Source organism: Nostoc sp. T09, from assembly GCF_002154695.1.
Classification (GTDB): Bacteria; Cyanobacteriota; Cyanobacteriia; order Cyanobacteriales; family Nostocaceae; genus Aulosira.
This window is the reverse complement of sequence record NZ_MTAV01000146.1, coordinates 1-57,671: the sequence shown is the minus strand read 5'-3', so window position 1 is coordinate 57,671 and position 57,671 is coordinate 1. Positions and strand designations below refer to the sequence as shown.

Sequence of the window (57,671 nt, the reverse complement as noted above, 5' to 3'; positions counted from 1 at the left end):
CCTTGAGCACCAATTGCGGCTGCCACATCCGCAAATTTCCGTGGATCGCCTTCTGGTAGGCGTTTTTCTTGGAACTTGCGTGAATAGAATTTGTCCAAGGTAAAGCGCCAGTCTGTTGTAACGGTGCCAACTTTTTCTTGGAAGTCTTCGCCGTAGCGAGGAGTTACCAAGTTATGGGGACGACCTTCTAAGCGCTTGCGTTGGTAGGGTACAGTATTCTCACCAAAGGCTTGAGTGTACTCTTCGCTGTCCACAATGGCATCAACAAAGCCGCTGAAACCCTTAGTACCGATAACAATTGACCAAGCAATTTCTTCGTCTTTGTTATAAGCAGAACGGCCTAACAAGCGCTTCAGAGTAATGTCTACTAGACGGTAGTTGTTATTAACCGAGACAACTAAACGATAGAAAGCCTCAGATTTAGCTAAACCCCGAATAAAGTCCCTTACTGACAAGGAGCCATTTTTCAGTTGAGATTCAAAGTTTTTTTGGCGATTAAATTTGAGAATCTCATGTTCGCTGAATACCTGACGATAAGCAGCCCAAATAATATTCTGGATATCAGTGTAGGAACTGACATCTTCGATTCGGTAGATATATGGTGAATCGTCATCTAGATCAGCGACGCCAAAGCTTTTGACTCGGTGGTTTTGACTGCTTGGTTTGTATTGAAGTAATGGCAGTGCCATGCTGCGTTGTTCCTTTTATTAACAAATTAAACAAAGAGCTAGCTGATGAAAACTGAAAGAGGCTTGATAACTCAAACTCCTCATTCATTCTTTATTTATTGTCTCGCATTCGGTTCATCGTACAGGGAAATTAGCGCTGGTATTTATGGAAAGGGGAATACCTTGCGGTGTAGTTTCTCTGGTGGTGTCGGGAATTTTGATGTTTGCGATGCTAACTGGTGTATAGGTAACTGTCCTAATAGCGATGGAATTCGCCATATCCAAGAAGTTATTGATATCACCCCATTTATAACGTCCGTTTTCTAGCTTGTCACGCCAGTAGTTGCCGTAGCGGGGTGTCACCAGATTAAAAGGTCTATCTTTATAGCGACGTCGTTGGTAGGGAACTATATTCTCACCAAAGTTACTTTGATACTCTTGAGAATCTAGCAAAGCATCGACAAAACCATCCCAACCAAGGGTTGCAATCTTGATTGACCAAGCAATTTCTTCGTCTTTGCTGTAAGGCGCACGACCTAAAAGCCGTTTGAGGGCTAATTCTACGAGGCGGTAGTTGGAGTTAGCCTTGATTACTAAATCCTTGAAAGCCTCTGATTTAGCCAAACCCCGGATGAAGTCGCGCACGCTAATTGCTTTATTCTTCAACTGGGATTCTAAATAGCTCTGACGATAGAATTTGAGGATGACGTGTTCGCTGAAAACTTGGCGATAGGCGGCCCAAATTAATTCTTCGATTTCACCTTCAAAAGCATAGTCCTCGATGCGGTAAGTCCTGGGAGTATCTTCGTTAGGAACTTCGTAACCAGGGACACGCTGGTTTTGGGAACTGGGTTTGTATTCTAGTAAAGGAATTGACATAGTTAATGGTTGTTGTCAGTTGTCTTATTGCTAATGAATCTTGACTTTTAACCTTGATTCCTGCCCTAAGTTGTCCGATTTCCGGGAATATAGCGATAAGGCAGAGCAACAGCTGTAGGTTTCACTGTTGGTTGTTCTGTAACTGGTTCGCGGCTATTATCCGGGATTTGTATATTTTTGATTTGCGACGTTACTGTCGCAATCGTTCGCTGATAGTTACGTTCGTTGGGAAGAATTTGTCCTGCTAATGCTAAGAAATTAGAGGGGATAGCCTGACGAATATCTTCTTTGGTTAAAGAGCCACTGGTGCGGGCCTGATAGAAAGATCGACCTCCTAAATACGTCAATGTCTGGCGATCGCGCCAGTATGAAGCATACCGGGGGTTAACTAAATTAAAGGGACGGTCTTTGAAACGACGGCGCTGGAAAGGTACGATGTCATCACCAAAGTTCTGGCGGTACTCGTCACTGTCTAATAGTGCGTCAATAAAACCATGCAATCCCTTAGTGCCAATCACGATTGACCAGGCAATTTCTTCGTCTTTGTTATAAGCAGCGCGTCCTAAAAACCGCTTCAATGTGATATCAACTAGGCGGTAGTTAGAGTTGAGATCTGCTACTTGTGTGCGGTAGACTTCAGACTTACCTAATCCACGGATAAAATCTCTGACGTTAATTGCCCGATTCCGCAGTTGAGATTCTAAGTTTTTTTGACGATTTCTCTGGATAATTAAGTGTTCGCTAAAAATTTGTCGATATGCTGCCCAGATAATCCCATCAATATCTTTATCTGAAGTAGCATCTGCCAACCGATAATTTATCGGTGTATCTTCGTTGGGCACTTCGTAGCCCTCTACACGCTGATTTTGTGTGGTTGGTGAATATTCAAGCAGTGGTATTGACATCTTTACTTTTACCTTTGTTTTATGGTAATAAAACAATCTATTGGCTCTGAGCCAACAGCACGCGGGCGCGGACTGCTTTCTCGGTATCGCTGGCCAGCATGTATTCGAGTCTAGCCCGAATGGGGTGCTGCAAATCAGGTATCTTTGCTAGGGCTTGCAATCCGACAACAGCAGCATAACGAATCGACCATTCTGAGTCTTGGGAAATATGCAGTAGTGCTTCCAGCGCTCTTAAGGGTGCTGTCTGACTTTCAGGAAATCCCAACTTTTGCCAATGCAAATTTCCTAATCCTTTGGCAGCGGCGCGGCGGACGCTGGGAGCAAAATCAGTAGTAGCTGCGTTGATTAGTGCATCTAAAGCGCGAGGATCGGCGATCGCTGCTAAGGTGCGAATCGAATAAGCTCGTGCGCCATAGTTATAATCATCAATTTGCTCTAGCAATTGAGGCACTGCTAATTCTCCCAACTCTGTCAGCGCTAATGCTGCCACTGCTGCTGCTGTTGGATTGTTATAACCAAACACAGCAATTAATGTGGGAATCGCCGCTACGTCTTTTGTTGCTGCCAAGTTTTGCACTGCCGCCACCATTCGCGCTGGTGTGTCTGCAAGGGCAATGGCGCGAATTAGTTCATCAGTCATTAACTCAAGTAATCAATAGCCAGTAGTCAATAGTCATTGGTTCTTAATCATTATTAATAACTAATGACTAACAACTAATAACTATTGACTACAATAGTGAATCCATCAGGTTCATAACCCGGATTGCATCATCAGCAATACAGAAGGCGTCGAACTCCTCTGGAAGTTGATACTCTAGCAATCCTTTGAGGGCAATGAGTTTGAAGCTATTTTCTGCCTTGGCGTTAGCGATCGCATCTGCTGCTGCCATATAACCTATGGCACCTAAATCCCCCAGAGCAACACGGCGTAATTTTAGATCGTTGTCGTCTAATATTTTCACCAAGCGCTCCCCATAGGCAGGATCCTGTGTCAATTGATACATTGCTCTAGCTGCGGCACATTGTACCCTTGGTACTGAATGCTCTAGGAACGGTTCAATTAGGTGAATAGCCTCAGTTGCACCAATAGCTCCTAAGGCTTCTAGCACCGCTTCATAGGGCTGGATTAAGTGCGGTCTTCCTGGTACTTGCACGGCTACTGCTACACCCCCATCGAGCAGTTGCATCAGTGCTGGTGCCGCAGTTGTGGCGCGCAGCATTTCCAGAGACTGAGCTGCTGCTTCCCGCACATAGAAGTCGGAGCATTCCAAGCACTTAATTAAACCCGGTATGGCTCTTCTATCACCTAATTTTCCCAGCGCTCTTGCCGCGTTGCGTCGCAGAGGATAACCTCCCAGTTCGGTTATGTCGGCTTCGTCTTCTAAAGCTGCAATTAGAGCGTCTACAGCAGCTGGCTGGCTAACTTGGAACTTACCCAACCACCAAGCGGCATAATAACGCAGACCTAAATCTAATGATTGTAGGTTAGCGATCGCTTGCTCTGGTGTGAGCGGTGGCGCATTTTCGGCAGCATACTCTTCTGCACTGGGTTCTATCATTGCCAGGGCGCTATTCTGCCACTGTTGGAGTCAGTAGCTCAATATTAACGATTTTGCCACCTAAGCGGGTAATCCGCTGGTATTCTTCGTTGAGGCGGCTATAGGGAACTGTGATAAACACGCTGCCGCTGTTACGGATGTTGTATTTATTTTTGTCTGTTTCTGAATTTTGCCGCAAGCCTACGACTTCGTAACGAAATATCCGGCTAGCAGATGAAGAAACACTACCAGAACCAAGTGTGGTTTGACCGAACATTACTTCTATATCTCCTCTACTGTTTTGACTAATAACAGTCGCTGCAAATTAACTAACTTAAGCTGATGTGACACTGACGATTTTGCCACCTAGCTTGTGAATTTGCTGAATTTTGTCTGAAAGCCGCTCGTAAGGTACGATAAATGCGGTGCTACTCCGCCGGACGCTGGGGTAGCCAGGACTACGAATTCCTGTGACTTCAATGCGGTAAACGCGATCGCCTTGACCTACAGCATTGCCTAAATTCTTTTTCGGCGCTACATCCGCAGATGCACGGAAACTCCAATTGTTGTTATTACCAGATGGCCCAACAATTGAGTTAGCTTTGTTGCTTGCTAGTTCGCGTGCCAACCGAGATTTTTTGCCTTCTACTTGAGCGCGATCGCTATTGGCATAACCACGATACAACCGGAAGATGCGATTAAAGCCTACAGTCTTTTGTCCAGGTTGAGTTTCAAAACCACGATAATAGGGGACAATGTTGTCGCCAAAGTTGTTTTGATACTCAACAGAATCAATGTAGGAGTCTATTTCGGCATCGTACCCTTTTTCTTGGTACAAGTCTAAGTGGTAAGCTACTTCTGACTCATCATAGGGAGCGCGACCCAACAAATGTTTATAGTTGAGTTCGATTAACCGAGTTTGAAAACTGTTATAGAAAAACTTGTTTTTGTAGAGTTCTGATTTGGCAAGGCTCCGGACAAACTCTCGCACAGTCAGATTGCCATCTCGCAGTAGTGATTCTGCACTCACAAGGCGATCTGAGGCCAAAACATAGTCGTTACCCAAAACATGCCGATAAACTGCACGGATCACATTTTGAACATCTTCTCGACTTGCATTGGGACGAAGTTCAATCCGAGCTGCTTGACTAAAAGGTTCAGTTCCTAGCCTGGAGGCTGCTGTTGTAATCGCCATTTTTTTCTTCCCCCTTTTTATTTGCACTTCGGCTGCTGCCGACTGCTTGCTGTGCTAAAGCTAGCTTTTTATTTTTCCTACATAAAACGATGCCCGGGGCGAGATCCAACTGCTAGGTGACTTCATCCAGCAACTGCACCCCTCTCCGGGCATAACGCTATCTAGCTGAGAGCGTTGATTGCGTAATCAATGTAGGTGTTGGCTTCGTTAGCAGCTTGACCACTCAAACCATGATTAGCTTTGATGTGCTTCAGAGCTTCTACATACCAGCTGGGAGACAAATCAAAAGCGCTGTTGATTTCAGCCAAGCCAGCAATTAGGTACTCATCCAAGGGACCGGTGCCACCAGCAACCAAGCTGTAGGTGATGATCCGCAGGTAGTGACCAACGTCACGAGCACACTTGGACTTACCACGGCTGTCAGCAGCGAATTGGTTACCTTGTGTTTGGGTGGTGTAGGGGTATTTTTGGTACACAGCTTGAGTTGCACCATCAATTAGCTGTTGAGCTTTTGAGGTCAACGCACGAGCTGCTTCTAAGCTAGCACCAGCACGCTCAAAACGACCGCGAGCAGATTGGAGTTCGGTATTGCCTAAGAAACGTCCTTGGGTATCAGCAGCTGCAATTGCTTCGGTAATTGGGGTCTTAACCATGATTAAAAATCTCCTTGATGTTTCGTAATTTTTTGCCTAGATACCTAATCTTTAGGTTCCGGATTTTTTTTAGCGCTATTAAGCAACAGCAGCAGCAGCACGATCAAAGTAGCTAGCTACTTCAGAAATCAAGGAGCTGCAATCACCTTTTGTGATACCGTTAGGATCGTTAGCAATAGCGATCGCTGCATCTTTGATCTTTTGGATGCCTACAGCTACGGAAGAACCAGGGGTGCCCAAAGCTTGGTAAGTTTCACGCAGACCGTTCAAAGCGCGATCGTCAAGAACGCTGGGGTCGCCAGCTAAAATAGCGTAGGTAACGTAACGTAAGATGATTTCCAGGTCGCGGAGACAAGCAGCCGCACGACGGTTGGTGTAAGCGTTACCACCAGGAGCAATCAATTGGGGTTGCTCTTCAAACAACGCACGAGCAGCGTTGGTAACGATAGCAGAAGCGTTGCTGGTGATGCGGTTTACTACATCCAAGCGCTTGTTTCCATCTTTAACTACGTTTGCCAAAGCGTCTAGTTGTTCGTTGCTGAGAAATTCTCCTCTAGCGTCTGCTTGAGAAACAACCTTGGTGAATACATCTAATGTCATGGACTCTAATCTCCTAATTACTTAGTTGAGAGATGTCTAGATTAAAACGGGGAATGTTTTATCAAACTATCTTTTGGAACAGTTAACAAAAACTGAAATTAAACTGTTTCTCAAATTTAAGTCTCTTAACTCCTTACAATTCATGAACGTAGAAATTATGAGAATCTGGGGTGATTTTATGAGAAACTGGCAAACCTTGTGAATTGATTACCTTGTTTAACTTCTGTCTGTTGTTTAACCCCTCCAGCTTATGTTTATACAATGCTATAGATCCATTATTTGTTACAAATTGTGAATAAATAAGTTACAGGAATAAGAAAAGCCTCAAATCCTTTACATATAAGGGCTACACCTGAGAAATTATCAATATTTTCGTAACATTGCTTTACATTGAATTCGTTAATCAAGAAAATTTTTCGATTTTATATTTTCTTAATCTTCTTGAAAACCTTGAAATTTAAGCATATTGTAGTTTTCCTATAGATTTTTAATTTTGGCAGCTATGTTACAAAATATAAATATAAAATTTATATTTCTCAATATTTTTGTGAGTGCTTCGATTCGTTCCTCATAGAAGAAATTTCATCCGCCGCGAGTATTGCCTCTAAGGCGATCGCAATTCGAGATTGGACAACTTTGTCTGTCTCTTGGGCGATCGCCTGTTGTAAGGCGACCTGAGCCTCTGGTGTAGCGATTTGCTGTAGAGATACCGCAGCCGCGTAACGCAAACCCCAATCATCCGGATTGAGCAACGCCCAAATTAGCTTTTCTTGGGCAAAGCGAGTAAATTCTGCATCATCAGCAGTACTGCCGATTTTTCCAAGTCCCCGTGCAGCCATACGGCGGACATTTCCCTGACAGTGATTGGCTACTGCTGTACCGACAACTTCCGCCAACAAATCACAAGCTCTCGAGTCGCCAATTTGAGCCAAAGCCTGAATAATGTAAGCTTGTAACCCCTGATCGCTAGAAGCATTAAAAGCAGCGATTAACGGTTGTACAGTTGTCGGCGCTAATTTTACTAACACCTCAACAATCGCAGCGCCGACAGTCGGGTAGTGATGACTTAAACCTTGAATTAGGGCATCGATCGCTGCTGGTTCTGGTGTACTAGTCGCAGCTATGGCATTAATTGCCGCGATCGCTTCTTGGGGTGTTGATGCTTGGTTTGAGTTTAATTGTGAAATCAATTGCTCAGTACTACGAGAGTTGGATGTATTCATTGTAGTTCAATAAGGTAAGTGTGTATAAGTATAAAAAAAGGGACTAGGGACTGGGGGCTAGAATTCTGTCACAGCATTGAATATTTATAGCCAGTAGCGATTGTCTTGAAAGTCAAGCGATCGCAAAAGAAAAAGTTGGCTACAAACTCATCATTGTTTTTGTGACAAAGTATTAAGAACGGGAACAAACTTTTACCCAATTCCTAATTGCTAATCCCTAATCCCCAATCCCTTTCATAGCTGAATTGATAAATCATCAATCGCTTTAAAAATTAACTGGGATATTTCTTTTTGAGAAGCATGATTATCCAGAATGGCTTCTAGAATGCGCTTCAAATTTAACAGCTTCAAACTGTTAGGAACTTTAGCTGCTAAAATTGCTTCTATAGCTTGCTGATGACCAACTGCTCCTAAGTCAAATACCGCAGCCCAGCGTAAATACATATTGTCATGGTTAAGGTTTTTGACAATACGTTCTAGGTACTGGGATTGCTTAGTTAAAAGATACATATATCGAGCAGCAGCACATTGCACCCGCTCAGAAGAATGCTCAAAAAAAGGCTCAACTAAAGGACGTGCTGACCAAATTTCTAAAGTCGCTAATGCTTCAATTAAGGCTTCATAAGGTTGTTCATAACTAGATTGCAAAAGCTTCAATAATGGCGTCACAGCCTGCCGATCGCCAATAGCAGCTAAAGCAACAATCGCTGCTTCTCGTAGACGTAGATCCGTATCGCATTCCAACGCTGCAATTAACGCTGGTACAGCTTGGGGATTTTTGAGTTGTCCCAAAGCCCGTGCAGCTTGTCGGCGCAGTGGATATCCGCCATCAGGGATGCGATACCTTTGATCAAACAAAGCATCGCATAGCGCTGCACAACCAGCTTGCACCTGATGCTTACCTAGCCACCAAGCAGCATAATAGCGGATTTGGTTATCGTCACACGACAAAGCAGCGATCGCTGCTTCTGGAGAAAGAATAGGTTCAGCAGAGTTAGCAGCAGTCATTGCAAAGTATGAGAATTTTGGTAATCGGGAGAAAAGGGAGAGGCGGGAGACTGCTGTAAATCATTCTCCCTTGTTCTTATTCCTCTCTCCTTCCGCCTCTTCTATACGGCCGAAATGTTGACGATTTTACCGCCGCGCTTGTGAATTTCTTGATAAGTAGTAGAGAGCCGTTCATAAGGTACAGTGTAAACTTGTACACTGCGACGAACTGCTGTCGTATTAATTGCACCAGCGATCGCTTGAATCACAAACATCCGGCTATCTCCCCGGGGAGTGGAACTAATCAATGTCGGTGCTGCGGAAACAAACTTACCGCCTCCTGATGAAGGTGGCGAAATCCAGTTAGCCAAATTCATCGAAACTCTTGTTTGCAAGCGTGAACTTTTCCGCCCCGATTGAGCATTATCACTATTACCACGGCCGCGATAAAGCTCAAATATGCGGTTGAATCCTACAGTCTTCATTCCCGGAATTGATTGAAATCCACGGTAATAAGGAACAACAGAATTACCAAATCCAGCCTCGTATTCTTGGCTGTAAATGTAAGATTCAATGTCGGCATCATAGCCTTTAGCAGCATATAGGTCTACGTGCTCAGCAATTTCTGATTGATCGTAGATTGCACGTCCCAATAAGTGCTTGTAATTCAATTCGATAAAACGCACTTGGGAGTTTTTGTAAAAAAAGCACTCTTTGTAAAATTCAGATTTTGCTAAAATCTCAACAAATTGCCGTACACTAATCTTGCCATTACGCAATAAAGCTTCAGCACTCACAAATTTTTGGCTGGCATATATTCCTTGTCGACCAAAAATTTGTTCGTAGGCAGCATGGAATACTATTTGCAAATCATCTTCGCTCCAATTTGGACGAAGTTCAGCTTTTTTACCAATCTCATCTCTAATTGCTAGCCGTTCGGCAACTGAACTACTCATTCCTACAATCGCTCCCTTTCAAATTTATGTTGTAAATAAATTTGGGTCTTTAGTAATAGATAAATACTGTGCTTGAGTAGCGTAGACAATAATTAAACTTTTTGTAGTAGAAAGGAGGTTAATTACTACAACAAAACAGTTAATTCTGCTAACCTACTTACGAGACACTTATCTATTTCCAAAGACCCAATAGTTTTGTCTTAGCTCAATGCGTTAATTGCATAGTTGATGTAAGTGTTGGCTTCACCAGCAACATCACCTTGTAAACCATGATTGTTCCACATAAATTCTAGAGCTGCTACATACCAACTAGGCGATAAACCAAGAGCGCTGTTAAGTTCACTCAAACCAGCAACTACATATTCATCCAATGGACCAGTACCGCCAACTACACAGCAGCAGCTAATAGTACTTTGATAAAGTTTTGTAAAATAGAATTAATCCAAACAGAATTCTCTGCTAATCGTTTCTCTACACAGTTTTTAATTAGATTAGTAACGAAATGGCTTTACATCTGAAAATATTTCTTTACTTTACTTTATAAAATTTTGGTGAACCAAATATTTTTGTATAAATAAACATTTTTTAAATTATTTTTGGTAGTAAATACTTATTATTCAAAGTTTAAAAGAAAGTAATCAAATTTACGAAGTATTAAAAAATACATTTTTTATTAATTATGTTGAATATAAAAAATAATTAATTATTGATGAAAATTAAGTTAATTCCTGAATTTCCAGCATAATTACTCATTTTGGGCAGTTAATTATGGCTTTTGATATCAGTTGAGATGCAGCATTTATTTATGTATTTTTATAAAGCAGAGTTAAGCAAATAGGAAATATTGACCCATATTTTTAACTTATCTAATAAGAAATAGCAGCACGTCGCCGCAGAACTTCTAGCAAAGTGAGAAATGTTTGTGGAGGGGGTGCTGTGACCTCAACTAGATTTCCTGATAAAGGATGCTGTAACTTGAGCCGCCAAGCGTGCAGTGCTTGACCAGGCAAATTTACTCCAATCGAACGACCAGAACCATAAACTGGGTCGCCAACAATGGGATGACCAATTTTGGCGCTGTGGACGCGAATTTGATGGGTGCGTCCGGTTTCTAGTTGGAAGTGAATTAATGTGTAATTCCCTAAGCGTTCTAGTACTTGCCAATGAGTGACAGCAGCACGTCCGCCTTGTTCGATGGGAACAACTGCCATTTTTTTTCGGTCTTGGCGGTGGCGACCAATGGGTAAATTTATAACGCCATCTTCAGCTTTTGGCGCACCATAAACTACACCTAAGTATTCTCTTCGTGCAGTTTTTGCTTGGAGTTGTGCTTGCAGGCTTTGATAGGCAATATCTGTTTTGGCAATAGCGATCGCTCCGGTTGTATCCTTGTCTAATCGATGGACAATTCCCGGACGCTGGATTCCCCCAATTCCTGGTAGGTTGGGACAGTGTGCCAACAAAGCATTAACTAGTGTGCCATCTGGATGACCGGGTGCAGGATGCACAACTAGACCTGCTGGTTTGTTAAGAATAAGTAGCTGGTCATCTTCATACAAGATATCCAGGGCAATATCTTCTGCTTGCAGTTGTAGAGGTTGAGCTTTTGGTATTTCTAGAGTAATGCGATCGCCTGCTTTAACATTAATTTTTTTAGATGTGCAGACTTGACCATTGAGTTGAACATTACCCTGTTCGATTAACTGTTGGATGCGGGAACGGGATAAATCTGGTAGTTCTTGAGAAAGGTAGCGATCGAGGCGTTCGCTAGAGGCGTTGGTGAGACCATCGCTGTTTGCTTGGACTTCTAAATTAAATTCGCTCACAATTGGTCTGGATTAATTCCCCTATCTCGAAGTAAAACGCAGAGTGCTTGTTGTTGAGTTTCTGCTAGTTAATTTTAACGAACTAAAGCGCCAAGCTAAGAATTAGGATTTTGCTGCTTACCGTAGTTATACAAACTTTTGCCTTTGCGACTATGTAATTCGCCACAACCTTGATCGTTGAAGTGCATTGATGGCTTCATTGCAGGTTTTGACAGCAGCCCGATCATCTTGAGATTTGAGGACTGCCATACCTCTATTTTCCGCTCGCCAATATTGATAATCTGTTAGGTACAGGGCTTCATTGAAAGATGCGATCGCTTTTTCATATCGCTCTAAAGTTCAAAGAGTTTATGAAGAATGTTGGAGAATTAATTGGGGGTCTAACCCCTTAGCTATTTACCAACAGTTTCTTTATAATTACAAGGGCTAAATTCTATTTAACTTCTTAGATATTTTTTTAAACTGTCTAAGTGTTTTACTACTGCATAAATATGATTTAATAACTAAAAAATGATAATTTCCTGTACATTTTTGCTTAGCCCGGAGTAGCAAATAAATAAATTTTTTTTTATATTTCCTAGATTTACTTATCATAAATTTCACATATTTTCTTTCACTGTTCCTAAATTTTGAAGTAACCTAGGTTTTATTAAGGAACGCACTTAATATCTACCATTTAGCTGAAAATTACTATTTTTCAGCTACTTAACTATGACAATCTCTTTTTATCTGTAAAATCAGCCTATGGATCAACAAAACCCAAAAGCATTCCCCGCAGCAGCTAATAACATACACTTCTGTGTGATGGTTTGGGATCAGACATCGGTAAATCGGTGATACATAGAGAATCAGCCTAAATAAAGTTTTCTAACTGGCTGAGATTTGCTATGTAATTCTCTAAATTCCTCTATAAATTCGAGAATTTAGCACTTAATATGTGCAGAGTAAGTAATTTCCTCCCATAACAGTAAAATTTGTCCTCAATGCTTGTGAAAAGCTTGCCTTCTGCCAAGTTGGTAGCAATTACATCGAATTACGCACAATCATCGCTCAAAATATTAACTAACTCACCGTTGATGGTAATTCGCTATTATTGTACAAGTAATAATTTTATCCAAGCATACAGAGATAATCTCCACAATCTCCAATTTGGATAAAATAATAAACTGTTCGTTTACTTAGTTACAATAAATACGGTGAATTTAAATGGAGTCATACCCAAGGCGAAATTAGCTACAATCTCATAGCGTAAAAACCCTTTACCAGTATCACTGTCATCTCATAAAAGCTGAAGGCGGTGGCTACTAGTAAACACTTGCGTTACTGTGATATGAGCTAGATTAGCGAAAGATACAGAAAGTAAAGCTGATTTTTGGAATACTGTTTCCTAGCAGAAAGTATAGCCATTTTGCTATTTGGCAATAGCATGGCTGTTCTACTTCAGCACGAGTGCAGTTCGATGCACTATAGTGTGACAGGGAGTGGGGAGTTGGAGAGTGGGCAATTTGCCTGTACTCACATAGATGTGAAGCGCTATTTTTATCTAAAAGCACTTCTGACTTAATCCCTGTGATGCTGGGAAAGGGTTTCCATAACATTCAACTGCAAATATTGCTTTTATATTAGAGCCGTCCCAATGAAAACACTTCCTATTAGTAGATACAGGTTTTTTCAGAAACTACAGCCCCTATCTCTTTTAAAAAAAATCACTAATAAGTCTGTTACCGGGTGCTTACAAGTATTTAGTACCTCAGGTTCTTGGTCAATATATATAGATGAAGGCAAACTGATATATGCTTGCTACTCGGAGAAAATGTTTGAGCCGCTTTATAGAAACTTGCAGCGCTTGAGTAAGCAGATTTCTACTATTCCTACAGGAATTGATGAGCAGCTACGAGCAATATTTGAAACAGGGATTGAGAATCAAGCAATACCAAATCCAGATTATTTAGCTATTTGTTGGTTAGTCAATCAGAAATATATCAGTCCTACACAAGCAGGGATTTTAATAGAACAATTGGCGCTAGAAGTTTTAGAATCATTTTTGAGCGTGGAAGAAGGAAGTTATGAGTTTGTTCCTGAAAGCTTTTTAGATGATTTGCCAAAGTTCTGTTATCTAAATCTGCGCCTACTGGTTGAACAGTGCCAAAAATATAGGGGAGAATTTGCTGGGCGCGAAACATCATCGGCACAAGGAAATATCCACTCACCCATTTCTCAAAGACAGGGGTCATTTGCACGTCAAAAGCCATCACAACCTCCAGTAAAAGCCCCATCAGCATTGAGAACTGGTAGCGCTCAAGTAGCAGAAAACTCTAATTATTTGCCCAATTCTTCTAACAATCGAGATCATAGCTTTCAGCAAGTTTCTCCTCCCGCTAATGACAAAAAAATCTACACTATCTTTTGCATTGATGATAGCCCAAGTGTATTGAATGCTATCAAAAACTTTTTGGATGAGCAAATGTTTTCTGTTGTTGGAGTCACAGATTCATTAAAAGCTTTAATGGAAATTCTCCGTACCAAACCCGACTTAATTTTATTAGACATTACCATGCCAAATCTAGATGGGTATGAGTTATGTTCTCTACTGCGTAAACACTCACAGTTCAAAAATACACCTGTGATTATGGTGACGGGAAAAACTGGGTTGATAGATAGAGCAAAAGCCAAAATGGTGAAAGCATCAGGTTATTTGACTAAGCCTTTTACGCAAGGAGATTTACTTAAAACTATCTTTCAACACATGGTGTAAACACGTGGTGTAATTTCGCAATCAGCAGTATAACGATACCAAGCCAACATATTTCTGTAGGAGGTTGAGGGTTGAGTATTACTTGGGCTGGGAAAATTTTGATTGTCGAAGACTCTCTGCGAGAATGGAGAATTATCAGTCATTATCTCGGAGATTGGGGTTACAAAATTGTTAAAGCTTCTAGTGCTAAAGAGGCTTTAGAAATAGCATTGGAAGAAAGACCGGATGCGATTGTTACCAACGTGGTGATCCCAGGAATGAGTGGGTTTGAGTTGTGCCGCTTCCTGAAAATCAATTTAACTAGTCAAAAAGTTCCAATTGTGGTCTGTAGTAATAAAAATCAGGCAGTTGATCGTTTATGGGCGAGGAAACAAAGTGCCGATGTCTATTTAACTAAGCCTTATACTCCTGAAGATTTACTGAGTGCAATTCAATCAGCTACTGAGTGGAATTGTATTCTATCATGAATAGTTACAAATTAACAATAGTCATTTGTTATTTGTCACTTGTCATTTATAATTGATTATTTGTCATTTTTGTCATTTATCAAAAGGTAAGAGTCAGTAATTATTTGTCATTTTTTCTCTGCTCCCACCCTACGGGAAGCCGCTACGCGTCTACATCTGCTCAAGGCCCAATCCCGTTCATTACCGGGGACGGCAACCAGATAAAAGACTGTGCATATTAACTACAGATCCAATTACTGCGATCGCTGGTGCGCCAAATCCAGTCTTTTCCACTTGCTCGACAATTGTGCCAACTTTGCCAATCAATTCTTCTTGGTCTGGTCGCGTACCCCAACGTACTAAGGCAATTGGCGTTTCTAAACTCAAGCCTGCTGCCCGCAATTGCTCGACAATATAAGGCAGATTGTGAATTCCCATATAAATAACTATAGTTTCCGAACCGTGAGCGATCGCACCCCAATTTACAGTAGGTCGATACTTACCCGCCGACTCGTGACCAGTAACAAAGGTAACTGAAGAGCTATACAACCGATGAGTTAAAGGAATACCCGCATAGGCTGGTGCAGCAATCCCTGAGGTGATACCAGGCACAACTTCTACCGGGATTCCCGCTGTTACCAATTCTTCCATTTCTTCGCCACCACGACCAAAAATAAACGGGTCGCCACCCTTGAGCCGCACGACTATTGCATGATCCCGCGCTTTATCAATTAGTAGTTGGGTTGTGTCTTCTTGCAACAGAGAATGTCGCCCCATCCGCTTACCCGCGTTGATTTGCTCTGCTTGGGGATTGATCATCTCCAGAATTGCTGGACTCACCAAAGCATCATAGATAACCACATCAGCACATTCCAGGAGACTCTTACCTTTGAGCGTTATCAGTCCTGGATCTCCCGGGCCCGCACCTACCAAATAAACCTTTCCCAAAAACTTTTTCTCCTGTGTGTCTGTGCGGTTTATGTATCTATTAAATCCCAAATTAGCTCGGCTAATTCTTCTGTATTTGCTCCCAAGGGCTGTGCCAAATGGAAATTTACGAGAGGAAATTGTAATTTTAGCGTCTCTATTGACTGAGCGATCGCATCAGTTATGCCACCAGCGAATAGAAAGTATGGCAAAATTGCAATCTCCCTCTTGCCAATAGCAATTAACTCTTTGACTCGTGATTCTAAATTAGGAGTCATAGACCAATAAGCTGTCACTGCACCCAGATTTTTAGCCATTACTTCCACTGGCTGTTGAGAACCAGGGCGACGGCTACCATGCGCTAATAAAATCCACGCTGCTGTATTTTTGCTTGATATTTGCTTGATAACTAAGCTTTCTAAACTAGGGTGAGTACCTATATATGGTTGTAGGTCAACGATCATATCTTGACCAAGAGCCTCTTGAGCCAGAGCTATTTCATCGGGAATGTCTTTCATTACATGCACTCCCGGCAATAGAAATAAGGGTATAACTTTGAGGCGATCGCAGTTAGCAGCAAAAGCGCTTTCGGCAAATTGTTTGATCTGCGCGTGTAAAGGTTCTGGCCTTAGTTCTAAGTAAGCTAGATCAAATAGATATTCTGGCTTGTGAGTGTTTTGTAATTTGTCACGTATCAACCTCGCCAGTTGCTGCATAGCAATTTCTGGGCGCGGATCGCGACTTCCGTGAGATACCAGCAGATATGCAGAAGACATGGGCAAGGGTTAAACTTTTACTACTTATTTGTAATATGTTACTAAATATTAATGAATGATAAACTCCGTGCATTGAATTTACACGCACTTAATATTAGGCAATGCCAACGAAAACCCAGATATGGTGGCCCACGCCCAGCCTACATTAGAACTGCTTATTAGTCAGGATTGCTAATCCAAAATCTAAAATTCAAAATTAGTATTACAGTTTCTCAGTTTTGCTACTAAAGCACTGACGTGTCGCCACAATTGAGTACCACCAGCCCAATTATGGGAGGGTAAATGTCCTGGAGGCGCTGACAACCGAAAAAATAATTTCTGAAGAGGAGAAGTGGAGTGGGGTAGATTCCAGCCTATGGCGGCGCAAAACTTGCCGTAGTCACCATCAACGCTTTCATAAATTCGCCTTTGCACGCTGAATCCAAAACGCCCTTTGCTGTATTTACTCCATAATTCGTCAACTATTTGTAAATCCTCACAAGGCAAATTTTCAATATCACTACTAAAAAAATAGCTGCCTACAGGCTTTCTGATTGCTTGACACATCAGTGCCCAGGTTTTTTCATCTGCTGATTGCCATTGTCTTAAAGCAAGTAAATCCCGCAAGTGATGGTAGTCAACTCCTGCTTCAGATTTCAAAGTATGAACTGGCTTTTTCTGTACAGGTTGAGAACAATCAAGTTTAATCGCGCAATTCAGCGCTTGCAGAGCTTCAGCAGCAGATTTGTAGCGTTGGGAGAGAGCATTTTGCAGTAGTTTGTCGAGAATATCAGCGAGGCGAGGGTTTACTGCATCTTTACCTAAGATGTAATCGCGCCACACCCAGCGATCGCTACTCACATCAAACAAATCAAAAGGAGAAATTCCTGTTAATAAATAAATACAACTTATCCCTAAACTGTAAAGGTCACTAGCTGGTAGCGCTTTACCCCGCATTTGTTCAGGAGCCATATATCCTGGACTTCCGACTGTTGTACCTGTATGTAGCAAAGCTGTAGCGGTGATCTGTTTGGCAACTCCAAAGTCAATTAAAACTAGATCATTCCCTGATGATCTACGCATGATATTTGCTGGCTTAATGTCCCGATGGATCACTTGTCGGACATGAATAAATTGCAGCAGTGGTAACAATTCTTTTAGAAGTTCCCAAATTTGCGCTTCGCTAAAAACTCCTTGCTGTTGCAACTCCTGTGCTAGCGTCTGTCCTGCAATCCATTCTTCTACCAAATACAGTTGATTTTCTTGTTCAAAGTACTCCAGCAGTTGAGGTATTTGGGGATGCTGCAACTCACTCAGGCGGACGGCTTCCTGGCGAAATAATTCCACCGCCTTCTCAAAGCTTTCCCCATTTTGTTCTGGAAAGCAGAATTGTTTAATGACGCACTTGGGTTTGGAGGGAAGGTGTTCATCCACAGCTAAAAAAGTTATGCCAAAGCCACCACGTCCAATCAGATGAAGCAAATGATAGCGGTCTTTGAGAAATAGTTGCCTACCACATCTGGTACAAAATCTTGCTGTGTCAGAATTGTGCGGATACAGACAGCGAATGTTAGGACAGAGTTTCATTACAAGGTAGAGCTTTCCTTGGGTCTACATAGAAGTATTCCCAACTAATTCCAAATTCTCCCCCTGTGCTTGGCTCTATTGCTGTTCAGCAGAGTACGTATAAAAGTTATTAAATGCGCCCACAGTCTCAAATTTGTAAGACGGTATAAAAGAATTTAGTTTTAAATCTGTACTGTAAATACTAAAAATCATATAATCTTGACGTTTTGTAGTTCCTGCGATAATTCCCCGCATTTGCGGGTTAACTGAATCTACTGCTTTTTCACAATTAAAGTGTATTAAATTTTCTATAATACCTTGTGTTTTTTGACAAACATCGGTTTTTAAATATTGTGTCAACCGTTGCACAGCATAGTCTTGATATTCAACCTCAGTGGGATTTGATTTCGTCATTATTATTCCCAATACAACTAGTCCTGCGGCTCCTAAATATGCAATAATCGTTGAGGCTTTCATGTTTTATCAGCTATGATTTGTTTTAGTCATTAGACTGCTAATTAACTGAGTCCGTTCCAATAACAAAATTTTTTGGATCAAATCAGCAGGGAAGTGTTATACTCAGATAGTTAATGGCGAGCGTAGCCAAGTGGTTAAGGCAGTGGTTTGTGGTACCACCATTCGTGGGTTCGAGTCCCATCGTTCGCCCTCTATAAAAGTAGACTCATATATTCTGGCTAATCAGTGAGCTATAGACTGTTGTTGGCAATACCAATAACCTCCAATGTAGCAAAAATTGGTCATCCACAGCTAAATTAATCGAGCATATAGAAACAACTGTACAAGTATATTAATTTAGCTTATGTAGATTTTGAATATATATAAGCTAAGATTTTTTATTTATCAGGGTACTTTCTCTATTCTCACGTATACCTTAAGCAAGTCTTGCCAATTTATAAGCGGCTCGATGAATTTGAGTTAACACCGAACAATAAAGCATTTCTTTTCTTTTGTGTTCTACCTTATTGTTAAGACAACAGTTAAATAAAAAATGTAAGAAGCACATCTGGTTAGATATTGAATCTGCTTCTAAATAGGTTATTTTTTACACAATCAAATATTAAAAACCTCAAATAATAAAAATTAAGTTGAGTCTACAAAATGCCAGCTAAGAGATAATCATGATGTTGCTGATACTGTAATTATAATAAATAAAAATTGCGAAATATTAGCTAGATAAATTACCAAAGCGACTGATCTACATACTGATAGGAGAATCAGTCTGACAATTTGTTTTTGAGAAAACTTTACTTAGTTAATAGTACATCTATAAATTAGATTTAGTTATGAAGCAAGAAATTTTTTGGGGCAACTTTCGACGCTAGTACTCATCGTAATTACAAAGCATCTACCTTTGAAAATAATTTACTTCAAGAAAATAAAATATCTCAAAACCTTGTCCCTGAAAGGCTGAGAGTAAATGCATCTAGAAAAAGTATGTAAAATTCTATGCCTTTAGTTAGAGTTCAAAGTACTGAGTAATAGATACTTTAAGTAAAGTGAACATGATTTGCTAGGCAGTTTGAATAAAGCTGTAATACAGATCTTGTTGATATCCGATTCAACAATAAGTCAATAAGCTATGACGCATTTAAAGTGTATATTGACTTATCAGGGTCGTCATTGGTCATTTGTGTTTAGGAAAAATAGACTAATGGCGGTCTTCTCCTATTGGAGACGCTGCGCGAATAGGAAAAAATGTCCAATTTAGATGCGCATTAGCTGACTGATTTGGCCCTAGAGTCGAAAATACAAATTCATCTTTTGGAGGAGTTGCTATGTCTGAATTGTTTCAAATACTCCTAGATAGTGACGAGAAGAGTGATTTGCGTTCTTTTACTAGTGAGTTACGCCAGCAAGAAAAAAAATATTTGTTACGTAACGATATCATTAATGTATATAGTGAATATTGCTCCAAGTACAAGAATACTGGGAAGTCAGACAGTTCTTCTCATTTAGGCAAATTAATTTACTATACTCAAGAGATTATTCAAGAAGATTCAAACCTCTGTTTTATTATTCGGCCCAAGATAGCCAGCCAAGAAGTTTATCGGCTAACAGAAGACCTAAAAGTAGAACAAATGACTGTACAGGAATTGTTGGATATGCGCGATCGCATAGTCAACAGATTTCATCCCAATGAAGGCGACCTGCTAGAACTGGACTTTGGCCCCTTTTATGACTACTCGCCAGCAATTCGCGATCCGAAAAATATAGGTAAGGGAGTAAACTTCCTCAACCGTTATTTATCTAGCAAGTTATTACAAGACGCTAAACAGTGGCTGGAGAGCTTATTTAACTTCTTGCGGTTACATCAATATAATGGTGTGCAGCTGCTAATCAACGATCGCATCAAATCACAGCAACAACTTTCCGAGCAAGTCAAGAAAGCTCTAGCCTTTGTGAGCGATCGCCCCAGTAATGAACCCTATGAAGAATTTCGCTTCACTCTACAAACAATGGGTTTTGAACCGGGTTGGGGAAATACAGCCCAGCGCACCCAGGAGACTTTGAACATTCTTGATGAATTGATAGATTCTCCCGATCCCCAGGCTCTAGAAGCTTTTATTTCTCGGATTCCGATGATTTTTAGAATCGTCCTGGTGTCTCCCCACGGATGGTTCGGACAAGAGGGAGTATTAGGACGTCCCGATACTGGCGGTCAGGTCGTTTACGTCCTCGATCAGGCCAAGTCTCTAGAAACGCAACTGCAAGAAGATGTCAGATTAGCCGGTTTAGAAGGATTAAATGTTCAGCCCAAGGGAATTATTCTTAGCCGCTTAATTCCTAATAATGATGGTACTCTTTGTAACCAACGTTTAGAAAAAGTTCACGGCACAGAAAACGCCTGGATATTGCGAGTACCATTGCGGGAGTTCAATCCCAACATGACGCAAAACTGGATTTCGCGGTTTGAGTTTTGGCCTTATTTAGAAACTTACGCCATTGATGCCGAAAAAGAACTGCGGGCAGAATTCCAAGGACGACCCGACTTAATTGTTGGTAACTATTCTGATGGTAATTTAGTAGCATTTCTACTGGCAAGACGCATGAAAGTCACCCAGTGTAACATTGCTCATGCCTTAGAAAAATCTAAATACTTGTTCAGTAACTTGTACTGGAACGATTTAGAGGATAAATATCATTTTTCCTTACAATTTACTGCTGATTTAATTGCCATGAATGCTGCCAATTTTGTTATTAGCAGCACCTACCAAGAAATTGTGGGAACACCGGATAGTGTAGGCCAGTATGAATCATATAAATGCTTTACTATGCCGGATTTATATCATGTAGTGAATGGCATTGAATTATTTAGTCCTAAATTTAATGTGGTTCCACCAGGGGTGAATGAGAATTACTATTTCCCCTATACGCGGAATGAAGACCGAGTGGAGAGTGATCGCCATCGCATTAATGAAATGCTTTTCACTCTAGATGATCCTAGTCAAATTTTTGGTAAACTTGACGATCCTGACAAGCGTCCTATTTTCTCGATGGCACGTCTCGATCGGATTAAAAACCTCACTGGTTTAGCAGAATGCTTTGGTAAAAATCAAGAATTACAAGAACATTGCAACTTAATTTTGGTAGCAGGTAAGTTGCGTGTTGAAGAATCAGGCGACAACGAAGAAAGGGACGAAATTGTTAAACTTTACCAAATTATTGATCAGTACAATCTCCACGGCAAGATTCGCTGGTTGGGTGTGCGCTTATCTAAAACTGATTCTGGTGAAATTTACCGCGTAATTGCCGACCATCAGGGAATATTTGTGCAACCTGCTTTATTTGAAGCATTTGGTTTGACAATTTTGGAAGCAATGATTTCAGGAATACCAACTTTCGCCACACAATTTGGTGGTCCTTTAGAAATTATTCAAGACAAGGTTAATGGATTTTACATTAACCCAACAAATTTGGAAGAAACCGCTGTTAAAATTTTAGATTTTGTCACTAAGTGTGAACACAATCCTAATTATTGGCAGTCAATTTCTCAGCAAAGCATTGAGCGAGTTTACAGCACCTATACTTGGAGAATTCATACAACAAAGCTGCTATCTTTAGCGCGAATTTACGGTTTTTGGAACTTTACTTCTCACGAAAATCGAGAGGATTTGCTGCGTTATATAGAGTCTTTGTTCTATTTAATTTACAAGCCAAGAGCACAACAACTATTGGAGCAGCATAAGTATCGCTAATTAGTCATTAGTCAGTAGTGGACTGACACAGCTAATTTAGTGCATTAGCGAGGAGAAAATGAACCACCGATGAACACAGATGAACACCGATAAAATGGATTTCTGTAACGCACCATTTTAGGCATGTCAGTCCAGTAGAGTGCGTTATCGCAACGCGTAACGCACCAATAAATACGGTGCGTTACGGCTATTACTTACTCTTTCAAAAGCTCAAATCTTTACGTGGCCGTAACATACCTACTCAATATTTACTATTGACTTTTAACTAAATTGTCAACTCACGCCAAGTTCTTTGACCGACTATTCCATCTGCTGCTAAACTCCGCCGATTTTGAAATGCTTTAACAGCCGCCTCTGTTAATGGGCCAAATACCCCATCAACCCGCATTCCATAGCCATGAGCCACTAACAGCCGTTGCAATACTCTGACGATCACACCTGAGCTACCAAAACGTATAGTTGGCGGTTGGCTATTATACTTTTGGACTCTTGCTCTGGCTATTAAATTGTCTGCTATTACAGGCTGAGAATGCTGCAATAGCTTTTTGCTAATTTCTTTAACGAGATTTTGTTTGTTGAATTTAGGGGATAGCGGGGTAGCTAGGGAAGGTCCATCTGTCTCCATAAATTCTGGTGGTGTAATTTGAGCAGTTGGAACTACTTGAGATGATTGGTTCTGTATTGAGTTTTGTAAGCTATTTTCTAGATGAGGCGGTTGCTGCTCCGGTAAATCGGGCAAAGATGGTTGTCCTGTTGTTAACACGCCCGTCATCAGCAGGCCAATTTCACTCATTATAGTTCTTTGTACTAACACCAATATTCCTTTTCACACACCGAGTTTATATTATTCCGGAATAATGCATAGGAATACACAAAAAAGTCATGTAATAATTTATTAGCAAAAAATTGTTATTGCTTGGATACAAAATATGGTATTGACATAACAATGTTATGCCCCTAAGGGCTTATGTTTTACAGTCCATACTTAAGAGATAACTGTTTAATTTTATGTTTTTTTATATGCAGTTAGTTGATGGTTAATATCTGCATTCTCATCTTTAGATAAGAACCTCTAACTAGTGCTTTTAGATGCGAGCAACTAATAAAAGAAAAACTTCCTTAGTTTATTCCCTATGCCTTGTATCTCTTAAGAGTCTAGCTAGCGTGGAAATAAAAATAACATACTCTACTTTAAGCCGCTTGTTATCTACAAAACAACTATAAAATCTACAATAATACCTATTTAATTTGGAATTTTATCAATAAAGAATTCAAAAGTCAGGGGTCAGAATTTAGCTTGCGGATTTTAAGAGCAGATGAATAACTGGGTTTAAGACCCCCACCACATTTAAAATTTGGTATTCTTCAATCAGTCGGGGCTGAATCCTTAACTGATTGTATTGTGAATTCTGAATTGCCCATCTTACTTCTTTTTCAAAGTCGCTGAGTAGATAGGAGAAATGAGGCTGCTCGTAGGGTAGCGATAGCAAGGGATTAATTTAGCTAAAAACATGATTAATTAGTAATAAATAATCTCTAATAGCTAATTATGCTAACTCGCGCCAAGTTCGAGGACCGACTACTCCATCTGCATTTAAATTCCGCTGATTCTGAAAAGCTTTAACAGCCGTCTCTGTTAATGCACCAAAAACTCCATCAACTTTAACAGCATAGCGATGATTTAATAACAGCCGCTGTAACACTCTGACAGCATCACCGGAATCACCAAACCGTAGATTTGGCAGACTGGGATTAGCGGTAGCACGCGCATTCAAAGGTTGTGCTTGAGTTGTAGGTATTGTTTCCATAATTCGGAAGTAATGTTTAATAACTAGCTGTTACTTGATTATTTGTGAATGGTTAGCGATCGCAACTTAGGATGACAATGCTCTTTAACCCGATTAAAAAGCGATCGCTCTCGATTAAAGTGTAAGCGATCGCCCATGAAGTTGATGTTTGCTGGTAACTAACCGATGCCATCAATGACTGGGTGGAAGTAGAAAGCTATTCCCAAGACTGTGTAGGCAGCTAATAATAAGGTTCCTTCTAGCCAATTAGATTTACCATCAGAACTAATGCTGTTGGCAATCAACACGGCTACAGCAACAGCTACTAATTCAAAAGGTTGAAAATTTAAATCCATCGGTTGACCAAACACCCAACCTGCGATCACTAAAACGGGAGCGACAAATAAAGCAATTTGCATACTCGATCCCACAGCTACGGAAAGAGAAAGATCCATCTTATCTTTCATCGCTACGGTGACTGCTGTGGCGTGTTCCGCAGCGTTACCCACAATAGGAACAATAATCACCCCAGTAAACAGTGCTGACAAACCTAGCTGGGATGTAGCTACTTCCAAAGAATCAACTAGCATTTCCGACTCCAGAGCTACTAAGAGCGTACATACTAGAAGTACACCACTCCATAACCACATATTTGGTTTGTTATGGGGCATTTCGTCTATCTCTGCTTCTACCATCCCCACTTCATATAAATAGGAGTGGGTTTTCATCGAAAATAGCAGTGTTAGCGCGTAGACCAAGATTAATACTATGGCAACGGCAACAGAAAAATGTTGTAGAGTTTGTCGGCCAATCCCCTTAGACGTAATGTCCATAGCGGTAGGTAGCAGAATAGCAATTACCGCCAGATTCATAGCTGAAGCATTTACCCGCGCTATAATTGGCTCAAATGTCTGTTCCTTATACCGTAGTCCTCCTAAAAGCATAGAAAGACCCATCACTAGTAGTAGATTGCTAATAATCGAGCCGGTGACACTGGCCTTGACTACATTTACTAGCCCAGCTTTCAGCGCAACTAAAGCAATAATTAGTTCCGTAGCATTACCAAAGGTGGCATTTAATAGCCCTCCTAATGAAGGACCAACTACCACAGCAATTTCCTCTGTGGCCGTACCCATCCAAGCTGCTAAGGGGAGAATTGCTAATCCAGCTGTGATGAAAACTATCAAGTCGCCCCACCCCAAAAAGTGAGCTGCTAAGGAAACCGGGATAAAACATAACAAAAAGAGAAAAATAATGTTTTTGACTGACATTGGTCACTTTGAGTTGAGGGTATCTAGTCACAGATGCCTATATAGTCAATACTCATGAGGAATATTGGCTGTGACATCATCAGGCTCTTGAGTCATCAGCCTCAGTTGTTCAACCCAGGCTGAGGGTTAAAATTAGTTCCCAAGTAGGAGAACTACTTTGAACAAAAAGGTTAGCATCTGTGTAGCACTTATCACTATTAGCTACCAAAATTTGTGTTGATGACAAGCTTGCTAAAATGCAGATTTTGGTTTGGTGAGTGATTGGTAGCAGATGCGATCGCAGATAAAATTGCCATCGTCATCAAACAATTGTTTCCTTTTGCTCAAAGGCTAACCAAGGAAACTTAGTTAGCCCTTTTATTTTGCCCAAACTTTTCTGAGATACACTATGAGTCGATCACAACAACATTAACGGATTAAATCTTGGTGCGGTTGATCCAGATGAGTGCAAACCCGCAAAAGGATGCGATGACGCGGTGAACTTTAATTTTCTTAATCTCTGCCTCAGTTTTCAGGTTCACAGTGGCCTGAGTTGGGCTAACTCTCCCACAGCGCTGTCTCACTGCGTCAGCCTTTACTCATCAACATTCTCATGTAGTAGTTCCGAGATTTTACGGTTTTCATTCTCAAGCTAGATATGTAATATAAAATTGCGTTTTGCGTAGATTTTGCAATGTTTCGTAGCAAAACTATGACTTGAGGTCGATATTTTACTGAAAAAATGCGGTTTAATATATTAAAAGACAATTAAATTTATTGGCGTTACCAACAGTATAGGCTCCACAATTAGGAGTTTTTCGATGGCTAATAATTTGATGCCTTTTGGGAAAGGACTGTGCGATAACGCAGATTTCCCGCTATACTAAGACCGCTTTGTTAGAACTTTGACTGTATTACATAGTTGTTATCGGTACCGGATTTTGTGTTCAAGCCCTTGAATAAAGGTTAACAGTCCCATTTTTGACACAACTGCAAGTTTTTTTGATTTTGGAATAAATATACATGACTTCTGCTGCTGAACTGCCAGCTAGTTCTGGCTCAAAATTCACGTCACAATACGATCCCAGACATACTTCCCAGAGCGATCCCCTAAGAACGGCAACGGGTGTTTATGTCACTGTGCATGGTCACTTTTACCAGCCACCAAGGGAAAACCCATATCTGGACGCAATTGAACGCCAACCGAGTGCTGCACCTTTCCATGATTGGAATGAGCGGATTCATTGGGAATGCTATCGTCCGAATGCCTTTGCCAGGGTGTTAAATGACCGGGGCGAAGTCATAGATATCGTAAATAATTACGAGTATATGAGCTTTAATATCGGCCCCACGTTAATGTCGTGGCTAGAACGCTACGATGTTGAGGTTTATCAGCGGATTTTGGAAGCAGATGCCAAGAGTTCCCAGCGCTTGCACGGTCACGGTAATGCGATCGCGCAAGTATACAATCACATCATCATGCCTCTGGCTAATGAACGGGACAAATATACCCAAATTCGCTGGGGCAAAGAAGACTTCCGTTCCCGCTTTGACCGCGATCCCGAAGGTATGTGGTTGGCGGAAACTGCTGTAGACTATGCCACTCTCGAAGCTTTGGTGGCTGAAGGAATTCGCTTTATTGTCCTCGCACCATCGCAAGCACAGCGTTGCCGTCTTCTGCCGACGAAAGACGATCCCCACCCCGAATGGCACGAAGTTGGCGGTAGTCAGATTGATCCCACCCGTCCCTATCGTTGTTATTTGAAGCCTGAACTCAGCATTGCATCTTCACCTCTGAATGCAATTCACAGCAACCATGACAAAGGTGCATTAGATGCAGAATCCGTAGAAGGATTACCCTACATTGATATCTTCTTCTACGATGGCCCGATCTCTCGGGATATGGGTTTTAGTGACGTTATTTATAGTTCCAATCACTTTGCCGGACGCATAGGTTCAGCTGTGCGTGGGGATCATCGTCCAGCGCAATTAATTTCTGTCGCCACCGATGGGGAAACCTTTGGACACCACAAGAAAGGAACCGAGAAAACTCTAGCCTACGCTTTTAAGGGCGAGTTTCCTAACCACGGTTGGACAGTGACAAACTATGCTCATTACCTGAGTTTAAATACTCCCGCTTGGGAAGTGGAATTGAAGCCGATCACTGCTTGGAGTTGTGCCCACGGTGTAGATAGATGGCAAGATGACTGTGGTTGCGGTGGTGAAGGCGGTGTTTGGCATCAGAAATGGCGTCGTCCCCTGCGCAATGCCTTGAATTGGTTGCGAGATCAGCTACTTGAAGTATATGAAGAATATGGCAAACAACTATTCCGCGATCCCTGGCTAGCTAGAGATGAATATATTCAAGTCATCCGCGATCGCTCTTCTGCCAATGTTAGTCGTTTTCTAAGCCGTCATCAAACCCACAAACTCACAGCCGCCGAACAAGTAGATGCTTTGCGTTTATTGGAAATGCAGCGTCATTCTTTGCTGATGTTTACTAGTTGTGGTTGGTTTTTTGAAGAAATTTCTCGCCCTGAAGGTACGCAGATTCTGCGTTATGCCGCCCGCGCTTTAGAACTAGCAGGGGATGTAGCGGGTGTGCAGCTGGAAAAAGGCTTTCTCAAACGTCTGGGTTTAGCCCCCAGTAATGTTGACCATTTCAAGCACGGTACCGAAATTTATCGCCAACTAGTATTGACTGCCCAGATTAGTTGTCAACAAGTAGCCTCGCACTACGCTATTACTTCTCTGTTTGCCAACCACAAACCAGCAGAGACACGTAATTTCCTATCTGGACAAGATACTAATGGCAAACATCCTCATGTTTCCCAAAAGCGGGTTTACTGCTACACCGCTAATGAGTTGGATTACCAAATGCAACGCATGGGATCGCTAACTTTGGCAGTTGGTCATTTGCGGCTAGTGTCAGATATTACTTGGGAAAGCGAAGATTTGGTGTTTGCAGTTCTCCATTTGGGCGGCTGGGATTTCCACTGCTGCATTCAACCATTTGCCGGACGACGCGACTACAGTCAATTAAAAGACAAGCTGTTTGGCTCGCTGCAACAAGCTAGTGCGGCTCAAACTATCTTGATCATGACGCAGTTATTTGGGGAAGAAACCTTTAGCTTACAAACTCTGTTCGCCGAAGAACGCCACCGAATTATGCGGCTGCTGAGTCAAGAAACACTGACACGTTTAGACCAGCTTTATACCCAGGCGTACCGTGATAATTACGGCGTGATTGCAGCGTTTCACCGAGATGAACTAGCTGTACCAAAAGAGTTGCAAGTAGCAGTGGAAATTGCTTTAGGATATCGCTGTCTGACAACATTGCGATCGCTTGAGCAAGATATCGCGGAACCGCAATTAACCTCAAATCACATCGTCGAATTAGAAGCGATCGCCAACGAAGCCAAGCATATGCGTTGTCGGCTGGATATTCCTGAAGGCAAGCAGATATTGGAACAGTTAATTACGCGATTGCTTTGGCAATTGTTACACGATCCCAATGGTAGCTTAGATGCAGATATCCAACGCTTAGAACGGTTGATTGATACCGCATATCATCTAAACTTTGGTATTTCTCTGCATCGATCCCAAGAACTATACTTTAGTTGCTTGCACAGTCAAATATTACCAATTTGTATCGCCACCCTCAGTAATGAGCGAGAAAACAGTAAATGCGATCGCCTGCTGAAGCTAGGACAAAAGTTGGGTATTGATATGAGTGGCATTATCAATCAGTTGCACTAGTGGTTCAGCACATAAATTCTCTTGGGTTGCGAGGATTAGATCCCTAGCTTATCCCGAAATCCCGCCGTCACCCTCGAAGGGTGCGGCTAATCAAACAAAGCCCACCTTCGTGGGCTAAAGAATTCAGCCCACGAAGGTGGGCTTCGTACCGATAGCCGAGGCAGTGCGTTGGGCGGGTTCCCCGACTTGTTCGCTGAAAGCGTTCCCGCAGGGTAGCAAATGCCGTCCAGGCTTCCAGCCTGCCGACTTTATTTTGGGTATGCGAAAGAACTTTCCTTGTAAACAAAAAACCCCGGTGATTAACCGAGGCTGATGGGAGAAGTCCAAATGACGATTAGATACAGCGATAAAAAAGGGAAACTTTTAGCTAATACCAGAAGCAAACAACACTAAAGCAGTAACTAATAAAGTAGCAACTGCACCTTGGAAGGCATAGCGACTTTGCTGCTCAGTTGAAGGGTAGACAGCGTAGTAAGTTTGGGGTTCAGTCGCGTAGTTGTTGAGAATACCTTCTTCGTTAATAGTGGTGTACATAGTTCGTTTGCCCCGTTGTTAACTTATGTAACTAAATTTAACAACTTTATTACAAATTGTCAACTACTGTTGACAACAAAAGGCTGATGTTGTTAATTAGAGTGACTTATCAATGGCGGGGAAAAGCAGCAACTCCTAGACAAGACTTCAGTGCTGACTACGCGAGAGGAATTTCATGTCTCTAATGAAAGTTTTAGCCCCGTGATGAGGCTTTTTGCTCCATTAATGAGGCTTTTATCTCCGTGAATCAGGCTTTTTACTCCGTGAATGAAGCTTTTTGCTCCATTAATGAGGCTTTTATCTTCGTAAATGAAGCTTTTTGCTCCGTGAATGAAGCTTTTATCTCCGTAAATGAAGCTTTTTGCTCCGTGAATGAGGCTATTATCTCCATTAATGAGGCTATTATCTCCGCGAATGAGGCTTTTAGCTCCGTGAATGAAGCTTTTATCTTCGTGAATGAGTATTAAAATCTTTGTATTGGGCAGTATTTATCAAAATCTAAATATGGTGGGCAGTGCCCACCCTACAATACTTATTCTCAGATCTCTGACTTTTAAGCGGATCGCTACGCCTAAACCTCAAGGCTATCTCAGGGATGGGTTGTTAAATAGAAGCGTTTTTATCAGCTATGTGCTAGAAATTGGTTTTCTGTTGTTCATGGCGGCAATCGCTCTTAAGATTTGGAAATAAGGCAGAAGACAGAAGCGTATTTCCAACTGGAGACTCCGCACTAGCTGACACGAAGTGCGATCGCCATTAACAACATTCTCCGCGTCCCCCACGTCTACTTCCACCTTTGGCAACAAACTTGGCAAAATACACATCTAATAATTAAGCGCTAATAATTGTTGAGACTCCCAACTGAATTGAATAGAATTAATACAATATAAAAAGATGCACAACGACTTCTGAAACCTATGTCTTGAGACCGAACAAATTCTCAATCAATTTGTATCAAGGTCTCAAAACGTAGATTGTTAATACCAGCATTTTTACTTACGTTAAATCAAAGCCTGATAATATCGGCAAACGCCGTAAAGTAGCGACAAAGCGGGCAAGATTATATCTACTCAGGGCCAAGTTTTAACTAGGTAATAGTGGATTAGTTGTCAGAGTTTGTAGTTAGCAATTGAGTGCTCACTACATAATTACAGTTACTAATCACAGAAACTACACAGAACAATCTCCAATTGCGTCTTGAGACATAAATTCTAAAAAAACGCATTTGGTAGGTACAGCAATGACACACATAGAAGGCACCTTCACCGGAGCAGGGGGGCTTGAACTTTATTACCAAAGCTGGCAGCCAGAGGGTGAAGTACGGGCAGTTATCGCCATAGTACACGGGTTTGGAGCGCATAGCGGATTATTTATGGATGCTGCCCAGCATTTACTACCTTTAGGTTATGCTATCTACGCTTTTGACTTACGAGGACATGGGCGATCGCCCGGACAACGGGGACATATTAATTCTTGGGCAGAGTTGCGAGAAGATTTACACACCTTCTTGACGCGCATTCAAGAACGAGGCCCTGGCTGTGCATATTTTTTGTGGGGTCACAGTTTGGGAGCAGCGATCGTTGTAGATTATGCCTTGCGCTTTCCCCAAAGCTTGCAGGGAGTAATCCTCACAGCACCTGCTTTAGGAAAAGTTAACCTGCCGTTGCTGAAAGTGGCTTTGGGGCGAATGCTTTCACAACTTTGGCCAAACTTTAGCCTGAAAGTAGGTCTTGATAAAGGCACAAATTTACGCGGACCGAATCTCATTGCCACCCAAGACCCATTACGGCACGAGTATGGCAGTGCGCGACTGGCCGCCGAATTTTTCGCTACTGAAAAATGGGTTACTACTCATGCTTGCGAGTTACAAGTCCCTTTGTTAATTATGTATAGCAGTGGCGATAAAATCACACCGCCAGAAGGCAGCGTGGCGTTTTTCCAAAAGGTAACTTTCCCCGATAAAGAAAGCTATGAGTATGCTGGAGACTATCACGACTTTCACGCGGATATTAATTACCAAAAAGTACTTGTAGATTTAGAGAATTGGCTAGAAAAGCATTTGGATGGAGATATAGACAATCAACCATCAAGGTGTTTGATAAAAATACCTACGTTACATACTGAAACTATTACTCATTGATGGCTTTCTTTGCGAAAAAGATACAAACGTTGTCGTTGATCCCCAGCATGAACTACATTATTATTAGTACAGAAGAGCTTAGTTTAAGTCATTAGGTAGGGAATACTCCTAAGACTTAAAGCAACACTAATTCTGTCTTTAAGAGATACCTATTTGGAAGGAGAAATTTGGCAGTTGTCAGGATTTAGGTATCAGAAGTCGGCATCTTAGGCATTACCTGGTCTGGCATGAAGCTGCGCTCAAGTATCTGAAGAGAAATAATTATTCAACAGAGACTTAGAGCATTTTTATTCAGAATAAAAAATTTGGTGATTAGGAAAATATTTTTCTAATACCTATATTAGTTATCAGTGAATAGCGAACATCTGATAACTGATGACCGATAACTGATAACGAGGGGAAGAGTAAGAAACTCTTCTTGGATAAAATGTTATCTACCAATAAGACCTATAGAGCGCCTCCCAACTCTGGAGAAGTAGTCTTAGGGCGTACTTTGCCTTCCTTATTAGATGAAGCGTGCGATCGCTTTCCTAACCCTCGCGCCTTAAACCAGTTTGCAGAAACTGGCTGGCAACCTTTATCTAACAGCGAATTGCGCACGGCTACGGCAGAATTAGCATTGGGTTTGCTGAGCTTGCCAATGAAAGCAGGCGATCGGATTGCGTTACTCATGCACAGCGATATCAACTTTTGTATTGCTGACATAGGTTCCTTACTCGCAGGTTTGGTAAATGTGCCAATTGATTTAACCCAAACAATTGAACACATTATCTTCATTTTGCAGCACACAGAAGCAAAGGCGCTAATTATTTCTAATCTCGAGTTGCTGTCTCAAATTATTCCTTATCTGGGAAATGTAACTCATCTCAAGACAATAATAGTTACTGATGTTCCTAATAATTGGCATCAACAGCGACAACAATTAACCTGTCAACAAAGTACGGAATATGAAAAAACGCTAAATAGCGATATTTCAATAATTCCTAATAATCTATGTTTGTTGCTACCAACCTTACACTCATCAGCACAATCAGTTAGAGATATTCCCCAATGTATTCAAGTCTTTTCATTGGAGGAAATTCGCGCTCAGGGGCAGATAAAGAATTCGGAAGCTAGTTTACAGGAACTTAATCCCAAAATAATAGCTGATGACTTGGCAACTATCATTTACATTCCCGGCATTACAGGAGAACCTCAAGGGGTAATGCTCACCCACGAAAATCTCTCTGCGAATGCATTAGCCATGTTTACCGGCATCCCTGATTTGGCATTTGGAGCACAGGAGGTAATTCTTTCATTCCTACCGTTAACCCATGTTTTGGCTCGTGTCTTTGTCTACGGTCATATTAACTATGGTCACAGCATTTATTTTAGTAATTCTAATCGGGTATTAAAACACCTGAAAGAAGTCAAGCCAACAATATTTGCTACAGTTCCTTTGCTATTAGAAAAAGTTTATAGCAAGCTTATAGAAGAAGGAGAGAAAAATAAGACACGAAGCAACAAAGAAACAGAGACAAGGGTAAATTTACCGCGTCGTCATATTACGATTTTACCCTTTAGTTTTCCAGCTACCTGGACTGAAAAAACACCACTTGCTACCCTGCGAGAAGCTTCCATGCAGGTGTCTACAACAGGAAGAACTCTTGCAAAGCAGTGGTTTCCCTCCCGTACCGCTGCTGTTTCTTTGGCAAAGAAACCATCCACTAAACTGCTGGCTATTTCATTGCGTCAATTCTATCTTCCTCTATCTCAATCGATGATGAATTGGGCAGTAAAATTAGCCCAAAAATATGAATTGGGAAAAACCCCGCAACGTCAAGATGCTTTGATGTTGAAGCTGGCAGATAGATTGGTGTTTTCACAATGGCGTTCTGTTTTTGGTGGCAATATAAAATATCTACTGAGTGGAGGTGCAGGTTTAAAAGCAGAAATTGTAAATTTATTTGCTGCTGCGGGAATAAAAATTCTGCAAGGCTACGGTTTAACTGAAACCAGTTCAGCAGTAGCCTGTAATCGCAGTCAATTCAACCGTGCTGGAACTGTAGGCGTACCGATTGCTGGCGTAGAAGTTGCGATCGCCGAAGATGGCGAAATCCTCACAAGAAGTCCTTACATTACTCAAGGCTATTACAAAAATCTGGAAGCTACCCAGCAACTAATCGATGCTCAAGGTTGGTTACATACAGGCGATTTAGGAGAATTTACTTCTGAAGGCTTTCTCAAGATTACTGGTTTAAAGAAAAGCCGCTTTAAACTCTCTACAGGTAAGTATGTAACATCGCAACCAATAGAAAGCAAGCTAAAAAAATCTCCTCTGGTAGCACAGGCTGTTACTGTCGGTTCGGAGTGCAAATTCTGTGCCGTGCTAATTTTTCCTAATTTAGAAAACTTACATCAGCAGGCTTTAGCAATCGGAATTGATTTACCTAGCGAAGACTTGCTTCAACATCCTTGCATTATTGCTTTATATCAAGCATTAATCGATGAAGCAAACTGTCACTTACCTCATTGGTCAACGGTAAAACGATTCCAGGTAATTAATACCGAACTTACTGTAGAAAATGGACTATTAACACCAAATCAGGAGGTAAATCGAGCGAAAATTATAGAAGTGTTTGCTCAAAAAATTAATGCAATGTATGAAGACAATAAAATGCAACGACATGGGGATGTAAAAATAGGAAAAATAGATGACTTATGTCCTGCGAACTCAACATTTTCATGTCCTGCATTTGCTCAATCTCTCAATTCATAAATAGGTTGAGGCAGAGGGCAGCACTTCGGCTTCGCTCAGTGACCGGGCAGAAGGCAGAAGAAAAACGTTTTTGAACGAAGATATTTATTTTTAGTGAAATTCTTCTGTTTTTTGCATTTCTAACAATATCTCAAAAACTCATTCCTCTGTGTTCTCTGTGACTCTGTGGTTCGTTATCAGAACCCCTATATACAAGCAGTCGATTATTCAATCCAAAATCCAAAATCGAAGAAGGAAGGGTGATGTATGTTTAAGCCGTTCCGAACAGCCGCAGTTTTAGGTGCGGGGGTGATGGGAACTCAAATCGCCGCACATCTAGCCAATGCGGGACTCACAGTTCAATTATTGGATATTGCGGCTAAAGGCGACAATAAAAATGATGTAGTAGAGACAGCATTTAAAAAAGCGCTGAAGCAATCTCCACCAATTTTATTTACAGAAAAAACAGCTCGTCGCATCATTCTGGGCAATTTTGACGAACATTTTCACCGGATTAATAATGTTGATTGGGTAATTGAAGTTGTAGTAGAAAATCTCGCTGTTAAACAAGATTTGATGGCGCGGATAGAAAGTACAATTCGTGATGATACAGTAGTATCTACTAATACTAGTGGCTTACCCATCAATGAAATTGCTCAAGGGCGTTCTGAGCCTTTTCGGAAGCGGTTTTTAGGTACTCACTTTTTTAACCCTCCACGCTACCTTAAATTACTAGAGTTAATTCCTACACCTGATACAGACCCGCAGATCCTTGAAAGAATGCAATGGTTTGGCAGAATACACCTCGGTAAAGGTGTAGTAATAGCCAAAGACACACCAAACTTTATTGCTAACCGCATTGGTATGTATGCAACCATGCTGGGAATAAAGGGTGTGACTGAGCAAGGTTACACAATTGAAGAAATTGATACGTTAACAGGAGTAATCGCAGGACGACCCAAATCAGCTACATTTCGCACTGCTGATGTCGTAGGGCTAGATACATTGATGTATGTGGCACACAACCTTTACCCAGCCATTCCCCACGATGAAAGCCGGGAGGTGTTGCGAGTACCTCCGTTAATGAAGAAACTCGTAGAGACGGGGACTTTAGGAGCAAAAACAGGTCAAGGATTTTATAAGAAACAAGGTAAGGAAATTCTCTCGATTAATCCCACGACGCTAGCTTATGAAGCAGCTAAACCACTTGACTTAGGGGATATTGAGGCAATTGGCAAGATTTCTGATTTAGGCGATCGCTTACGCAAACTCTACCACGATCCTGGTCGCTCAGGAGCCTTCTTCCGCAAATCAACCTTAGAAATTCTGGGTTACAGCGCTCGTCGCATTCCAGAAATTGCCGACAGACCCGCAGATATTGATCGGGCAATCCGCTGGGGTTTCGCTTGGGAAATCGGCCCGTTTGAAATTTGGGATGTCCTGGGCTTCGAGACTGTATTAGCAGACATGAAAGCTGCTGGTATCACCGTACCAGAGTGGGTAGAAAAGATGCACAATTCTGGCGTGCATAGTTTCTATCAAAAAGACCGCCTATCTTGGGCTGAACAAAAAGTAGTTGATGCTTGTGCGGTGTGCATTAGCGAACAACCAAAAACCCCAACAGATGAAATTCTGATACCAGCTATCAAAGAAGATGCCAAAAATATCTTGTGGCAAAACTCAGAAGCTTCTTTATTGGACATAGGGGATGGAGTAGTTCTATACGAATTTCATTCCAAAGGCCATACCCTGACTTTAAAAGTCGTAGAAGGTTTAGCTGCGGTATTAGACCTGATCGAGAACAGCGATTACCGCGGATTAGTCATTGGTAACGAAAGTGCTAACTTCTCTGGTGGTGCGAATTTGGCAGAAATGGCCATGTTAGCCCAGACAGATAACGGTAAAGGCATTGCCGATTTAATAGTCAAATTCCAGGCATTACTGCAACGACTAAAATATTTCCCCAAACCAATTGTTGCCGCAATTGTCGGGCGGGTTTTAGGTGGAGGTTGTGAGTTAGTCTTAGCTTGTCCCCATGTAGTAGCAGCCGCAGAGACTTACATCGGACTGGTAGAACTCAGCGTTGGTTTAATTCCTGGGGCTGGCGGTATTATGCGGATGGTGACTTGGGCAGCTGACAAAGCCGCAAGCGAATCACCAAAAGACATTCTCCCCTTCCTGCGGAAAGTGTTTGAAACTATTGGTATGGCGAAGGTTTCCAGTAGCGCCCATGAAGGGCAAGAATTGGGTTTCCTCTCACCAACAACCAAGATTGTGATGAATTCCGACCGAATTTTATCTGTTGCCAAAGAGGAAGTGCTGTGTCTTGACCACATAGGTTATATGCCACCACCAGAACGTAACGCCATCATGGTACTAGGCCGTTCAGCACGGGCAATGTTAGACCAGGCCGCCTACGTCATGCAGCAGGGAGGATACATTTCCGAATATGACCATTATTTAGCTAGCCGCTTGGCGTATGTAATGACTGGTGGAGAACTGACTGTACCTGCTTTGGTTGATGAGGATTATTTATCGAAATTGGAAAGAGAGTCCTTTTTACCACTATTACACCAACCGAAAACTCAAGAACGGTTTGCTTATACGTTGAAGACGAAAAAGTCTCTCAGAAACTAACGCGCAAACCCTTGTAATCCCTCTTACCTTTGTGCTCTTCGCGTCTACCCTGTGGGAACGGCTTCGCCGAACGCGGTTAGTTTTGAGTTTTTTAACGAACCGCAAAGGCGCAAAGGACGCGAAGAAAGAAAAGAAAGAAGTAATTTGTTAGATCTCTCTTTTGCCTTATTTATCAATAGGTGGGAGTTATTTATGAAAGAAGCCTATATAGTGAGTAGCGTTCGCACGCCTGTAGGAAAAGCGCCACGGGGGACGCTACATAATATGCGTCCTGATGATATGGGTGCAGTTGCAGTTAAAGCAGCAATTGCGAAAGTTAAAGATTTAGAACCTGTATACATTGATGATGTAATTATGGGTTGCGCTTTTCCGGAAGCAGAACAGGGATTTAATATCGGGCGGTTAATTGCCCAGCGTGCAGATTTACCTGATTCTGTGGCAGGTGAAACTGTGAATCGCTTCTGTGCTTCGGGGCTGCAAACGATCGCAATGGCAACCCAAGCAATTATGGCAGGACATGCAGAAGTAATTGTCGCGGGTGGCGCGGAATCTATGAGTTTGATTCCGATGGGAGGACATTATTTGGCTCCCAACCCAGAAATGATGATCAATACACCCAAAGCTTACTGCACGATGGGCATGACAGCCGAAAATGTCATGCAGCAATACGAAATTTCTCGCCAAGAACAGGATGCTTTTGCGCTGCGTTCTCATGAAAAAGCGTTAGTTGCTATTAGGCAAGGTCGATTTGCAGAAGAAACTGTACCAATTACAGTGCAAGAAGTACTCTATGTTGATGGTACTCCGCGACCGATAGAAAAGGTAATGACGGTGGATGAAGGGCCGCGTGCTGATACCAGTATGGAAGCCTTGATGAAATTGCAACCTGTATTTCGTGTTGGTGGTGGTGTGACGGCAGGTAACTCATCGCAAATGTCAGACGGTGCAGCCGCAACGGTAGTAATGAGCGATCGCATGATGCATATGCTCGATGTCCGTCCTCTGGGTAAGATGTTAGGCTATGCGGTTGCAGGTGTCGCACCGGAAGTTATGGGTATTGGCCCAGTGGAAGCGATACCGAAAGTCTTAAAACAAGTCGGTTTGACCTTAAACGACATTGGCTTAATTGAACTCAACGAAGCCTTTGCTGCCCAAAGCTTAGCAGTAATTCGCAAACTCGGACTCAACGAAGAAATTGTCAACGTCAACGGTGGTGCGATCGCCCTTGGTCATCCCCTCGGTTGCACAGGTGCGAAACTCACAGCTACCCTCTTCCACGAAATGAAACGGCGTAGCGTCCGTTATGGTTTGGTGACGATGTGTGTTGGTGGTGGAATGGGTGCAGCGGCGGTGTTTGAGAATTTGATGATTTAGGGAAGAAGGCAGGAGGCAGGAGGCAGAGGGCAGAAGGAATGAATAGCGATCTGTCAAACTTTGCCTTCAAAACTCTTGCGTTCTTCTTTGCGCCTCTGCGCCCTTGCGTGAGACTTATCTAATTTGGGGTAAAACTAATGAACCTTCTCCAACCAACCATAGTTATTCCCACACTAATTTTCCTATTACTATTACTTGGTTACATCGGCGTTCCATTGTGGGTTTGGTCGCTTTATTTTGCAACAGTACTACTATCTCTCCACGCCCCTATTTGGACTTGGGTGATTTTTGGCGCGATCGCCCTCATACTTAATATCCCTATTTTGCGGCAAACAATTCTCACATCACCCTTAATTAAAGCCATCAAAGCTTTTAATGTATTACCAAAAATCTCTGATACCGAACGCGCAGCCATTGAAGCCGGCAATGTTTGGGTAGATGGTGAATTCTTCTCAGGTAAACCAAACTTTCAAAGAATTAATCAAGAACCATATCCTTTAGTTACACCAGAACTGCAAGCCTTTCTCGATGGACCCGTCGAACAAGTTTGTCGGATGGTGAGTGATTGGGAAATCTACCGCCGCAAGGATTTACCGCCTGAAGTTTGGGACTATTTAAAACAAGAGCGCTTTTTGGGGATGATGATTCCTCAAGAGTATGGCGGTTTGGGATTTTCTAACTTCGCCTACAGCAACGTGATGACTAAGTTAGCATCTCGTTCTTTTACCCATGTCGCTACTGTCGGAGTGACGAACTCACTAGGCCCCGCAAAATTATTACTCCGCTACGGTACACAGGAACAGAAAAATTATTACCTACCACGCCTCGCAACTGGTGAAGAAATTCCTTGTTTTGCGCTGACAGAACCCACGGCTGGGTCAGATGCAGCCAGTATCAAATCTGAAGGAACAGTATTTAGAGGCGAGGATGGCAAGCTTTATCTGCGTCTGAATTGGAAGAAGCGATATATTACTTTAGCTGCGATCGCCACTCTTTTAGGGCTAGCTTTCAAATTACGCGATCCGGAAAATTACTTAGGTAAAGGTAAAGAAGTTGGAATTACCTGCGTTTTAATCCCCACCAACACACCAGGCGTGAGCATGGGCAGACGGCACGATCCAATGGGTGTGCCTTTCTACAATTCCCCCACAGAGGGACATAACGTTATTATTTCCGTTGACCAAATTATCGGCGGTGTGGAACAAGCTGGTAATGGCTGGAAGATGCTGATGCAAAGCCTAGCCGCAGGTAGAGGAATTAGCTTCCCAGCTAGCTGTACGGGAGTGGCAAAGTTAGTAGCAAGAGTTACTAGCGCTCATGCTGTGGTACGGCAGCAGTTTGGTTTAGCAATTGGGCGTTTTGAAGGTGTAGAAGAACCTCTGGCACGAATTGGCGGTTTGACATACTTAATGGAAGCGGCTCGAACTTATACCTGCGGTGCAGTAGATAAAGGAGAACAACCTGCGGTAGTTTCTGCGATCGCCAAATACAGTTTGACCGAAATCTCCCGCAAAATCATTAACGACGGTATGGACATTATGGGCGGTGCGGGTATCTGTCGCGGCCCCAGAAATTTATTGGCAAACATTTATACAGCAACTCCAATTTCAATTACCGTCGAAGGCGCAAACATTCTCACCCGCACCTTGATGATTTTTGGACAAGGGGCGATTCGCTGTCATCCTTATGTTTATGACGAAATTACAGCCCTGAATCAATCAGATGTGACTGCTTTCGATCGAGCCTTCTGGCATCATTTAGGGTTGACGGTGCGTAATACTTTCCGATCTGCAATTCTCAATCTTACTCGTGGTTACTTGGCTGCTTCTCCCGTACCAGGTGCGACAGCGAAATATTACCGCAAACTAGAGTGGGCATCTGCTACCTTTGCCTTACTGACTGATGTTGCCATGTTCTCCTTTGGTGGAACATTGAAGCGACGGGAGAAGCTGACAGGAAGGTTTGCGGATATTCTCACCTGGATGTATTTAGCGACTGCAACCCTACGACGCTTTGAAGCCGAAGGAAGAAAACCTGAAGACTTAGCTTTTGTTCACTGGGCAATGCAATATACTTTTGCTCAGATGCAATCAGCTTTTGAGGGAATTCTCGAAAACTTGCCTGTACCAGTTTTAGGTAACTTGTTTGCTTGGTGGTGGCGACTCAATCCAATTGGTTCCCTACCTACTGACAAACTGGGTAGCGAAGTTGCTCGTAAACTGCAAATTCCTGGGGAAATACGCGATCGCCTCACCGCAGGTATTCATATTCCTAGCACTAGCGATGAAGCATTGGGACGTTTGGAAAAAGCTTTCACATTGTTATCCCAAGCTGAACCATTACTCAAAACCATCAAAAATGCTAGCCATACAGGGAAACTACCACAGCTAAAACCCGATGAGTTAATTTCAGCAGCCCTCAAAGCTGGAGTGATTAGCGAGAAAGATGTCGAACTCATCTGCGAGGCGGAGTTCGCGCGTAATGATGCGATTCAGGTAGATTCGTTTACCTTGGAGGAGTATATGCAAGGTACTCAAAGCTTTGCTGACAAGGTAGTAGCTCAGACTGTTGGATAAGCAGTTATTAAATTTGGATATAGAACCACAGATGAACACAGATAAACACCGATAATTTATCTGTGTTCATCGGTGTTTATCTGTGGTTCCTTTTCTTTCGCTATTTGGGGTTTCAAGAGACTTCACCATGAAAATCCTATAATCATTTAATCTTCTAATAGTTATATAAGCATAAAATATTATTCAAAATAGTTAAATTCTGCAAAAACCTAGGATTGGGGAGATGAGGCAAGGGAGACAAGGAGGATGAGAGGACAGGGGCGGCGCAGAGAAATGACAAATGCCCAATGCCCCATGCCCAATAACCAAAATGTGCCTCCACACACAGACAAAAATAAAGAAATATTAATAGCTTTATAGTTATACAAATATAAATAGTTAAATAATTTTGGGAGACATAAAAATGGCAGCGATAGCATCGGCAGTGGTATTTGCTGGATCGAGTGATGCAAATCCTGTCTAACCCCAGAATAACAATTCTCTAACTCTGGCATTGACTTTTAATTGACAGACAACCTGAGTCTGTGGCTGGCTATACAACTAATCGCTAGGCGGTATTCGGAGGTTTTGATGGTTTTTCTCTTACCTGGTGTCAAATTTGATCTGGAGATGATCCAAAAGTACGATGCTCCTGCACCTAGATACACCAGTTACCCACCTGCTACGGAGTTAAGCGAAGCATTTACCACCAGTGATTTGCAAACCGCGATCGCCGCCTCAAATCAAAGAAAAACTCCCTTGTCTTTGTATTTCCACATCCCCTTTTGTCAGAGTGCTTGTTACTTTTGCGGCTGTAATACAGTAATTTCCAACAACAAGAATATTGCCAAACCTTACTTAGAGAACTTGGTTAAAGATATTCAGCAAACCGCAGCGTTAATTGATTCAGACCGCAAAGTACTCCAAATCCATTGGGGTGGCGGCACCCCTAACTACTTAGAGCGCGATCAAGTAGAATTCTTGTGGAAAAACATTACTCAAAACTTCACCATCGATCCACAAGCAGAAATTTCAATTGAGATTAATCCCCGCTATGTGGATAGGAACTACATTTTATTTCTCAGAAAGATTGGCTTTAATCGCATTAGTTTTGGTATTCAGGATTTTAATCGCCAAGTTCAAGTAGCAGTGAATCGCGTCCAACCAGAAGAAATGCTATTTGATGTGATGAGTTGGATTAAAGAAGCTCAATTTGAAAGTGTAAATGTAGACTTGATTTATGGACTACCTTACCAAACCCGGCAAACTTTTCGGGAAACAGTGAAAAAGACAATTGAATTAGATCCTGATCGGATTGTTGTCTTTAACTTTGCTTATATTCCGTGGATAAAAGCTACACAAAAAAATATTCCTGAAGATGCCTTACCCTTGCCACAGGAAAAGTTAGAAATTCTGAAAATGACCATTGAAGAACTGACAAGTAACGAGTATATCTTCATTGGTATGGATCATTTTGCTAAATCTAATGATGAACTGGCGATCGCCCAAAGTAATGGCACCCTCAAGCGGAACTTTCAAGGCTACACCACCCACGCCGAAACAGAACTTTTTGGTTTTGGTGCCACATCTATTAGTATGCTAGAAGATGCTTATTTCCAAAACCACAAGCAATTAAAAGATTATTATCAGGCAATTGCTAAGGGTGCTTTGCCTCTGACTAAAGGCATCAAACTAACTCAAGATGACATTATCAGACGAGATGCAATTATGAGCATCATGTCTCACTTCCAATTGCATAAGCAAGATATTGTAGATAAATATCACATCCGTTTTGATGAGTACTTCTCACGCGAATTAGAGATGTTACAGCCTCTAGAAGCCGATGGACTGGTTAGTTTATCAAAAAACTCCATTGTAATTACAGATATTGGCAGATTGCTGGTAAGAAATATTGCTGTTATCTTTGATGGTCGCATTAGAGCTAGAGAAAAACAATTCTCACGGGCAATATAAATCTGAAAAAATTTGTAATAAATGCAGATAAACACTTACAGCAGATTCCAACTTGGTGAAGTACAAATTCTAAGCCTCAAACACAGGTAAAAAGCCTATTTCGCTTCTGAATTCTGCTGTATATTTATCGGTGTTAATCTGTCTTGAAAAGTTCTGATCGCCGGAAGCCGGCGATCAGACTTTTCGCTGTGTGCATCTGTGGTTTGATATAAAAGCATTTATTACAACGAAATTTTGGGTAGAGAAAATCTAAATTATTCGTGAAAGTTACTAGTTTTGTAGGGTAGGCAATGCCCACCCTATGAAGTAGCGATGTTAATTAAAGTTCAAAACCTTATTGTAAATTTGAGGGTATCTTGTCAGGAATTACCCAATAATAGACAGTTTTGCCATCAACATTTAGTGTTTGTTGTGGTTTCCAATCACCCATATCAAAAGCGTGGGAAACAATCCGAGTACCGGGTTTAAGTTCCTTAAATAGCTTCGGGCGGAGTTTGAGGTTGATATCAGGTAGCAAATAGAGTGTTACTACTGTGGCTTGACTCAAATTAGTGTTGAACAAATCTTGCTGCACAAATTTGACGCGATCAGTGACTCCTGCTGTTTTGGCATTTTGATTAGCTTCCTCGATCCGTTCTGGGTTGATATCTATACCTACACCTCGCGTACCGTACCTTTGAGCAGCTGTAATCACAATTCGCCCATCACCACTGCCAAGGTCATAAATTACATCATTTTTGCCCACTTTTGCCACTTTCAGCATTGCATCCACTACTGGTTGTGGTGTTGGTACATAAGGAACATCACCAGGACGTTCTTGGGGTTGAGTTGTGGTTGTAGGAGTTGGTATATCAGTTTGCTGAACAGTCACAGCAGGCTGTTGTGTTCCTGCTTCCGAGTCTTGCTGTTGAGTTGTGCATCCAGTTATTCCGAAGCTGACAACACTAACCCCAGTAGTCAGTAAAAGCAGGATTTTTGAGAAATTCATCACTGTCCTCCTGTATCATTTTGGTATTTGGAATATTGAATTATTTAGGCTCTACCTTGGCGGTAGCTATTCCATAGCAGTAGTGGTATACCTGCTACCACAACCACAACACCGACAACTGCTCCTACGCCTGTATAAACCAAGCTGGAGTAAAGCAGGTAGCCGCAAACTGCACAAAAGAGTAAGGGTGTAAAAGGATAAAAAGGTACGCGAAACGATCGCGTTATCTGGGGTTCGCGCTTTCGCAACACCAGCAGCGATATACCTGAAAGTAAGAAGAAAAACCAAAATACTGGGGCGGTGTAATCCACCATTGTTTCAAAGCCTTTGCGCGTAAGCGTACCCAAGAAAACCAATGCAAGGGCGATCGCTCCTTGCAAAAGTAAGGCATAGGTAGGAGTGCTAGGTCGTTGTTGCCAACGTCCCATAAAACTAAACAGCGAAAAATCCTGGCCCATAGCGTAGTTAGTACGTGCCCCGGTAAAAATTGTGGCGTTGGTTGCCCCTAAAGTAGAAACTGCAATCAGTAAACTGACAAAAAAGGCCCCTGGTTCGCCCCAAAGCGATCGCATTAAATCTGCGGCTACGGCTTCCGATTTAGCCATGTTTGCTAACCCCAACCCCCGCAGGTAAGCCCAATTGATTAGCAAGTAAATAACGGTGATCACGCCAATACTGATCAGGAGCGATCGCAGGATGTTGCGTTGTCTATTTTGGATTTCTGCGGAAATGTAGGCTGCTTCGTTCCATCCACCGTAGGACAATAGAACAAACACCAGTGCCAGCCCCCAAGTACCCGATGATGCAGACTCTACAGGCGTACTAGTATTAGGTGTGGCAGCCAATCCAATAATTACCACCAGCAACAAACCCAAGACTTTAGCAGCACTCAGCAAATTTTGCGTCCACTTACCTTGTTGCAAACCAACAATATTTAAAGCAGTTAAAAGTGCGATCGCTACTGCTGCATAAATAGATGGTGAGAATGTACCTAGTCTCCATATCTGAGAAGCATAGTCACCAAAAACAAATGCCAACAGTGCAATCGAACCTGTTTGAATCACTGTCATCCGTGCCCAGGCAAATAAAAAGGCGACTCCCCGCCCAAAAGCACGTTTTAGGTAATAGTAGGCACCTCCAACATGAGGATAAGTTGTTGCTAACTCTGCATAGCACAATGCTCCTACCAGAGATACTGCACCACCAATTAACCAGAAAAGCAGCACAGCAAAGTCACTACCTGCATAATTCGCTACTAAAGCAGGGGTTTGAAAAATCCCAGCCCCGATCACAATTCCTACAATTAGCGCCACAGCGTCCGGTAATGTTAGCGATTGCTGAGGTGCTGCTTTTTCAGGTGACACTAACTGCTCAATTGAACTGTAGTTTTCAGGTCTACTCACTTGGACTCCTGATTGATGTTGAGTAATCAATGGGGATTCTGCACTTGAGTGTTATCGTCTTTATTGCAACAGAATAACCCTCCTTTTTGATACTCAAGAATTGAGAAAGTATTCAGGTTCAGTTAAGACTCATGGTTATCTTCATCTGCAAAAAATTAGAACCTTCAATCAGTTGTCTAGTACCTCTGTATTTATATTTTTGAGATTCGATTACATTACTGCTGAGACAGATTAATTAAATTATTTATGCAGCTTACATGAACAATATTTATATCTAAAAGTATTTAAATTCACTAATACATCTATAAAAAGGCAGATACATGGTTTCCTTCTAAAGATAGAAATAAACAACCTAATTGTTTCTTAGCATTTAGCAAGAAATAACAAGCCAGGATTATTGCACAAACATTGTCAGATATTCTTAAATCAAGAAATCACAATAATTACACCCTAAAATCCCAAAAACAGGATGAATTCTTCTCTATCTTTTGGTTGTAACATTTATCTCAACCGATAGAAACAATTTTGAGTTTTTATAGATAAATTAAGTACAAACCAGATAAGATTTCTGAGGATTTTATGAATATTATTGCTTGGGTTATTTTAGGACTTCTAGCTGGTGCGATCGCGAAAGCAATATATCCAGGTTATCAGGGTGGCGGAATTCTTTCGACAATGGTTTTGGGTATTGTCGGTGCTTTTATCGGTGGAAGTCTTTACACACTTTTACAAACAGGAACTCTACAATTGACTGCCGCTGGTGCTGGTTTCAGTCTCCCAGGCTTATTTATAGCTGTAATTGGTGCAATTATTGCTATTTACCTATGGGGACTGTTGAGCAGAAGCAGTAGGGTCTAATTTAAATTGGCAGGTCAAAAGTAGAGAGCAAATTAGTACTAATACGCGGAAGTCCAAAGTCAAAAGACGTTTACTCTATTGCATTATTTCAGTCAGGGCTTTATCTACGTCGCGCTGTACTAAGTAATTCTTTTGAGCTACCAGTTTGAGGTAAAACTGGTAGTTCGTAAAGATTACCAATCAATCCATTGACCACATCATTGTTTCAGGAATAAAAACGACATGTTTTTTCATAAAAAAGAGCCGATTCATGCAGTAAACGTTAGCGTTCCCAATCCTCGTTTTGCTCAGTTACTCCTAGAACAGTTTGGTGGAGCAACGGGAGAACTTACAGCTGCTCTACAATACTGGGTGCAATCTTTTCATGTCGAAAATGCAGGCATTAAAGATATGCTCCAAGATATAGCTATCGAGGAATTTAGCCATTTAGAAATGGTGGGTAAACTCATCGAAGCTCATACCAAAAATACGGATCAAACAGAGGCTTATAAGAGTACTCTCTTTGCTATCCGAGGAATAGGGCCTCATTTTCTAGATAGTCAGGGTAGCGCTTGGACTGCAAACTACTTGAATGAGGGTGGAGATGTAGTGCGTGACCTGAGAGCTAACATTGCTGCTGAAGCCGGTGCGCGTCAGACTTACGAAGAGTTGATTAAGTTGGCAACAGATGAGGGAACTAAGAAGACTTTAGTGCATCTGTTAACCAGAGAAATTTCTCATACCCAGATGTTTATGAAAGCATTAGATTCTCTGGGTAAATTAACAGATCCAATATTTGGTAATATTCAGCCTGACGAAACTGTTGCTCTCTACTACAACCTATCTACAAATGGTAATGGTCATGATGAGCGCGGTCCTTGGAATTCTGAACCAACTTTCAAATACATTGCCGATCCGCTGCAAAAACACTCCTAATTAACTGAAGTAGGAGAATAAGATGAGCCAGTTAGAAGTATCTTCTCTGGCTCATTTTTCGGGCAAAAATTAGACTTTAGATGATGGAGAAATAACTGGTGATTGTCAATGCTACACAAAATGGTTGGGAAATTATTTATCACCGTGCACATGCTTTGCTAGCAGCTCAATTAGCGGGACAGTGGCGACGCAAAAATGCTCCAGCCAGGTTATATGAAACCCTAGCTGCAATTTCCCATCATGATGATCTAGAGAAAGAGTGGGAAGAAGATATTGTAACTGAAGCTGGCGCGCCGATGGACTTTACCCTAAATCAAGATACCGATGTCGAGAAAATTGCCAAACTAGTAAAGAATGCGCTCTATCGGGGACGTTGGGTAGCTTTATTAATTTCTAAGCACATGAGTCGGTTAAACGAGGGAAAACGCGGCCAGATTCCAGAACTGGACGAATTTTTAGATGAGCAATTAGAGAACCAAGAACTTTGGCGCAAGGAATTGGGTATTGAAAAGGAAGACGTAGATGCTGCTTATGCATTTATGCAATGGTGCGATCGCCTTTCTTTAATTCTCTGTCAACAAGAACTACCTGCTGATGAACGATGGTTAGAAATTAGCAAAGGCCCTGAAGATCAACGTTATGACATTATGCAGCGCAGCGATTCTTTAGTTACTGTCAAACCTTGGCCGTTTGAGGATGAGAAATTTACAGTCAATATCGAAGCCTGCGATTTATCTCAGTTGAAATTCAAAAGCAACGCTGAACTGTCTAAAGCACTCCAAGAAGCTCCCCGGAAAGCGCTGGAGTGGACTTTTGTGAAGAGTTAGCCGGAGAATAAGGCAGAGGGCAGGAGGACAAGGGGGATGAGGGAGTGTGGGGAGTGTGAGGAGAAATAGGACAAGGGAAGGGAGAAATAATTAAGGTTCTTCAGTACCTAGTATGCTAAATTTACGTGAGAAAATCTCAAAAAGCTTGGTATACATGAGAAATCATGGTTATTTGTCAGATTATTTCTTAATATTGCCTCTTTCCCCTGTTCCCTCTTAAAGACTATGAATTTAGCATAACAAGTACGGTAGAGCCATAATTAATAACTATTGACCCTTGAGAGTCTATTTTCACTTCTCAAGTAATATTTTTATGAGTTAGCTGGGTAATGCACATTGCAATACCCTTTTCATAATAGGCGGCTTCGTTAATAAAAACTGGATACACAGTTGAGTCGCCTTTATAAAGAATTTCCTTACCCTCAAAGGTTAAAAAAATTGGCTCTCCTGGATGAAGCGGTTGATAATCCCTAAATTGCAGTTGAGGATGAATCATTGCCTGAATTTCTCCTAACTCATTTCTGGGATAATCAATTGTTTGAATGCTGTGATAAACGTTGAGGGTATCTTTTACGGCTGGTGTATTTCCCTGGTTGTAAGCTTCTAAATAATCTAAAATTGCGTGCACAATTTCTTCAGTTTCCTGAAATAAAGCAGCATTCAAAATATTTTGAGCTACTGCACCAACTTCAAGAGTACAGCCAAATTCACAAATTGAATCTAGATGAGGTCTGTGTTGATTTTTATTTGTTGAATAAAGTACTTTGACTTTTGGATTTATCGATGTGAGATAAGCTGCTAATTGAATATTTAATAAATTTTCATTACCTAAAATAATAGACAGCCCCATATTGGCTGTAGAAGTGTGTAAATCAATTACAAAATCTGCTTGCTGGCTACCTTGAGCGCCAAAGGTTTGATAAATTATCTTTGCTTGTTGTGTTTCATAATTAGACAAATTAGGGTTTTCTAAATCTTGGCGGAGAAAACAGCGATTTAGGTCAGTATCAACATACCTTTTACCGATCGCATAAGCTCTAGGATTCGCAATCAGCGTCAGACTCTCAAAACTTGAGCGCTGAATCAAATGAGGCGATCGCTCAAATTTCTTGACTAGATAAATTCCTGTCAGTTCATTTCCGTGGGTTCCACCAACAATCACAACACGCTTGATTTTGCTCATAGTTATAGTGATTAACCCGATAACCGTTACACGTTGCGGGGATGAATCTCGATCAACAGCCTTTATGTGTCACTATAAGGGAAAGCAACTATATTGAAGATACTTTTTTAGCTAGTACACTATATATAAAAAATATAGTAGTTCTGGCAAGCAATGGAACTTCGACATTTGCGGTATTTTATTGCTGTGGCTGAAGAAAAGAATTTTAGCTACGCAGCCCAACGCCTGCATATAGCTCAGCCTCCCCTCAGCCAGCAGATTAGCGCCCTTGAAGTCGAAATTGGCGTGAAACTGCTCGATCGCAAAAAGCGCCCGCTGCAACTCACATCTGCGGGACAAGTATTTTTAGAAGAAGCACGGTTAGTTTTAGCTCAACTTGAACGCGCAATTGTCCAAACGCAACGAGCTAGCCGAGGCGAGATTGGACAATTGGTAGTGGGTACTAATAGTTCTATTGCTAACAGCCTTCTACCTGAAATGCTGCGAACATTTCGCGATCGCTTTCCCAATGTAAAACTAGTGTTACGCGAACTTACAGCTTCCGAGCAGATTCAAGAACTGCACAATCGTCGTCTCGATCTGGGATTCGATCGCTTACCTCATTCCCATCAACAGGATGCTAACTTGAGCTATCTGCCAATTGTGCGCGAGTCCTTGGTGATTGCATTACCAACAACACATCACCTCACCACCCAAGCAGAAATTCCTCTCGAAGCAATGGCTGATGAGCCTTTTGTCTTACCTTCGCCAGAAATCGTTCCTTCCTACACTGAAATTATTAATCTCTGTCAGCAAGCTGGTTTTTTCCCCAATGTAGTTCAAGAAGCAACTTGGGTAATCACCGTTCTCAGCCTAGTTGCAGGTGGTGTAGGAGTCGCACTTCTACCCAGCAATGTCCAAAATCTTCAGCGCACAGGTGTTGTTTACAGACCCATCAAAGGCGTAAATCTCTCGCGAGAGATTGTAGTAGTTTGGCGACAAGAAGATTCATCACCTGTCTTGCACGAATTTCTGAATGTAATTAGGGAGTTAATCTCTTCTCAGTCCTAATTTCAGTAATAGTATGATTACTTTTAGTTGTAGCGATCGCTTTGCTTATTTTTAGCTAAAGCAATTATTTCTGTAAATGAAACAAAAAACACCCGGGAGTGTTGCCGTGTTTCCACCCCAGATGTTTTTCGTTTTAACTTGCTCCTCACACACAAATAAACAATATCACCTGTCCTATTATTAATTAGTATACTAGATAACAATTTTAGAAAATCTTAAAGTCTGATTGTCAGAAAATAAGGTAAAAGGCAGATGCCAGAAGGAAATTCTCTTTCTTCCGTCATTCCCAATCCTTAATCCCCTGTCCCCAGTCCCGGTAAGATAAAAATGACGCGATATTAGTCAGATGCATAGCTTTATACCCCCAAAACGCTTTTTTCCTTATCTCAGTTGGACTGACATCCAAGCGATGCCAGATAAGGAAAATGTGGTAATTATTCAACCAGTAGGAGCAATTGAACAACATGGCCCTCATCTGCCGTTAATAGTCGATGCTGCCATTGGTGTTGGGGTGTTGGGAAAAGCCTTGGCAAAACTTGACTCTAATATTCCTGCTTATGCTTTGCCCAGTATTAACTATGGTAAATCTAACGAACACTGGCACTTTCCTGGCACTATTACTCTGAGTACGGAAACACTCACGGCAACAATTATGGAGGTGGGAGATAGTATTTACCGAGCCGGGTTTAGAAAATTAGTGTTGATGAACTCCCACGGCGGACAGCCTCAAGTCATGCAATTAGCAGCGCGGGATTTACACGTTAAGTATGGCGATTTTTCGGTGTTTCCCTTGTTCACATGGCGTGTGCCTAATATTACTAAAGAGTTGCTAACGCCAAAAGAAGCAAAATTAGGTATGCACGCCGGAGATGCTGAAACTAGTTTGATGTTGGCACTTTTACCGGAGCAGGTGCAACTGGATAAAGCTTTGGCTGAGTATCCGCCAGAACAATCAGAAACTAGTTTGCTGAGTTGGGAAGGTCAACTACCTGTGGCTTGGGTAACGCGGGATATCAGTCAAAGTGGAGTCATTGGTGATGCGACAACAGCAACTAAAGAAAAAGGCGATCGCATCCTCGAATCTGTCTCGGATGGTTGGGTGCAAGTTATTCGCGATATTTATAACTTTCAACCACCCCAAATTGGTTAATTGGTACGTCTAAGTACAGAATTGCACAAGTTCGTAACGAATTAATACCAATTTAAAAAATGATTGCGACAGATGGATCGCTCAAAAGCTTGGTGACAAAATCTTTCACAATCCAAAATCTAAAATGGTATAACTTGGGTTATGGGTTCATTTTGGCGCACAGTCCAATTTTTGTATCAAAAAAGCTCAAGCATCCATGCTTGAGCGTCAACTACATCAAATAAATTTATTGCACTAACCGATTAGCTTTTTAAAGTGAATCTACAAAGCTTAGTAACGATTACGTCCACCAAAGGAACCTCTTTCTTCCCTAAACCAATCATTGCAAAGCGACCGTTCCAATTTTCACTTTGAGGAGTGAACCCAAAACGCGCAGGGTTGCGGTCATCTACAACAGGAGGTGTCGGTTTGTTAAAACCTGTCATGAGTAAAACTCCAGTGTATTGCAGTATAAAAGTTGGCACTGTCTGTAACGTAATGTAACTGATTTTTACAATAATGCAATATTTAGCTGAAGCTAGAAAAACGGCAATCACTTTCAACAAGACTATGGCTTGAGGGAGAAGATACAGGCTGAACCCAGCTGTATATTGAGCCTTGCTTGAATGCACCAGGACTTACGCAAAATTATGAAAAAACGAACCGCAAAGGACTCGAAGGACACGTTTGCCGCAGGCATTCCCGAAGGGTAGGAAAGAGGGTTTCAGAGGGTTCTTGCGTAAGTCCTATGCACAATCAACGAAAGCACATATAAAAAAGGATTAAGACAAGCTATGGCAAAGCAAAAATCATCGAGCAATGAACAAGAGCAAACTCTCCACTCCAGCACAGAGGCACTCGAAGCTTCTCAAGCCAAGGAAGCCGGTTCTAAGTTTGAGTGGCATACCGGTCGGATTACTCGCTTGGGGAACTTCGAGATTGCTGGTGGCAGACAAGTGACGATTATCTGGGATGAAGGAGGCGTGATGTCACAGCAGGGGGACATTACCGATGAGCAGTGGGAAATTTTCAAGCTGGCGTTTACGACCACGGGCCGTCTTGCCGTGCTAAGCGATCAGGAAGGGGAAAAGTGGATGCGCGATTACCGCTTTCTGGAAGTCATGCGGTAAGTATTTCCCATATACTCTTGACTGACAGGGGAACCTTGTTAGTGAGAGAAGAGAGATGTTTTTGAAATGTGCAGCTTTCTTAAGCAGGGGGAGAAAGAGAGTTTAAATGTAACTTCTTCACTCGCCCTGCTTTTAAGTCAAGAAATTTGTTGGCATTAGTGTTCTTAATTTCAAGCAGACACAATCACCTTCGTCTAGACCAGTGTCTACACCAGAATCAATACGGTTCAGTTAAGCTGAGATGCGATATGTCATAGGGGCACGGCACCGATAAAATTATGTGATGCACCGAAAGATTATGGATGCCGTGCCCCTACAATTCGTGTTAACTCAACGGTATTGACACCAGAATAAGATTTTTAACTGGAGCAAGCTGTAAACAAAAGCTGAAGCTGATAAGAGATATTTATTTAGGCTGTTGAGGCTGTTTGTTTATCAGCCGACGCACAAATATTTAATGGTTGAGCCGATTGCAAGACTGCATCCAACAATCCCGGAAACAGCGCTTCTAAATCCTCGCGCCGCAATCTATTGATGTGCTGCGTTCCTTCTTTATGAGTCAATACTACCCCCGACTCCCGCAAAATCTTAAAGTGATTTGACATTGTTGATTTGGCGATCGCAAAATCAAACCCAGCACAGCACTGCTCTCCCTGAGTTGCTAAAAGCCGCACAATCTCTAGTCTTACCGGGTCGCCTAAGGCGTATAACACTCCCGCTAACGAAATATCTTTTCGATCTGGATGATACAAGAATCTCATAGTTGCACTATCTCATAAAATGGCATATATTTTACTTATTCGATATTATCGAATAATAGAATTAAATCAGGAGGACGATTATGTCATCCGTTACAAATGTCACGGAAGCCACATTTAAGCAAGAAGTCCTTGAAAGCCACGTTCCAGTCTTAGTAGACTTTTGGGCACCTTGGTGTGGACCTTGCAGAATGGTAGCTCCGGTTGTCGATGAGGTCGCTACCGAATACGATGGCCAGGTGAAAGTGGTAAAACTGAACACAGATCAAAATCCCACCGTCGCCAGTCACTATGGTATTCGGAGTATTCCCACGCTAATGGTATTTAAAGGGGGCCGACAAGTCGATACGGTCGTGGGTGCCGTGCCCAAAACCACTTTAGCTAAGACTTTATCACAGCATATTTCCGAAAGTTAACCGCCTAGAGTGGGCTAATTATAAGACTTGAATGAGGGGAATCTTTGTTTCTTGAAAGTCAAGGGTCAAGGGTTAAGAGTCAAGAGTCCAGGGTCAAGAGTCATTGGTTATTTCTCCCCACACTCCCCACCCTCTCCCACACTCCCTTCCCTTGTCTTTCCTTCTCTCCCAGGAGAATAAAATGGACTTGAAATTACAAGGTAAATCCGCGCTGGTGAGTGGCTCAACAGCAGGTATTGGTTTAGCGATCGCGCAAGCGCTGGCACAAGAAGGTGCATCAGTAATAGTAAACGGACGATCTGCGGCACGAGTTACACAGGCCATCGCTAAAATTCAGCACAGTCATCCGGAGGCAAAAGTTTCTGGTGTGGTTGCGGATTTAGGAACACAAGAGGGAATTAAGCGACTGCTTGCGGAAGTTCCTCACATTGATATCTTGGTTAACAATCTCGGAATTTACGAGCCAAAAGTATTTTTTGATATTACTGACGCAGACTGGTTGAACATATTTGAAATTAACGTACTCAGCGGCGTTCGTTTAAGCCGACAATATCTGCAAAAGATGCACGAGCAAAATTGGGGACGGATAATTTTTATTTCCAGTGAGTCTGCTGTACAGATTCCTGTAGAAATGATTCACTATGGCATGACCAAGACATCTCAGCTAGCGATCGCCAGAGGTCTAGCAGAAATGAGTGTTGGTACTGGGGTAACGGTGAACTCTGTATTACCAGGACCGACTCGCTCAGAAGGTGTTGCAGAATTTATCACCCAGATAGCACAAGAACGCGGTATTACTCCCAGCGAAGCCGAGGCAGAGTTTTTCCGGACTCTGCGCCCCACTTCCTTGCTCAAACGCTTTGCAACTTGTGAAGAAGTCGCTGCGATCGTTGTCTACCTAGCTAGTCCTATAGCTTCGGCAACTAATGGTGCAGCTTTGCGGGTAGATGGTGGCGTGATTCGGTCGATTATTTAGTCAATTTTTCCCCATTTATTTGGAGATGTAACCAATGAATAATAGTATCAACTTGTTCTCTCCTTACCGATTGGGTGACTTAGAACTGCCCAACCGAATAGTCATGGCTCCCTTAACCCGACAAAGAGCAGGTCAGGGAAACGTACCGCACTCACTGAATGCCACATACTATGCCCAACGCGCTTCTGCTGGGCTGATTATTGCGGAAGCATCTCAAGTTTCTCCTCAAGGGCAAGGGTATCCTAATACACCAGGTATTTATTCACCTGAACAAGTGGCAGGTTGGAAACTAGTAACTGATGCTGTACATCAGCAGGGAGGAAGAATTTTTCTGCAACTATGGCACGTAGGCAGAATTTCTCACCCTGACTTTCAACCAGATGGGGTATTACCTGTAGCACCTTCTGCCATTGCGCCTAAAGGTCAGGCATTAACCTACGATGGGTTTAAACCTTTTGTAACTCCCCGTGCTTTAGAAACCTCAGAAATTCCAGAGATTGTCGAAAAGTACCGCCAGGGGGCAGTAAATGCTCTAGAAGCTGGGTTTGATGGCATAGAAATTCACGCAGCTAATGGTTATTTAATCGACCAATTTCTCCGGGATGGTACGAATCAACGTACAGATGAGTATGGGGGTAGTATTGAGAACCGTGTCCGATTTTTACTAGAGATTATAGAGGCAGTAACTAGCGTCTGGGATGCTAACCGAGTAGGGGTACGCCTTTCTCCTAGCGGGACATTTAACGATATGCGTGACTCTAATCCCTTAGAAACCTTTGGTTATACCGCGCAAGTACTCAACCAATTTAATTTAGCTTATTTGCATATCGTTGACTCTACAGATGCAGATATCAAATATGGTGGGACAGCAGTACCAATTAATTATTTACGGGAAAGGTATACAGGTACGCTGATTGCTAGCGCTGGTTATACCCGTGACAAGGGCAATGCTGTCTTAGCTAACAAACAAGCCGATTTAGTCGCTTTCGGCACTCTATTTATAGCAAATCCGGATTTACCGCGACGCTTGGCTATTAATGCACCGTTGAATCAACCAAATCCAGAAACCTTTTATGGTGGTGGCGAACAAGGATATACAGACTATCCGTTTTGGTCGGCTGCCAGCGAACAAGTACTTAGTCTATAATGACCCCGATGTAGTGGGTAGCAACCTTTTACACCAAAAAAGCATTTAGTCCGATAATAAAAAGCGCTATAACAGCGTAGGAACTTCAACTATCAGGAGAATCTCATGAGTGTTATTACACAAACTCAAGCTCTAGATGTACCCAGTGCTATTCTCAAGCGTCGGTCGATCAAAACTTTCAAATCAGATCCCATAGCTCCAGAACTACTCAAGCAACTAGTAGAGTTAACCGTAGCCGCACCCAGCAGTTTTAATATCCAGGACTGGCAAATTATCCTCGTGCAAGATGAAGCACAAAAGGCAGCATTATCAGCAGCGTCTTGGAATCAACAACAAATTATCCAAGCACCTGTGACATTTGTTTTTGCGGCAGATCCCAAGGCTGGAGAACAAGACTTGACTCCAGTTTATGAGCGAGCGCTCGAAACTGGTGCATGGAATGAAGGTACAGTCAACTACTTTAAAAATGCCATACCGCAGTTTCAAGCTTCTCTAGGAGATAAGCAACGCGAATATGCGATTAAAGATGCAATCATTGCAGCTACCCATTTGGTACTCGCAGCCGAAAGTTTAGGTTTATCCACCTGCTTTATGAATGGTTGGATTGAGGATCAAGTGAAAGCTGTGATTGGTGCATCAGAAGATCCAGATTTAGCGATCGCAGTTTTAGTACCCGTTGGCTATGCCGCAGAACCACGCCTCAATCCCGGTCGCTTGCCTCTATCTGCTAACGTTTCTGTAGACAGAATCGGCAACCCTTATCAGGGGTAATTCTTAATTGTAGAAATGAAACCACAGATAAACACCGATAAACACAGATATTTAACAGTGTTTATCTGTTCCCTTTCCCAAATCCCTTAGAACCATGTCCCTAGCCTCGTTTTTAGCACGTCGTTCGCTTCACTATGGCTGGCTTGTCGCGGGTTTAACATTCTTAGCGTTATTAGTAGCAGCCGGGATTCGTTCTGCACCAGGAGTTCTGATCGTGCCTTTGGAGCAAGACTTTGGCTGGAGCAGAGCTACTATATCCTTGGCAATCTCCATCAACTTAGTACTCTATGGACTGATTGGCCCTTTTGCTGCCGCTGTCATGGAGCGCATCGGCATTCGCCGGACAATGGTATTCGCATTGGCTTTCATCGCTATTGGTGTTGGCTTAACCACTTTCATGTCAACTTCCTGGCAGTTAGTCTTACTTTGGGGAATTATTGTCGGTAGTGGTAGCGGAGTCATCGCTTTAGTATTAGGTGCGGTTGTCGTCAATCGCTGGTTTGTAGAGCAACAGGGTTTGGTTCTGGGGATTCTTACCGCCAGCACAGCTACCGGACAATTAGTATTTCTGCCGATGTTGGCGTCGGTAGTAGAAAGGTTTGGATGGCGCACAGCTACTTTAGCTCTGGCTGGCGTTGCACTTGCAGTTACTCCTGCGATCGCCTTATTCATGCGCGATCGCCCTGCGGAAGTTGGCTTGCGACCTTTTGGCGATTACAGTGAAACTGTGGAATTAATACCGCCAAAGGCCAATTCCATCACTTCAACTCTGAACAAACTTTGGCAGGGCTTTAAGTCTAGAGATTTTTGGTTGTTATTTAGTAGTTTTTTTATCTGTGGTGCCAGCACTAACGGACTCATTGGCACTCATCTAATTCCCGCCTGTATTGATCATGGTATCCCTGAAGTTAAGGCTGCGGGACTGTTAGCGATTATGGGAATCTTTGATTTTATCGGGACAACTATCTCCGGTTGGCTGTCTGATCGGTGGAACAATCGCTACTTACTGTGCTGGTACTACGGGCTGCGGGGTTTATCCCTAATTTTTCTGCCCTTCAGTTTTCACTTTTCATTCTACGGACTCTCAATCTTTGCGGTCTTCTACGGACTCGACTGGATTGCTACTATACCACCGACAGTTCGCCTTGTAGCCAACGTCTTCGGCAAAGAGAATGTCGGCGTCATGTTCGGCTGGATTGTAGCCGGACATCAACTCGCATTGGTGTCAACTTAAGCAAAAAGTAAGCAAAAGATGTAATCTAAGAACATTAATAATG

At 42.1% G+C, this 57,671-nt stretch carries 47 protein-coding genes, 1 tRNA gene and 2 pseudogenes (1 of these 50 running past the window's edge); 22 read left to right on the top strand and 28 right to left on the bottom strand.

The window, feature by feature from the left end; genetic code table 11:
* From BV372_RS26310 to BV372_RS26245, 14 genes and pseudogenes are all read right to left on the bottom strand, one after another.
* Positions 1-689, bottom strand: the 5' portion of a protein-coding gene (locus tag BV372_RS26310; RefSeq protein ID WP_086689438.1) for a phycobilisome rod-core linker polypeptide. Its footprint begins 79 nt before the window's first position; the window shows 689 of its 768 coding nt (coding positions 1-689); its start codon is at positions 687-689; its stop codon lies beyond the left edge, outside the window.
* A gap of 114 nt (positions 690-803) precedes the next feature.
* A complete protein-coding gene (locus BV372_RS26305; RefSeq protein ID WP_086689437.1) occupies positions 804-1,547 on the bottom strand; it encodes a phycobilisome rod-core linker polypeptide in 744 nt (247 codons plus the stop codon).
* A gap of 65 nt (positions 1,548-1,612) precedes the next feature.
* Positions 1,613-2,452, bottom strand: coding sequence for a phycobilisome rod-core linker polypeptide (locus tag BV372_RS26300; RefSeq protein WP_086689436.1), 840 nt, complete (start codon positions 2,450-2,452; stop codon positions 1,613-1,615).
* Between the two features lie 37 nt (positions 2,453-2,489).
* Positions 2,490-3,092 carry a HEAT repeat domain-containing protein gene (locus BV372_RS26295; RefSeq protein WP_086689435.1) on the bottom strand — a complete coding sequence of 201 codons (603 nt, stop codon included), beginning with the start codon at positions 3,090-3,092 and terminating at the stop codon, positions 2,490-2,492.
* Positions 3,093-3,180: 88 nt separating this feature from the next.
* Positions 3,181-4,011 carry a HEAT repeat domain-containing protein gene (locus BV372_RS26290; RefSeq protein ID WP_086689434.1) on the bottom strand — a complete coding sequence of 277 codons (831 nt, stop codon included), beginning with the start codon at positions 4,009-4,011 and terminating at the stop codon, positions 3,181-3,183.
* Positions 4,012-4,021: 10 nt separating this feature from the next.
* Complete coding sequence (locus BV372_RS26285) at positions 4,022-4,267, bottom strand: phycobilisome linker polypeptide (RefSeq protein ID WP_086689433.1); 246 nt, start codon at positions 4,265-4,267, stop codon at positions 4,022-4,024.
* 57 nt (positions 4,268-4,324) lie between these two features.
* The gene (locus BV372_RS26280; RefSeq protein ID WP_086689432.1) at positions 4,325-5,185 is read right to left on the bottom strand and encodes a phycobilisome linker polypeptide; all 861 of its coding nucleotides are present in this window, start codon (positions 5,183-5,185) and stop codon (positions 4,325-4,327) included.
* A gap of 161 nt (positions 5,186-5,346) precedes the next feature.
* Complete coding sequence (gene cpcA / locus BV372_RS26275) at positions 5,347-5,838, bottom strand: phycocyanin subunit alpha (protein WP_086689431.1); 492 nt, start codon at positions 5,836-5,838, stop codon at positions 5,347-5,349.
* Positions 5,839-5,916: 78 nt separating this feature from the next.
* Positions 5,917-6,438 carry a phycocyanin subunit beta gene (locus BV372_RS26270; RefSeq protein ID WP_086689430.1) on the bottom strand — a complete coding sequence of 174 codons (522 nt, stop codon included), beginning with the start codon at positions 6,436-6,438 and terminating at the stop codon, positions 5,917-5,919.
* Positions 6,439-6,974: 536 nt separating this feature from the next.
* Positions 6,975-7,661, bottom strand: a complete 687-nt coding sequence (locus BV372_RS26265; RefSeq protein ID WP_086689429.1) for a HEAT repeat domain-containing protein — start codon at positions 7,659-7,661, stop codon at positions 6,975-6,977.
* Between the two features lie 234 nt (positions 7,662-7,895).
* Complete coding sequence (locus tag BV372_RS26260) at positions 7,896-8,669, bottom strand: HEAT repeat domain-containing protein (RefSeq protein WP_086689428.1); 774 nt, start codon at positions 8,667-8,669, stop codon at positions 7,896-7,898.
* A gap of 101 nt (positions 8,670-8,770) precedes the next feature.
* The gene (locus BV372_RS26255) at positions 8,771-9,604 is read right to left on the bottom strand and encodes a phycobilisome linker polypeptide (RefSeq protein ID WP_086689427.1); all 834 of its coding nucleotides are present in this window, start codon (positions 9,602-9,604) and stop codon (positions 8,771-8,773) included.
* 200 nt (positions 9,605-9,804) lie between these two features.
* Positions 9,805-10,002: pseudogene (locus tag BV372_RS26250) on the bottom strand (phycocyanin subunit alpha); the annotation flags it as partial.
* A 468-nt stretch (positions 10,003-10,470) separates the two neighbouring features.
* A complete protein-coding gene (locus BV372_RS26245; RefSeq protein WP_179198242.1) occupies positions 10,471-11,433 on the bottom strand; it encodes an RluA family pseudouridine synthase in 963 nt (320 codons plus the stop codon).
* A gap of 1,633 nt (positions 11,434-13,066) precedes the next feature.
* On the opposite strand from BV372_RS26245, the gene BV372_RS26240 reads away from it, so the two are divergent.
* Positions 13,067-14,185 carry a response regulator gene (locus tag BV372_RS26240; protein WP_086689425.1) on the top strand — a complete coding sequence of 373 codons (1,119 nt, stop codon included), beginning with the start codon at positions 13,067-13,069 and terminating at the stop codon, positions 14,183-14,185.
* Positions 14,186-14,256: 71 nt separating this feature from the next.
* Complete coding sequence (locus tag BV372_RS26235; protein ID WP_086689424.1) at positions 14,257-14,652, top strand: PleD family two-component system response regulator; 396 nt, start codon at positions 14,257-14,259, stop codon at positions 14,650-14,652.
* A 180-nt stretch (positions 14,653-14,832) separates the two neighbouring features.
* Here BV372_RS26235 and cobA read toward each other — a convergent pair whose 3' ends face one another.
* From cobA to BV372_RS26215, 4 genes are all read right to left on the bottom strand, one after another.
* The gene (cobA, locus tag BV372_RS26230; protein ID WP_086689445.1) at positions 14,833-15,612 is read right to left on the bottom strand and encodes a uroporphyrinogen-III C-methyltransferase; all 780 of its coding nucleotides are present in this window, start codon (positions 15,610-15,612) and stop codon (positions 14,833-14,835) included.
* Positions 15,609-16,334 (bottom strand): sirohydrochlorin chelatase, encoded by a 726-nt coding sequence (locus tag BV372_RS26225; RefSeq protein WP_086689423.1) that lies wholly within the window; start codon positions 16,332-16,334, stop codon positions 15,609-15,611. The genes cobA and BV372_RS26225 overlap by 4 nt, the downstream gene beginning before the upstream one ends.
* A 183-nt stretch (positions 16,335-16,517) precedes the next feature.
* Positions 16,518-17,900 carry a serine/threonine-protein kinase gene (locus tag BV372_RS26220; RefSeq protein ID WP_086689422.1) on the bottom strand — a complete coding sequence of 461 codons (1,383 nt, stop codon included), beginning with the start codon at positions 17,898-17,900 and terminating at the stop codon, positions 16,518-16,520.
* 75 nt (positions 17,901-17,975) lie between these two features.
* Complete coding sequence (locus tag BV372_RS26215) at positions 17,976-18,356, bottom strand: DUF4359 domain-containing protein (RefSeq protein WP_086689421.1); 381 nt, start codon at positions 18,354-18,356, stop codon at positions 17,976-17,978.
* A gap of 116 nt (positions 18,357-18,472) precedes the next feature.
* On the opposite strand from BV372_RS26215, the gene BV372_RS26210 reads away from it, so the two are divergent.
* Positions 18,473-18,545 (top strand) — tRNA-His (locus tag BV372_RS26210).
* Positions 18,546-19,675: 1,130 nt separating this feature from the next.
* Positions 19,676-22,096 (top strand): sucrose synthase, encoded by a 2,421-nt coding sequence (locus BV372_RS26205; protein ID WP_086689420.1) that lies wholly within the window; start codon positions 19,676-19,678, stop codon positions 22,094-22,096.
* Positions 22,097-22,361: 265 nt separating this feature from the next.
* On the opposite strand, the gene BV372_RS26200 is transcribed toward BV372_RS26205, so the two are convergent.
* The 3 genes and pseudogenes from BV372_RS26200 to cax form a co-directional block, all read right to left on the bottom strand.
* Complete coding sequence (locus BV372_RS26200; RefSeq protein WP_086689419.1) at positions 22,362-22,889, bottom strand: peptidoglycan-binding protein; 528 nt, start codon at positions 22,887-22,889, stop codon at positions 22,362-22,364.
* A gap of 754 nt (positions 22,890-23,643) precedes the next feature.
* Positions 23,644-23,850: pseudogene (locus BV372_RS26195) on the bottom strand (peptidoglycan-binding protein); the annotation flags it as partial.
* 212 nt (positions 23,851-24,062) lie between these two features.
* On the bottom strand, positions 24,063-25,154 hold the full coding sequence (gene cax / locus BV372_RS26190) for a calcium/proton exchanger (RefSeq protein ID WP_086689418.1): 1,092 nt from the start codon (positions 25,152-25,154) through the stop codon (positions 24,063-24,065).
* 1,002 nt (positions 25,155-26,156) lie between these two features.
* Here cax and BV372_RS26185 point away from each other — a divergent pair.
* Positions 26,157-28,892 carry a DUF3536 domain-containing protein gene (locus BV372_RS26185; RefSeq protein ID WP_086689417.1) on the top strand — a complete coding sequence of 912 codons (2,736 nt, stop codon included), beginning with the start codon at positions 26,157-26,159 and terminating at the stop codon, positions 28,890-28,892.
* A gap of 363 nt (positions 28,893-29,255) precedes the next feature.
* Here the strand turns inward: BV372_RS26185 and psb34 are convergent, their stop codons facing one another.
* Entirely contained in the window at positions 29,256-29,426 is a 171-nt protein-coding gene (gene psb34 / locus BV372_RS35465) for a photosystem II assembly protein Psb34 (protein ID WP_143845296.1), read from the bottom strand.
* 626 nt (positions 29,427-30,052) lie between these two features.
* Positions 30,053-30,241, bottom strand: coding sequence for a hypothetical protein (locus BV372_RS36685; protein ID WP_218776774.1), 189 nt, complete (start codon positions 30,239-30,241; stop codon positions 30,053-30,055).
* A 425-nt stretch (positions 30,242-30,666) separates the two neighbouring features.
* Between BV372_RS36685 and BV372_RS26170 the strand changes: the two genes are divergently transcribed.
* The 6 genes from BV372_RS26170 to hemN all read left to right on the top strand — a co-directional run bounded on the left by BV372_RS26170 (position 30,667) and on the right by hemN (position 42,843).
* The gene (locus tag BV372_RS26170; RefSeq protein WP_086689414.1) at positions 30,667-31,566 is read left to right on the top strand and encodes an alpha/beta hydrolase; all 900 of its coding nucleotides are present in this window, start codon (positions 30,667-30,669) and stop codon (positions 31,564-31,566) included.
* 427 nt (positions 31,567-31,993) lie between these two features.
* Positions 31,994-34,324 (top strand): long-chain fatty acid--CoA ligase, encoded by a 2,331-nt coding sequence (locus BV372_RS26165; protein WP_086689413.1) that lies wholly within the window; start codon positions 31,994-31,996, stop codon positions 34,322-34,324.
* A gap of 246 nt (positions 34,325-34,570) precedes the next feature.
* Positions 34,571-36,940, top strand: a complete 2,370-nt coding sequence (locus BV372_RS26160; RefSeq protein ID WP_086689412.1) for a 3-hydroxyacyl-CoA dehydrogenase/enoyl-CoA hydratase family protein — start codon at positions 34,571-34,573, stop codon at positions 36,938-36,940.
* 192 nt (positions 36,941-37,132) lie between these two features.
* Positions 37,133-38,314 carry an acetyl-CoA C-acyltransferase gene (locus tag BV372_RS26155; protein ID WP_086689443.1) on the top strand — a complete coding sequence of 394 codons (1,182 nt, stop codon included), beginning with the start codon at positions 37,133-37,135 and terminating at the stop codon, positions 38,312-38,314.
* A 137-nt stretch (positions 38,315-38,451) separates the two neighbouring features.
* The gene (locus BV372_RS26150; RefSeq protein WP_086689411.1) at positions 38,452-40,890 is read left to right on the top strand and encodes an acyl-CoA dehydrogenase; all 2,439 of its coding nucleotides are present in this window, start codon (positions 38,452-38,454) and stop codon (positions 40,888-40,890) included.
* A 570-nt stretch (positions 40,891-41,460) separates the two neighbouring features.
* Complete coding sequence (hemN, locus tag BV372_RS26145) at positions 41,461-42,843, top strand: oxygen-independent coproporphyrinogen III oxidase (protein WP_086689410.1); 1,383 nt, start codon at positions 41,461-41,463, stop codon at positions 42,841-42,843.
* Positions 42,844-43,177: 334 nt separating this feature from the next.
* Here the strand turns inward: hemN and BV372_RS26140 are convergent, their stop codons facing one another.
* Together BV372_RS26140 and BV372_RS26135 are read right to left on the bottom strand one after the other, a co-directional pair.
* Positions 43,178-43,831 (bottom strand): cyclopropane-fatty-acyl-phospholipid synthase family protein, encoded by a 654-nt coding sequence (locus BV372_RS26140; RefSeq protein ID WP_086689409.1) that lies wholly within the window; start codon positions 43,829-43,831, stop codon positions 43,178-43,180.
* A 44-nt stretch (positions 43,832-43,875) separates the two neighbouring features.
* Positions 43,876-45,234, bottom strand: coding sequence for an APC family permease (locus tag BV372_RS26135; RefSeq protein WP_086689442.1), 1,359 nt, complete (start codon positions 45,232-45,234; stop codon positions 43,876-43,878).
* A gap of 579 nt (positions 45,235-45,813) precedes the next feature.
* Here BV372_RS26135 and BV372_RS26130 point away from each other — a divergent pair.
* The 3 genes from BV372_RS26130 (at position 45,814) to BV372_RS26120 (ending at position 47,834) form a co-directional block, all read left to right on the top strand.
* Positions 45,814-46,092 (top strand): GlsB/YeaQ/YmgE family stress response membrane protein, encoded by a 279-nt coding sequence (locus BV372_RS26130; RefSeq protein WP_086689408.1) that lies wholly within the window; start codon positions 45,814-45,816, stop codon positions 46,090-46,092.
* A gap of 222 nt (positions 46,093-46,314) precedes the next feature.
* Positions 46,315-47,007: a manganese catalase family protein gene (locus BV372_RS26125; protein WP_086689407.1), complete on the top strand. Its 693-nt coding sequence runs from the start codon at positions 46,315-46,317 to the stop codon at positions 47,005-47,007.
* Between the two features lie 98 nt (positions 47,008-47,105).
* Positions 47,106-47,834 (top strand): DUF3891 family protein, encoded by a 729-nt coding sequence (locus tag BV372_RS26120; RefSeq protein ID WP_086689406.1) that lies wholly within the window; start codon positions 47,106-47,108, stop codon positions 47,832-47,834.
* A gap of 298 nt (positions 47,835-48,132) precedes the next feature.
* On the opposite strand, the gene BV372_RS26115 is transcribed toward BV372_RS26120, so the two are convergent.
* A complete protein-coding gene (locus BV372_RS26115; protein WP_086689405.1) occupies positions 48,133-49,017 on the bottom strand; it encodes an aspartoacylase in 885 nt (294 codons plus the stop codon).
* A gap of 153 nt (positions 49,018-49,170) precedes the next feature.
* Here BV372_RS26115 and BV372_RS26110 point away from each other — a divergent pair, with 153 nt between their 5' ends.
* Both BV372_RS26110 and BV372_RS26105 read left to right on the top strand, forming a co-directional pair.
* The gene (locus tag BV372_RS26110; protein ID WP_086689404.1) at positions 49,171-50,067 is read left to right on the top strand and encodes a LysR substrate-binding domain-containing protein; all 897 of its coding nucleotides are present in this window, start codon (positions 49,171-49,173) and stop codon (positions 50,065-50,067) included.
* Positions 50,068-50,413: 346 nt separating this feature from the next.
* Positions 50,414-51,217: a creatininase family protein gene (locus tag BV372_RS26105; RefSeq protein ID WP_086689403.1), complete on the top strand. Its 804-nt coding sequence runs from the start codon at positions 50,414-50,416 to the stop codon at positions 51,215-51,217.
* Positions 51,218-51,459: 242 nt separating this feature from the next.
* Here BV372_RS26105 and BV372_RS38450 read toward each other — a convergent pair whose 3' ends face one another.
* Positions 51,460-51,828 carry a hypothetical protein gene (locus BV372_RS38450; RefSeq protein ID WP_373270813.1) on the bottom strand — a complete coding sequence of 123 codons (369 nt, stop codon included), beginning with the start codon at positions 51,826-51,828 and terminating at the stop codon, positions 51,460-51,462.
* A gap of 162 nt (positions 51,829-51,990) precedes the next feature.
* Between BV372_RS38450 and BV372_RS26095 the strand changes: the two genes are divergently transcribed.
* Complete coding sequence (locus BV372_RS26095) at positions 51,991-52,326, top strand: hypothetical protein (protein WP_086689402.1); 336 nt, start codon at positions 51,991-51,993, stop codon at positions 52,324-52,326.
* Between the two features lie 410 nt (positions 52,327-52,736).
* Here BV372_RS26095 and BV372_RS26090 read toward each other — a convergent pair whose 3' ends face one another.
* Positions 52,737-53,087 carry a helix-turn-helix transcriptional regulator gene (locus BV372_RS26090; protein ID WP_086689401.1) on the bottom strand — a complete coding sequence of 117 codons (351 nt, stop codon included), beginning with the start codon at positions 53,085-53,087 and terminating at the stop codon, positions 52,737-52,739.
* Positions 53,088-53,167: 80 nt separating this feature from the next.
* Here BV372_RS26090 and trxA point away from each other — a divergent pair, with 80 nt between their 5' ends.
* From trxA to BV372_RS26065, 5 genes are all read left to right on the top strand, one after another.
* A complete protein-coding gene (trxA, locus tag BV372_RS26085; RefSeq protein ID WP_086689400.1) occupies positions 53,168-53,500 on the top strand; it encodes a thioredoxin in 333 nt (110 codons plus the stop codon).
* 181 nt (positions 53,501-53,681) lie between these two features.
* The gene (locus tag BV372_RS26080) at positions 53,682-54,476 is read left to right on the top strand and encodes an SDR family NAD(P)-dependent oxidoreductase (RefSeq protein WP_086689399.1); all 795 of its coding nucleotides are present in this window, start codon (positions 53,682-53,684) and stop codon (positions 54,474-54,476) included.
* 34 nt (positions 54,477-54,510) lie between these two features.
* Positions 54,511-55,623, top strand: coding sequence for an alkene reductase (locus BV372_RS26075; RefSeq protein ID WP_086689398.1), 1,113 nt, complete (start codon positions 54,511-54,513; stop codon positions 55,621-55,623).
* 105 nt (positions 55,624-55,728) lie between these two features.
* Positions 55,729-56,394: a nitroreductase family protein gene (locus BV372_RS26070; protein ID WP_086689397.1), complete on the top strand. Its 666-nt coding sequence runs from the start codon at positions 55,729-55,731 to the stop codon at positions 56,392-56,394.
* Between the two features lie 94 nt (positions 56,395-56,488).
* Positions 56,489-57,628: an MFS transporter gene (locus BV372_RS26065; protein ID WP_086689396.1), complete on the top strand. Its 1,140-nt coding sequence runs from the start codon at positions 56,489-56,491 to the stop codon at positions 57,626-57,628.
* Positions 57,629-57,671 lie beyond the last annotated feature (43 nt).

Bases quoted from the DNA above. Each gene is read 5' to 3' on its own strand.
- BV372_RS26155 (WP_086689443.1), top strand. From the start codon at position 37,133: ATGAAAGAAGCCTATATAGTGAGTAGCGTTCGCACGCCTGTAGGAAAA.
- BV372_RS26075 (WP_086689398.1), top strand. From the start codon at position 54,511: ATGAATAATAGTATCAACTTGTTCTCTCCTTACCGATTGGGTGACTTA.
- BV372_RS26265 (WP_086689429.1), bottom strand. From the start codon at position 7,661: ATGAATACATCCAACTCTCGTAGTACTGAGCAATTGATTTCACAATTA.
- BV372_RS26065 (WP_086689396.1), top strand. From the start codon at position 56,489: ATGTCCCTAGCCTCGTTTTTAGCACGTCGTTCGCTTCACTATGGCTGG.
- BV372_RS26095 (WP_086689402.1), top strand. From the start codon at position 51,991: ATGGCAAAGCAAAAATCATCGAGCAATGAACAAGAGCAAACTCTCCAC.
- BV372_RS26215 (WP_086689421.1), bottom strand. From the start codon at position 18,356: ATGAAAGCCTCAACGATTATTGCATATTTAGGAGCCGCAGGACTAGTT.
- BV372_RS26110 (WP_086689404.1), top strand. From the start codon at position 49,171: ATGGAACTTCGACATTTGCGGTATTTTATTGCTGTGGCTGAAGAAAAG.
- hemN (WP_086689410.1), top strand. From the start codon at position 41,461: ATGGTTTTTCTCTTACCTGGTGTCAAATTTGATCTGGAGATGATCCAA.
- BV372_RS26070 (WP_086689397.1), top strand. From the start codon at position 55,729: ATGAGTGTTATTACACAAACTCAAGCTCTAGATGTACCCAGTGCTATT.
- cax (WP_086689418.1), bottom strand. From the start codon at position 25,154: ATGTCAGTCAAAAACATTATTTTTCTCTTTTTGTTATGTTTTATCCCG.
- BV372_RS26225 (WP_086689423.1), bottom strand. From the start codon at position 16,334: ATGTCTTCTGCATATCTGCTGGTATCTCACGGAAGTCGCGATCCGCGC.
- trxA (WP_086689400.1), top strand. From the start codon at position 53,168: ATGTCATCCGTTACAAATGTCACGGAAGCCACATTTAAGCAAGAAGTC.
- BV372_RS26130 (WP_086689408.1), top strand. From the start codon at position 45,814: ATGAATATTATTGCTTGGGTTATTTTAGGACTTCTAGCTGGTGCGATC.
- BV372_RS26140 (WP_086689409.1), bottom strand. From the start codon at position 43,831: ATGAATTTCTCAAAAATCCTGCTTTTACTGACTACTGGGGTTAGTGTT.
- BV372_RS26170 (WP_086689414.1), top strand. From the start codon at position 30,667: ATGACACACATAGAAGGCACCTTCACCGGAGCAGGGGGGCTTGAACTT.
- BV372_RS26150 (WP_086689411.1), top strand. From the start codon at position 38,452: ATGAACCTTCTCCAACCAACCATAGTTATTCCCACACTAATTTTCCTA.
- BV372_RS26200 (WP_086689419.1), bottom strand. From the start codon at position 22,889: ATGAGTGAAATTGGCCTGCTGATGACGGGCGTGTTAACAACAGGACAA.
- BV372_RS26290 (WP_086689434.1), bottom strand. From the start codon at position 4,011: ATGATAGAACCCAGTGCAGAAGAGTATGCTGCCGAAAATGCGCCACCG.
- BV372_RS26240 (WP_086689425.1), top strand. From the start codon at position 13,067: ATGAAAACACTTCCTATTAGTAGATACAGGTTTTTTCAGAAACTACAG.
- BV372_RS26125 (WP_086689407.1), top strand. From the start codon at position 46,315: ATGTTTTTTCATAAAAAAGAGCCGATTCATGCAGTAAACGTTAGCGTT.
- BV372_RS26255 (WP_086689427.1), bottom strand. From the start codon at position 9,604: ATGAGTAGTTCAGTTGCCGAACGGCTAGCAATTAGAGATGAGATTGGT.
- BV372_RS26220 (WP_086689422.1), bottom strand. From the start codon at position 17,900: ATGAAACTCTGTCCTAACATTCGCTGTCTGTATCCGCACAATTCTGAC.
- BV372_RS26260 (WP_086689428.1), bottom strand. From the start codon at position 8,669: ATGACTGCTGCTAACTCTGCTGAACCTATTCTTTCTCCAGAAGCAGCG.
- BV372_RS26160 (WP_086689412.1), top strand. From the start codon at position 34,571: ATGTTTAAGCCGTTCCGAACAGCCGCAGTTTTAGGTGCGGGGGTGATG.
- BV372_RS26305 (WP_086689437.1), bottom strand. From the start codon at position 1,547: ATGTCAATTCCTTTACTAGAATACAAACCCAGTTCCCAAAACCAGCGT.
- BV372_RS26080 (WP_086689399.1), top strand. From the start codon at position 53,682: ATGGACTTGAAATTACAAGGTAAATCCGCGCTGGTGAGTGGCTCAACA.
- BV372_RS26285 (WP_086689433.1), bottom strand. From the start codon at position 4,267: ATGTTCGGTCAAACCACACTTGGTTCTGGTAGTGTTTCTTCATCTGCT.
- BV372_RS26090 (WP_086689401.1), bottom strand. From the start codon at position 53,087: ATGAGATTCTTGTATCATCCAGATCGAAAAGATATTTCGTTAGCGGGA.
- BV372_RS26205 (WP_086689420.1), top strand. From the start codon at position 19,676: ATGTCTGAATTGTTTCAAATACTCCTAGATAGTGACGAGAAGAGTGAT.
- BV372_RS26165 (WP_086689413.1), top strand. From the start codon at position 31,994: ATGTTATCTACCAATAAGACCTATAGAGCGCCTCCCAACTCTGGAGAA.
- BV372_RS26115 (WP_086689405.1), bottom strand. From the start codon at position 49,017: ATGAGCAAAATCAAGCGTGTTGTGATTGTTGGTGGAACCCACGGAAAT.
- BV372_RS26105 (WP_086689403.1), top strand. From the start codon at position 50,414: ATGCATAGCTTTATACCCCCAAAACGCTTTTTTCCTTATCTCAGTTGG.
- BV372_RS26295 (WP_086689435.1), bottom strand. From the start codon at position 3,092: ATGACTGATGAACTAATTCGCGCCATTGCCCTTGCAGACACACCAGCG.
- BV372_RS26185 (WP_086689417.1), top strand. From the start codon at position 26,157: ATGACTTCTGCTGCTGAACTGCCAGCTAGTTCTGGCTCAAAATTCACG.
- BV372_RS26280 (WP_086689432.1), bottom strand. From the start codon at position 5,185: ATGGCGATTACAACAGCAGCCTCCAGGCTAGGAACTGAACCTTTTAGT.
- BV372_RS26300 (WP_086689436.1), bottom strand. From the start codon at position 2,452: ATGTCAATACCACTGCTTGAATATTCACCAACCACACAAAATCAGCGT.
- BV372_RS26270 (WP_086689430.1), bottom strand. From the start codon at position 6,438: ATGACATTAGATGTATTCACCAAGGTTGTTTCTCAAGCAGACGCTAGA.
- psb34 (WP_143845296.1), bottom strand. From the start codon at position 29,426: ATGTACACCACTATTAACGAAGAAGGTATTCTCAACAACTACGCGACT.
- cpcA (WP_086689431.1), bottom strand. From the start codon at position 5,838: ATGGTTAAGACCCCAATTACCGAAGCAATTGCAGCTGCTGATACCCAA.